At 63.5% G+C, this 40,896-nt stretch carries 39 protein-coding genes and 2 pseudogenes; 20 read left to right on the forward strand and 21 right to left on the reverse strand.

The window, feature by feature from the left end; genetic code table 11:
• Positions 1-85: 85 nt before the first annotated feature.
• The 4 genes from V8683_RS26370 to V8683_RS26385 form a co-directional block, all read right to left on the reverse strand.
• A complete protein-coding gene (locus tag V8683_RS26370; protein WP_411193403.1) occupies positions 86-1,171 on the reverse strand; it encodes a PAS domain-containing protein in 1,086 nt (361 codons plus the stop codon).
• A gap of 196 nt (positions 1,172-1,367) precedes the next feature.
• Entirely contained in the window at positions 1,368-2,330 is a 963-nt protein-coding gene (locus V8683_RS26375; protein ID WP_411193402.1) for a PDR/VanB family oxidoreductase, read from the reverse strand.
• A gap of 139 nt (positions 2,331-2,469) precedes the next feature.
• Positions 2,470-3,930, reverse strand: coding sequence for an NAD-dependent succinate-semialdehyde dehydrogenase (locus tag V8683_RS26380; protein WP_411193401.1), 1,461 nt, complete (start codon positions 3,928-3,930; stop codon positions 2,470-2,472).
• Between the two features lie 44 nt (positions 3,931-3,974).
• Entirely contained in the window at positions 3,975-5,123 is a 1,149-nt protein-coding gene (locus V8683_RS26385; RefSeq protein ID WP_411193400.1) for an aromatic ring-hydroxylating oxygenase subunit alpha, read from the reverse strand.
• A 390-nt stretch (positions 5,124-5,513) separates the two neighbouring features.
• On the opposite strand from V8683_RS26385, the gene V8683_RS26390 reads away from it, so the two are divergent.
• Both V8683_RS26390 and V8683_RS26395 read left to right on the forward strand, forming a co-directional pair.
• Complete coding sequence (locus V8683_RS26390; RefSeq protein WP_411193399.1) at positions 5,514-6,959, forward strand: purine-cytosine permease family protein; 1,446 nt, start codon at positions 5,514-5,516, stop codon at positions 6,957-6,959.
• A gap of 82 nt (positions 6,960-7,041) precedes the next feature.
• Positions 7,042-7,980, forward strand: a complete 939-nt coding sequence (locus V8683_RS26395) for a LysR family transcriptional regulator (protein WP_411193398.1) — start codon at positions 7,042-7,044, stop codon at positions 7,978-7,980.
• Between the two features lie 25 nt (positions 7,981-8,005).
• On the opposite strand, the gene V8683_RS26400 is transcribed toward V8683_RS26395, so the two are convergent.
• Positions 8,006-8,266, reverse strand: coding sequence for a hypothetical protein (locus V8683_RS26400; protein WP_411193397.1), 261 nt, complete (start codon positions 8,264-8,266; stop codon positions 8,006-8,008).
• 10 nt (positions 8,267-8,276) lie between these two features.
• The gene (locus tag V8683_RS26405) at positions 8,277-9,206 is read right to left on the reverse strand and encodes a LysR family transcriptional regulator (protein ID WP_411193396.1); all 930 of its coding nucleotides are present in this window, start codon (positions 9,204-9,206) and stop codon (positions 8,277-8,279) included.
• A gap of 93 nt (positions 9,207-9,299) precedes the next feature.
• Here V8683_RS26405 and V8683_RS26410 point away from each other — a divergent pair, with 93 nt between their 5' ends.
• Entirely contained in the window at positions 9,300-9,725 is a 426-nt protein-coding gene (locus V8683_RS26410; protein WP_411193395.1) for a VOC family protein, read from the forward strand.
• 45 nt (positions 9,726-9,770) lie between these two features.
• Here V8683_RS26410 and V8683_RS26415 read toward each other — a convergent pair whose 3' ends face one another.
• Both V8683_RS26415 and V8683_RS26420 read right to left on the reverse strand, forming a co-directional pair.
• Complete coding sequence (locus V8683_RS26415) at positions 9,771-11,315, reverse strand: class I adenylate-forming enzyme family protein (protein WP_411193394.1); 1,545 nt, start codon at positions 11,313-11,315, stop codon at positions 9,771-9,773.
• Between the two features lie 2 nt (positions 11,316-11,317).
• Positions 11,318-12,973, reverse strand: coding sequence for an acyl-CoA dehydrogenase family protein (locus V8683_RS26420; protein WP_411193393.1), 1,656 nt, complete (start codon positions 12,971-12,973; stop codon positions 11,318-11,320).
• A gap of 195 nt (positions 12,974-13,168) precedes the next feature.
• Between V8683_RS26420 and V8683_RS26425 the strand changes: the two genes are divergently transcribed.
• Complete coding sequence (locus V8683_RS26425) at positions 13,169-13,537, forward strand: hypothetical protein (protein WP_411193392.1); 369 nt, start codon at positions 13,169-13,171, stop codon at positions 13,535-13,537.
• 44 nt (positions 13,538-13,581) lie between these two features.
• Here V8683_RS26425 and V8683_RS26430 read toward each other — a convergent pair whose 3' ends face one another.
• Both V8683_RS26430 and V8683_RS26435 read right to left on the reverse strand, forming a co-directional pair.
• Positions 13,582-14,454 (reverse strand): class I SAM-dependent methyltransferase, encoded by an 873-nt coding sequence (locus V8683_RS26430; RefSeq protein ID WP_411193391.1) that lies wholly within the window; start codon positions 14,452-14,454, stop codon positions 13,582-13,584.
• Positions 14,455-14,549: 95 nt separating this feature from the next.
• Entirely contained in the window at positions 14,550-15,461 is a 912-nt protein-coding gene (locus tag V8683_RS26435) for a LysR family transcriptional regulator (protein ID WP_411193390.1), read from the reverse strand.
• A 191-nt stretch (positions 15,462-15,652) separates the two neighbouring features.
• Here V8683_RS26435 and V8683_RS26440 point away from each other — a divergent pair, with 191 nt between their 5' ends.
• The 4 genes from V8683_RS26440 to V8683_RS26455 all read left to right on the forward strand — a co-directional run bounded on the left by V8683_RS26440 (position 15,653) and on the right by V8683_RS26455 (position 21,779).
• Positions 15,653-16,879, forward strand: a complete 1,227-nt coding sequence (locus V8683_RS26440) for a Gfo/Idh/MocA family protein (RefSeq protein WP_411193389.1) — start codon at positions 15,653-15,655, stop codon at positions 16,877-16,879.
• Between the two features lie 251 nt (positions 16,880-17,130).
• Positions 17,131-18,459, forward strand: coding sequence for a 2-hydroxycarboxylate transporter family protein (locus V8683_RS26445; RefSeq protein ID WP_411193580.1), 1,329 nt, complete (start codon positions 17,131-17,133; stop codon positions 18,457-18,459).
• A gap of 67 nt (positions 18,460-18,526) precedes the next feature.
• Positions 18,527-20,422 carry an ATP-binding protein gene (locus tag V8683_RS26450; RefSeq protein WP_411193388.1) on the forward strand — a complete coding sequence of 632 codons (1,896 nt, stop codon included), beginning with the start codon at positions 18,527-18,529 and terminating at the stop codon, positions 20,420-20,422.
• Positions 20,412-21,779, forward strand: a complete 1,368-nt coding sequence (locus V8683_RS26455; RefSeq protein WP_411193387.1) for a sigma-54-dependent transcriptional regulator — start codon at positions 20,412-20,414, stop codon at positions 21,777-21,779. Before V8683_RS26450 ends, V8683_RS26455 begins: the two co-directional genes overlap by 11 nt.
• Positions 21,780-21,916: 137 nt before the next feature.
• Here the strand turns inward: V8683_RS26455 and serC are convergent, their stop codons facing one another.
• Together serC and V8683_RS26465 are read right to left on the reverse strand one after the other, a co-directional pair.
• Positions 21,917-23,011, reverse strand: coding sequence for a 3-phosphoserine/phosphohydroxythreonine transaminase (gene serC / locus V8683_RS26460; protein WP_411193386.1), 1,095 nt, complete (start codon positions 23,009-23,011; stop codon positions 21,917-21,919).
• 122 nt (positions 23,012-23,133) lie between these two features.
• A complete protein-coding gene (locus tag V8683_RS26465; RefSeq protein ID WP_411193385.1) occupies positions 23,134-23,709 on the reverse strand; it encodes a TetR/AcrR family transcriptional regulator in 576 nt (191 codons plus the stop codon).
• Positions 23,710-24,872: 1,163 nt separating this feature from the next.
• Between V8683_RS26465 and V8683_RS26470 the strand changes: the two genes are divergently transcribed.
• The 6 genes from V8683_RS26470 to V8683_RS26495 all read left to right on the forward strand — a co-directional run bounded on the left by V8683_RS26470 (position 24,873) and on the right by V8683_RS26495 (position 28,733).
• Positions 24,873-25,076 carry a cold-shock protein gene (locus V8683_RS26470; protein WP_411193384.1) on the forward strand — a complete coding sequence of 68 codons (204 nt, stop codon included), beginning with the start codon at positions 24,873-24,875 and terminating at the stop codon, positions 25,074-25,076.
• A 278-nt stretch (positions 25,077-25,354) separates the two neighbouring features.
• A complete protein-coding gene (locus V8683_RS26475; protein WP_411193383.1) occupies positions 25,355-25,579 on the forward strand; it encodes a hypothetical protein in 225 nt (74 codons plus the stop codon).
• Positions 25,580-26,123: 544 nt separating this feature from the next.
• Positions 26,124-26,390 carry a translation initiation factor IF-1 gene (gene infA / locus V8683_RS26480; protein WP_411193382.1) on the forward strand — a complete coding sequence of 89 codons (267 nt, stop codon included), beginning with the start codon at positions 26,124-26,126 and terminating at the stop codon, positions 26,388-26,390.
• Between the two features lie 107 nt (positions 26,391-26,497).
• On the forward strand, positions 26,498-26,710 hold the full coding sequence (gene rpsU, locus V8683_RS26485; RefSeq protein WP_091997207.1) for a 30S ribosomal protein S21: 213 nt from the start codon (positions 26,498-26,500) through the stop codon (positions 26,708-26,710).
• Between the two features lie 452 nt (positions 26,711-27,162).
• Complete coding sequence (locus V8683_RS26490; RefSeq protein WP_411193381.1) at positions 27,163-27,936, forward strand: SDR family oxidoreductase; 774 nt, start codon at positions 27,163-27,165, stop codon at positions 27,934-27,936.
• Positions 27,937-28,055: 119 nt separating this feature from the next.
• On the forward strand, positions 28,056-28,733 hold the full coding sequence (locus V8683_RS26495) for a DUF4410 domain-containing protein (protein ID WP_411193380.1): 678 nt from the start codon (positions 28,056-28,058) through the stop codon (positions 28,731-28,733).
• A gap of 103 nt (positions 28,734-28,836) precedes the next feature.
• On the opposite strand, the gene V8683_RS26500 is transcribed toward V8683_RS26495, so the two are convergent.
• Positions 28,837-29,628, reverse strand: a complete 792-nt coding sequence (locus V8683_RS26500; RefSeq protein ID WP_411193379.1) for a hypothetical protein — start codon at positions 29,626-29,628, stop codon at positions 28,837-28,839.
• 74 nt (positions 29,629-29,702) lie between these two features.
• Between V8683_RS26500 and V8683_RS26505 the strand changes: the two genes are divergently transcribed.
• Positions 29,703-30,389, forward strand: coding sequence for an O-methyltransferase (locus tag V8683_RS26505; RefSeq protein WP_411193378.1), 687 nt, complete (start codon positions 29,703-29,705; stop codon positions 30,387-30,389).
• 121 nt (positions 30,390-30,510) lie between these two features.
• Positions 30,511-30,900 carry a beta-propeller fold lactonase family protein gene (locus V8683_RS26510; RefSeq protein ID WP_411193377.1) on the forward strand — a complete coding sequence of 130 codons (390 nt, stop codon included), beginning with the start codon at positions 30,511-30,513 and terminating at the stop codon, positions 30,898-30,900.
• Positions 30,901-30,914: 14 nt separating this feature from the next.
• Here the strand turns inward: V8683_RS26510 and V8683_RS26515 are convergent, their stop codons facing one another.
• From V8683_RS26515 to V8683_RS26525, 3 genes are all read right to left on the reverse strand, one after another.
• Positions 30,915-31,835, reverse strand: a complete 921-nt coding sequence (locus V8683_RS26515) for a LysR family transcriptional regulator (protein ID WP_411193376.1) — start codon at positions 31,833-31,835, stop codon at positions 30,915-30,917.
• Between the two features lie 84 nt (positions 31,836-31,919).
• A complete protein-coding gene (locus tag V8683_RS26520; protein ID WP_411193375.1) occupies positions 31,920-33,836 on the reverse strand; it encodes an SMP-30/gluconolaconase/LRE-like region family protein in 1,917 nt (638 codons plus the stop codon).
• Between the two features lie 119 nt (positions 33,837-33,955).
• On the reverse strand, positions 33,956-34,909 hold the full coding sequence (locus V8683_RS26525) for an alpha/beta hydrolase (protein WP_411193374.1): 954 nt from the start codon (positions 34,907-34,909) through the stop codon (positions 33,956-33,958).
• Between the two features lie 160 nt (positions 34,910-35,069).
• Between V8683_RS26525 and V8683_RS26530 the strand changes: the two genes are divergently transcribed.
• The 4 genes and pseudogenes from V8683_RS26530 to V8683_RS26545 form a co-directional block, all read left to right on the forward strand.
• Positions 35,070-35,630, forward strand: coding sequence for a TetR/AcrR family transcriptional regulator (locus V8683_RS26530; protein WP_411193373.1), 561 nt, complete (start codon positions 35,070-35,072; stop codon positions 35,628-35,630).
• A 139-nt stretch (positions 35,631-35,769) separates the two neighbouring features.
• Positions 35,770-35,994, forward strand: a complete 225-nt coding sequence (locus V8683_RS26535; protein WP_411193372.1) for a hypothetical protein — start codon at positions 35,770-35,772, stop codon at positions 35,992-35,994.
• Positions 35,995-36,016: 22 nt separating this feature from the next.
• Positions 36,017-36,157 (forward strand): annotated as a pseudogene (locus V8683_RS26540) (CmcJ/NvfI family oxidoreductase); the annotation flags it as partial.
• 260 nt (positions 36,158-36,417) lie between these two features.
• A pseudogene (locus tag V8683_RS26545) lies at positions 36,418-36,588 on the forward strand (aminotransferase class V-fold PLP-dependent enzyme); the annotation flags it as partial.
• A gap of 24 nt (positions 36,589-36,612) precedes the next feature.
• Here the strand turns inward: V8683_RS26545 and V8683_RS26550 are convergent.
• The 5 genes from V8683_RS26550 to V8683_RS26570 form a co-directional block, all read right to left on the reverse strand.
• Positions 36,613-36,879: a PAAR domain-containing protein gene (locus V8683_RS26550; RefSeq protein WP_411193371.1), complete on the reverse strand. Its 267-nt coding sequence runs from the start codon at positions 36,877-36,879 to the stop codon at positions 36,613-36,615.
• A 32-nt stretch (positions 36,880-36,911) separates the two neighbouring features.
• Positions 36,912-38,828, reverse strand: coding sequence for a T6SS phospholipase effector Tle1-like catalytic domain-containing protein (locus tag V8683_RS26555; protein ID WP_411193370.1), 1,917 nt, complete (start codon positions 38,826-38,828; stop codon positions 36,912-36,914).
• A complete protein-coding gene (locus V8683_RS26560; protein WP_411193369.1) occupies positions 38,818-39,288 on the reverse strand; it encodes a hypothetical protein in 471 nt (156 codons plus the stop codon). Before V8683_RS26560 ends, V8683_RS26555 begins: the two co-directional genes overlap by 11 nt.
• On the reverse strand, positions 39,285-40,178 hold the full coding sequence (locus V8683_RS26565) for a DUF4123 domain-containing protein (RefSeq protein ID WP_411193368.1): 894 nt from the start codon (positions 40,176-40,178) through the stop codon (positions 39,285-39,287). Before V8683_RS26565 ends, V8683_RS26560 begins: the two co-directional genes overlap by 4 nt.
• A 2-nt stretch (positions 40,179-40,180) precedes the next feature.
• Positions 40,181-40,896 (reverse strand): DUF2345 domain-containing protein (locus tag V8683_RS26570; protein ID WP_462880695.1); only part of this gene is annotated, 716 nt, incomplete at its 5' end.

A 40,896-nucleotide genomic window follows, 5' to 3' on the forward strand; every position in this document is an offset into this window, starting at 1 on the left:
GTGCCGCCCCGCACAGGGGCAACCCTGGCAAACCACCACGAACACAAGGAAACGCCAAAACAGCACAAGAACTGCGAACCAAACATCAAGGCCGCACGGCAACAATAGCAGTTGGGTCATCCACAACAGGCTGCACAACAGCCGCCATATCTGCCGGCTGCGCCGCCCGACAAAGCGCAGTAAGCCAAAGATCATCCCCATGCGGCGAGACACGCGCCTGCCCTTGTTCGACCACGAGCCGCCAGGTATCGTCCGGCAGCGAAGCGCGATAGAGCACACGGTAATCGGTACGACCGGCAATCGCCTCATCCACAGCCGCATTGCGCGCGGCGCGATCATCGGGATGAATATGCTTCGTAAGATCTGCATAATGACGCGGCCCCGCCGCGGGCGCGATGCCGAACAGGCGGCACCATTCGTCCGAGACCAGCAGTTCGTCCTGGTTGCGCAGCCAGCGCCAGGCGCCGAATCCCGCCATGCGCTCGGCGTCGTTCAGCAGCAGCACGCGCCGCTCCAGCGCGCATTCCGCTTCCTTGCGCGTGCTGATGTCGATGGTCGTCCCCACTACGCGCACGGGACGCCCGGCGTCGTCGAACAGGGTGGCCAGACGCGATTCGATCCAGCGGATCTGGCCGTCCGGCCAGATGATGCGGAAGTCCCACGTGCGCGGGGTATGGCTCTCCACGACTTCCTTCAGCGCTTCCGCATTGAGCCAGAGCGCGTCTTCCGGATGCAGGATCTCCCAGAACTCGTCGTTGGTGCGGATCTCGCGTCCGTAGAGCCTTGAGCAGTTGCTCGAATAGATCAGCTCGTCGGTAACAAGATTCCATTCCCATGTCACGATGCCCGCCGCTTCCTGCGCCTGCTTCATGCGCGCTTCGTTCGACACGATTTCGGCCGTATGGCGCCGGCGCAGGTCGGTCATCGGAAGCTCGGTCTTGCCGCCCAGGCCAAGATCGGTCACGGCGTCGTCGCCGTAGCGCAGCCAGACCCAGTTCACGTCGAGGAACGCGGCAAGGCGGCGCAGGTTCGAATAGTCGATCTCTCCCCCGCGCGTCCATTTGTGGACCGCGGGACGCGAAATGCCGACGGCGTCGGCCACCTGCTGCAGACTCAACTTCTTGTGCTCGAGCAGTACCTTGAGACGGAACGCGAACGTTTCCTCGGACATCCAATTCCCTTTATGACGGATCGCGCGGTCGAGCGAAAAAAGCAGAAACGGCGGCCTACGCGCCTGGCCGCCGATCGGGCCGGACGTATGCCGCCGATGAGTTGCCGATGAGCCGCCGATGATGGACGAACCGCACAGCTCGGACAGGGTCCGAACGCGACTCGCCGTAGTTTAACGGATCGGCGACCCCGCCGCCCTAGAGGTCGATCACGAGCCGCGGCGTGCGCGAGCGCGAAACGCACAGCAGGATCGTCTTCTGCGCGGCCTTTTCGTCGTCGTCGAGATACTGGTCGCGGTGATCGGCTTCGCCTTCGAGGATCGCGACCTCGCAGGTGCCGCATACGCCCTCGCGGCACAGCGACTCGACCGTCACCCCGGCGCGTTCGATGGCCTTGAGGATGGTTTCGTCTTCGCCGACCGTCAATTCGAGGCCCGACTTCGCGAGCACCACGGTGAAGGCCTTGCCGGCCGTGTCCGTGGCCGCGAACTGTTCCGAATGGAGCTGCGCCTTCGGCCAGCCGAGCAGGGCGGCGTTCGCGTAGACCGCGTCGTTCAGGCCTTGCGGGCCGCACACATAGACGTGCGCGTCGGACGGCAGACTCTTGAACAGCTTGAGCAGGTCGAGGCGCTGGCCCTCGCTGTCCGCGTAGCAATGCACGTTGGCCGCATGCGGGCCTTGCCTGAGTTCGTCCACGAATGCGCCGTGCTCGGGGCTGCGGTAGGCGTAGTGCAGCTCCAGCTCGTGCGCGCCGGGGGCATGCTCGGCCAGTTGTGCGAGGAACGGTGTGATGCCGATGCCGCCTGCAATGAACACATGATGGCGCGCGTTAGGTGCGAGTTCGAACAGATTGGCGGGCGAACCGATCGCCAGCCGGCTGCCCACCTCGACCTTGTCGTGCATGAATGCGGAGCCGCCGCGCGACGCCTCTTCGCGGCGCACGGCGATCTGGTAGCGGCGCGTATCGTGCGGCGAGCTGAGGAGCGAGTAGGCGTTGTGATGCCACGTGGCGCCGTCTTGCATCGAGACGAGCACGTGGGCGCCGCCGGTAAACGGCGGCAGGGGCGCGCCGTCCGGCAGCGCAAGCGTGAAGCGCTTGATGAGCGGCGTGAGCGGCTCGATGGCGACGACTTCGACGGTGATCGATTCGCGGGCGTTCATGATGCTTTCCTTGACCGCGGGCCGGGCGGCGCACGCATGCCACATGAGGTGCGCGACAGATGCCCCGGTAATGGTTGTTCTGGATTCCTGAAGCGCGGATGCGGCGCGGGCCGCATCCGCTGGCGGCTCAGTGGGTCACTCAGCTCGCCACGCCGGCCATGCAGAGGTACTTGATCGACAGATAGTCTTCGATGCCGTACTTCGAGCCTTCGCGCCCGACGCCCGACTGCTTGACGCCGCCGAACGGCGCCACCTCGTTCGAGATCAGGCCCGTGTTGATGCCGACGATGCCGTATTCGAGCTGCTCGGCGACGCGCCAGATGCGGCCGATATCGCGGCTGTAGAAATAGGCGGCGAGACCGTAGATCGAATCGTTCGCAAGCCTGACCACTTCGGCGTCGTCCGAGAAGCGCACGATGGGCGCGACCGGTCCGAAGATCTCTTCGCTGAGCACGGCCATCCCGGGCTTCGCGTCGGCGAGCACGGTGGGTGCGTAGAAGTTGCCGCCGCGCGCATGCGCCGACCCGCCCGCGAGCACGCGCGCGCCTTGCGCCACGGCGTCGCGCACGAGACCGTCAACCTTCTCGCGTGCCGCTTCGTTGATCAGTGGTCCTACGTTCACGCCTTCGGCAAAGCCGTCGCCCACGTTGAACGCTTCCACGCGCGAAGCCAGCCGCCGGCAGAACTCGTCGTACACGCTGTCGTGCACGAAGAAGCGGTTGGCGCAGACGCAAGTCTGGCCCGCGTTGCGATACTTCGAGAGCAGGGCGCCGTCGATGGCGGCGTCGAGGTCCGCGTCGTCGAAGACGATGAAGGGCGCGTTGCCGCCGAGTTCGAGCGAGACCTTCTTGACCGTATCCGAGCACTGGCGCATGAGCAGGCGCCCCACTTCCGTCGAGCCCGTAAACGTGAGCTTCTTGACGAGCGGGCTGCTCGTCATTTCTAGGCCGATCTCGCGCGACTTGCCGGTCACGACGTTGATCACGCCCGGCGGAATGCCGGCCTGTTCCGCGAGGGCGGCGAGCGCGAACGCGGAGAGCGGCGTTTCGTTGGCCGGCTTGATGACGATGGTGCAGCCCGCGGCGAGCGCGGGCGCCGCCTTGCGGGTGATCATGGCGGCCGGGAAATTCCACGGCGTGATGGCCGCGCAGACGCCCACCGGCTCGCGCGTCACGACGAGACGCTGATCGGGGTTCGGGCTGGGGATCACGTCGCCGTCAATGCGCTTGGCCTGTTCGGCGAACCATTCGATGAAGGACGCGGCGTAGGCGATCTCGCCCTTCGCTTCGGCGAGCGGCTTGCCTTGCTCGCGGGTCATCAGCGTGGCCAGTTCGGTCTGGTTGCCCATTACGAGGTCGAACCAGGTGCGCAGAAGCCGTGCGCGCTCCTTCGCCGTGAGCGCGCGCCAGGCCGGGAAGGCGCGGTGCGCTGCCTCGATGGCGGCGCGCGCCTCGCCGGCGCCCATGTTCGGCACGCGGGCGAGCCATTCGCCGGTGGAGGGGTTGTGGACGTCGAGCGTGGCGCCGTCTTCGGCGTCGCGCCACTGCCCGTCGATATAGGCCTGCTGGCGCAGCAGGCCGGGTTGTTGCAGCGAAGTCATGCAGTCGTTCTCCCTGATGTGAACAGGCCTTGGGTCAGCGTGCTTCAGTCCTGGTAGTACTGCGCGATCAGGTTGTGGAAATGGGCGATGCCGTGCTCGCTGATGCCGCTGCGCTGCGGGTCGACCATGATGCGGCCCTGGCCGCGATAGCCGCGCGACTTGAGGCCCTTTTGCACGCTTTCCACGAGACGCAGATCTTCCGGACGGAACACGGTGCGATACCACTCGATCAGCTTCTGCTGCTCTTCGGTGGGCTCTTCGTTGAGGAAGTAGATGTCGTAGTGCTGTAGCGTGACTTCGGCGTTCACGGGGAACTCGTAGATCACGGTCATGAAGTTGCTGCCGGGCGGCACGTTGAACATCGTGCAGGGCCAGGCCCAGTAGCCGTGGAACGACGGGTCCGTGATCGAAGGATCGAGCTTGAACGAGCGCTCCGACGACTGCGCATGACCGAACTGGACCGTCCAGTTGCCGTGCAGCGTATGCGTGTATTTGTCGACCCGCACCGAGTCGGAGAAGCCGGGGTGCGCGGGACCGCAGTGATAGCACTCGAGGTAGTTGTCGACAATCGACTTCCAGTTGGCCGGCGTTTCGGTGACGAAGCGCGCGGCGAGCTTGAGGTCGTCGATGACGGGGCAGGCTTCGCGCATGCTCGCTTCGAGGCCGGGCAGTTGCGATTCAACGTTGCCGGCGTCCGGATTCAGGTTGATGAACACGAAGCCCGCATACTCCTCCACGCGCACCGGGACGAGCGACGAGTTTTCCTTGTCGAATGCTTCCACGTGGTCGCAGTTGTTGGCGTGCGCCAGTGCGCCGTCGAGCTTGAACGCCCAGGCGTGATACGGGCAGGTGATCACGTTCTTCGCCTTGCCGTTGCCTTCCAGCAACTGGTGGCCGCGGTGCGGGCAGACGTTGTAGAACGCGCGCAGCACCTTGTCCTTGCCGCGCACGACCAGGATGCTTTCCCCAATGATTTCGCGAGTGATGTAAGCGTTCGCTTCGGCGAGCTCGCTACGGTGCCCGACGCAGATCCACGCGTTTTCGAAGATCTTCTTTTCTTCGACCTTGTAGACCGACTCGGCGGTGTAGTAGCTCGCGGGGATGGTCCAGGCGAGATTCGGGTTCGAGCAGAAGTCGGCCGGGAGCTTCGGCAGTTCGGATTGCTTGTGGAATTCGATGGGAAGGTAGGTCATAGGGGTCCGCCACTCAGAAAGATTAACTGATAGTTACTATAAAACCAAAGGTTAACGAGAATATAGGCGAACTATGGGCCGAGGGGGATCGGGGTTATCCCTTGACTAGCATGAATTTAGTGGGGTAGATCGATGCATATTGGCTATTCTTGTGTTCGATCACCCCGCCCGCTTGTTCTGGCTCAAGGCGACGTGATTTTCCGGGATGAGTCAATAGGAGGATGCGATAGTGAGCCGTCTGCTTCGAAGTTGCGTAGCATTGTTAACTGATAGTTCATCGTTAACCTTAAGCTAACTTCGCCGCGGTCGAAGCGGGGTATTCCTGCACCGGTCCGGCGTCGCAGGTGGTCTGGCGCACCCGCGCGCCGCCACCCCGCATCTGGAGGAGACATGTCACACGAGGCCATTGCCGACGCGCTTGCCAACGAGCCTGTGCGCGCTAAATCCCGGATCGAGTCGCGCTCGATCGATTACGTGCCGCTTGCCGAACGAAAGGGCAAAGCCTGGCACCTGTGGCCCGTCTGGTTTACGGGCGACGCGAATCTGGCCACGATCGCCGCCGGCGCGATCGGCGTCAGCATGGGCGGCAATCTGCTATGGAGCGCGATTGCGGTGGTGCTCGGCAACGTGCTGGGCACGTTCTTCATGGCGTTCCATTCGAGCCAGGGGCCGCAATTGGGCTTGCCGCAGATGATCCAGTCGCGGCCGCAGTTCGGCTATATGGGCGCGCTGCTCGTCTGGGTGGTCGCGCTCGTCACCTACGTGGGCTACAACTCGTTCAACCAGCTCATGGCGGGGCAAACCGCCCATCAGTTGCTCGGCACCGAGCCCCATCTGAGCTATATCGTCTTCACCGTGATCGCCGTCGCGCTCGCGGTGTTCGGCTATGACCTGATACACAAGGCGCAGCGCTGGCTGGCCTTTGCGCTGCTCGCCGCGCTCACGGTCTTTAGCATCGGCGTCTGCGTGAAGGTGCCGTTTCCGGCCGGCCAGTTGAGCTTCGCCGGCTTCAAGACGACGCCGTTCCTCGTGCAGCTCTTCTCGGCCGCTGCCTATCAGTTGTCGTGGTCGATCTACGTTTCGGATTACTCCCGATATCTGCCGCCCACTACCGGTGTGCGCGCAACCTTCTGGTGGACCTTCCTCGGCGCGCTGATCGGCGGCGTGTGGATGATGCTCGTGGGTACCGCCGCGGCGGCGTTCAACGTGAAGATCGACATTTCGAACGCCGTGCAGCAGGCGGGCGACGCCATTTTCCCCGGCTTCGGCACGGTTACGCTGCTGCTCTCGCTGCTGGGCTTGCTGGCGATCACGGGTCTGAACTTCTACGGCGCGTCGCTCACGCTGCTCAGCATCACGGACTCGTTCAGGCCGGTCAAGTCGAATGCGGCCAAGCGTATCGTGAGCCTGCTCGTGGTGGCGATCGTCGCGACTTCGCTGGCGTTCTCCGCGTCCGATCACTTCATGGACAAGTTCGGCGACTTCCTCGGCATACTCGGCTATCTGTTCACGCCGTGGACTGCCATCAATCTGGTCGACTTCTTCATCGTGCGTCACTCGCACTACTCCGTGCGGGAGATTTTCAATCCGCGCGGTATTTACGGGCGCTGGAACTGGCGCGGCCTGACCGCCTACGCCGTGGGCTTCGTCGCGATGATTCCGTTCTTCAAGACGGACATGTACACGGGCCCCGTGGCCCGCGCGCTGGGCGGTACCGACATCGCGATGCTCGTGGGCCTGCCCGTGGCGGCGCTCGTCTATCTGTGGACCTGCCGCTCGCTCGACATCGAGAAGGAGCGCCAGCTCGTGCGCGAAGCCGACCGTGGCCTGAACTGATCCCGGCCGAGCGCGATCGGCTATAGTTTCACACCGTCTTCGACGACCACGCAGGCCCCCCGCGGCCTGCACGAGCGCCCCGATGAAAGTCCCCGTCACACCCGAACTCGACGACCTGCGCGTTTTCTGCACGGTCGCGCGCAAGGCCAGCTTCAGCGCGGCCGCCGAAGCGCTTTCGGCGTCGGCGGCCTATGTGAGCAAGCGCGTAGCGGTGCTGGAAGCGAACCTCGGCACGCGGCTCCTGCATCGCTCGACGCGCCGCGTCGCTGTGACGGAGGCGGGCGAGCGCGTCTACGCGTGGGCGGAGAAAATTCTCGACGACGTGGACCATCTCGTGGAAGACGTTTCGACGACGCGGCGCATACCGCGCGGCACGCTGCGCATATCGAGCAGCTTCGGCTTCGGGAGGACCTGTCTTGCGCCCGCGCTGGCGGACTTCTCGGACCGCTACCCGCAGCTCGACGTGAGGCTTGAAGTGTTCGACCGGCTCGTGGACGTGGCCGGCGAGGGTTTCGACCTCGACGTGCGCATTGGCGACGAGATTGCCGGGCATCTGATCGCGAAGCGTCTCGCGTCGAACCATCGCGTGCTATGCGCGGCGCCCGCGTATCTCGAACGGCACGGCGCACCCAAACAGGTCGCCGATCTCGCCTCGCACGCATGCCTCGCAATCAAGGAGCGCGATCATCCGTTCGGCGTGTGGCGGCTCGACGTGAAGGGGGAAACGGTTTCCGTGAAGGTGCGCGGCCCGCTCTCGACCAACCATGGCGAAGTGGCCGTTCAATGGGCGCTGGCCGGGCGCGGCGTCGTGCTGCGTTCGATCTGGGATGTCGCGCCGCTGCTCGATAGCGGGCGGCTTGTGCGCGTGCTGCCGGGCGTCTCGCAGCCGGCCAACGTGTGGGCGGTCTATCCGGCGCGGCTTGCGCAGTCGGCGAAAGTGCGGGTGTGTGTCGATTTTCTCGAGCAGGCGTTTGCCCAGCTCGGTCTGGGTACCGGCGGGCAGGAGCCTGCGTGCGAATGACGGAAAAGCGCGAGCGACGGAGCAGTCAATCGCCGTCGGCGCCATCGAGTTCCTTGCGCTCGCGGCGCTCCTCGTTGCCGCGCCGCGCGCGCATGCGCTGGCGTGACAACACGGCGATGACCTCGCCGGTGCTGGCGTGCGGGGGGATTTCGTTGCGGATCACGTTGGCCACCATCGGCAGCCCCTGGCGCTGACGCTTCAGCGCCCGCGCAATGGCCGTGCGGCAGGCCTGGCCGTGGCAGTCCCATTCGTCACGAACTTTTCCGCAGTAACGGCATTTGTCCATAACGTCAAGTTTAACCGGAATTCCCGCGTGCCTTCGGGGTGGGATCGCGCACCGGGCGCGACGGCGAACCCGACGCCCGCGCATGGCGTGCCACGATGCCCACGAGGATATTGGCCGCATCGCTCATCTGGCGCGGGTCGCGATGGATCAGCCCGATATCGCGATGGAACGTGTGATGGCCGAGATCGACCGCGCGCACGCCGGCCGGCCAGCGGCGATACTGGGCGGTCTGCGGCAGCAGCGCGGCGCCCACGCCGTTCTCGACGAGCCGCACGATCGCATCGAGTTCGTCGAGCTCGCAGATTTCGCGCACGGTGAGTTGCATGCGGAGCAGGAAGCGGTCCACCTGCCGGCCGCCGAACGATGCGCGGTCGTAGCGGATGAACGGCAGCGTCGTGGCGAGCTCCATCCAGTCGCGCCCGCGCGTGCCACGCGGCACGACGAGCCGGAACGGTTCGTGCGCGAGCGGCGTCCAGTGCAAATCGCTTTGCAGTGCGAATGGTGGTCGAATGACGGCGGCGAGATCGAGTTCGCCGATGTCCACCATGTTGATCAGTTCCGACGACAGGCCCGGAACGACACGTGCCTGCGCTCCCGCGCACTGGCGGAAGAATTCGGCGAGCGCATCGGGCAGCAACGCGCGCTGAACCGAGGCGATTGCACCGACGTTGAGCCTCACCGCTACCGTGAGATCCACGCTGACTTCGCTGAGGCCGGCATAGAGGCGGAGCACTTCCTGAGCCTGCACGAGAATCTGCTGCCCGCGCGCGTTCAGCCGGGCCGTACGGCCTTCGCGGTCGAACAGCGCGAAGCCCAGTTCGGTTTCGAGGCGCTGCATCTGCGCGCTGACCGCGGCCTGGGTGAGGCCGATTTTCTGGCCCGCAGCGGCGAACGTGCCCTCGCGGGCCACGGCGATCAGCGTTTTCAGTTCACGGATCATTCACAAATTTCCTTTGTATGTCCGAAAACTATATATTGATTTTATTTTCGACCGCGGGTGTCTACCATCGTTTCATTTCCTCCGGAGCCCACCATGAGTCTTTCCCCGTTTCATCTGGCCATTCCGGTCTACGACCTTGCTGCTGCGCGCGACTTCTACGGGCGGGTGTTCGGGCTGAGCGAGGGCCGCTCCAGCCGCGCCTGGGTGGATTTCGACTTCTACGGGCATCAGCTCGTTATCCACGAGCACCCCAGGACGGCCTCGCAGGAGCATGCGCATACCAATCCCGTGGACGGCCACGACGTTCCCGTGCCGCACTTCGGCATCGTGCTGCCCTGGGACCAGTGGGAGGCGCTGGCGGAGCGCCTTCGGCAGTTCGGCACGAAGTTCGTGATCGAGCCTTACATTCGCTTTCAGGGGCAGGTGGGCGAGCAGGCCACGATGTTCCTGCTCGACCCTTGCGGCAACGCGCTGGAGTTCAAGGCGTTCAAGGATCTTGGGCAGTTGTTCGCGAAGTGAGTGCGCGGCCGCCGTACGACGGAGCGCGCATTCGGACCTGACGGTTCAGGCGCGCTTCGCGGCCTGCGCCATGCCGCGCACAACGTGCTTCATCAGCTTGCCGGTCGGCGTGCGAGGCAGGCTCTCCAGGACGAGATAGTCCCGCGGAATCTTGTACCGGGCGAGGCGCGCCGCAAGAAACTCGCTGAGCGACTGCGGGTCCACCTGTGTGTCCGCCTGCGGCACGACCACGGCCACCACCGTTTCGCCCCATTCCGGATGCGGGCGCCCGATGACCGCCACGTCCTTGACCGAAGGATGCGCGAGCAACGCGTCTTCCACCTCCTTCGAGTAGACGTTCTCGCCGCCGGTAATGATCATGTCCTTCTCCCGGTCGACAATGAACAGAAAGCCGTCCTCGTCCCGGCGGGCGAGGTCGCCGGAACGATACCAGCCCTCGCAGAACGCACTAGACGTGGCCGCCTCGTCATCGAGGTAGCCTTGCATCATCGAGTCGGCCTTCAGCCAGATCTCTCCCACTTCGCCTGCGCCCGCGTCGCCGCCGTCCTTGCGAACCAGCCGAAGATCCACGCCAGGCGTGGCCACCCGGCCGATCGATCCGGCCTTGGCGAGTTGCTCGTCCGGATACAGTACGGTGCCCGAAGGACCGGTCTCGGTCATGCCGAACACCTGAAAGAAGTTCTCGCTTCGATACACCTCGGCGAGGCGTCTCGCGGTGTCCGGCCCGATCGGACCGCCTCCGTAGATCCATGCACGGACCGAATCGAGCCTGAACTGCTGGACGTCGAGGCTCATCTGCAGAGGCAGCAGATAGGAGACCGGCGCGCCGAAATACAGCGTCACCGCTTCGTCCTGAACGGTTTGCAAAAAGTGCCGCGGGTGGTACTCGCGCAGCAGCACCACGGTGCCGCCGACGAGTAGCGTACCGAGCATCCAGTTGTTGAGCGGCGATGAATGCCAGAGCGGCATGGCGATCAGCGTGCGCTCGTCGCGTGTCATCGAAAGCGCCAGCGCGCTCGTCGATGCCGCGACGCACGCGCCGCGATGGCTTAGCAGACAGCCTTTCGGCCGTCCCGTCGTTCCCGACGTATAGAGTATTTCCGCGATCTCGTCCTCTTGCCCCGGTTCGCCGGAAAACGGGCGCGCTTCCTTGGTTGGATCTCCGTTCGGATTGCGGATCAGAGCGTCGAGAAACGCAGCGCCAGCTACCGCGCTATCGGTGCTCATCCTGGCGACGGGCGTTTTGATCGCGTCCATGACAGGGGCCAGCGCGCCATCGAACAAGCACAGCCTCGCGCGGGCATGCGCCAGTATGTATTCGACCTCAGGCGCCTGCAGTTTGTGGTTGACGGGAACGACGACCGCGCCGAGACGCCACACGCCCAGCATCGCGATGACGAACCCGGGGGTGTTCAGGCACATGAGCGCTACACGGTCGCCGTGCCGTACCCCATGCTGCGCGAGAACCGTCGCGGCACGCCGCGACAGGTCGTCGATCGCGGCATAGGTGTAGCTCGCGCCGGCATAGCGCAGCATCGGCTTGTGCGGGTATTTGCGCACATTGCTTTCGAAGAGGGAAAGGATGTGCATGGTCAGACCGGAAAGGCGCGCTCGATTATCGCTTCGGCTTTCACGCCGGCGGGCAGTGTGCCGAACACGCGCCCCCATTGGTCGTCGAAGCGGCTGGCGATGAACGCGTCCGCGACCTCGGCGGGCGCGAATTCGCGCAGCAGGCGCGCCTGGATCAGCAGGATCAGGCGTTGCGCTTCGCGTCGCGCAGTGAATTCGAGCGTTTCGCCGTCTTGCCGCAAGGCACGCGGAATGGCTTCGAGATGGGGACGCAAACGCGCGTCGTCGCGGCAGACCGTGGCCAGATCGCCGATCAGGGCGCCCAGCGCGTCCGGCTCGCGGGCGACGGCGCGCAACATGTCGAGCGCCATGACGTTGCCCGAACCTTCCCAGATCGAGATCACCGGTGCTTCGCGATAGAGGCGTCCCATCGGGCTCTCGTCCATGTAGCCGTTGCCGCCGAACACTTCCATCGCCTCGCCGGCGAGTTCGATGCTGCGCTTGGCGACCCAGTACTTCGCCGCCGGTGTGACGATCCGTTTCCAGGCGCGCTGAAGCGGCGCGCTTTCGGTGTCTTCGGCCAGCGCGAAAGCTTCGGTCAGCCGCATCATCAACTGCGTCGCGGCCTCGCTTTCCAGCGCCATGTCGGCCAGGACGTTGCGCATCAGCGGCTGGTCCGCGAGACGCTTGCCGAATGCCTCGCGGCCGCGTGCATAGTGGATGGCCTGCACGAGCGCCTGCCGGATCGTACCGGCGCTGCCCATGACGCAGTTCAGGCGCGTGTACGACGCCATTTCGATGATGGTTGGAATGCCGCGTCCTTCTTCGCCGACCATGCGACCCCAGGCGCCCAGGAATTCGACCTCGCTGCTCGAATTGGAGCGATTGCCAACCTTCTCCTTCAGCCGCTGGATATGAATCGCGTTCTTGCTGCCGTCTGGGTGCCAGCGCGGCACGAAAAAGCAGGAAAGCCCGTTCTCCGTGCGCGCGAGCACGAGGTGCGCGTCGCACATGGGTGCCGAAAAGAACCATTTGTGCCCGGTGATTTCGTACTCCGCACCACGTCCTTCGCCGCGCAACGGCGTGGCGCGCGTGCTGTTGGCGCGCACGTCCGAACCACCCTGTTTCTCCGTCATGCCCATGCCGACGAGCATCGAAGACTTCTGTTCGAACGGAATGTCGCGCGCGTCGTAGGTGTGCGAATAAAGCTTCGGCGCAAGCTGCTCGAACAACTCGGGTTCCTTCTGCAGGACCGGAATGCAGGCGAAGGTCATCGAGTTCGGACATTGCGACCCCGGCTCGATCTGCCCATGCATCGAAAAGCCCGCGGCATAGGCGGCCCACGCGCCCGGCCGGGGATCGTTGAACGGCTGGGCGACGAGGTTCTGCTCGCGGGCCATGCTCATGAAGCCGTGCCACGCGGGGTGAAATTCCACGCGATCGATGCGATTGCCCTGGCGGTCGAAGGTGTGGAGTTCGGGTTTGAAGTGATGGGCGTCTTCGGCCATACGCAGGGAGGCTTCGTCGCCGAGCAGGGCGCCGTAGCGGGTGAGCTCGGCCTCGTGCACCGTCGCGCCGGCGCGGCGCACCGCTTCCTGCAAGGCGATGTCGCTGCTGTAGAGGTTATAATTTTTCAGGTCTGCCACGACATTCGTGACTTCGTGAGTCTTCCAGTTCATATCGCAAGCTCCCTTTCGTGATCCCCGATTCGTGCCGATGCAACGACACCGGATTCACGGAAAAGTGTAAGGACGACCTTCTGCCAGGGTGTTCGGATTTGAAAAACCTCGTGCCGCCGTCGCCCTCTCCCACGCCAGCGAAGCGCCGCCGGCCGGCCCAATCGCGTGCGCTGGCACGAGCCGCTGCCGCAGAGAGTGGACGCCCTGATCCATGCCCAGAGTGAAGCGCCCCTGGCCGAACCCGAACAGTGGGGCGCTCTCTTTCTGCTCGAGCGCCGCATTTCGGGTGCGGAGATCTATCGGGACGTCTACCGCGAGTTCGTGCAGATGTGGGAGAAGACGCTGACATGCGGGCCCGGATGGCCCGATCGCGCGCCGGCACCGGAGGCCGCGTTCACCGTCCATTCGATCGTTCACGGCCTCGTTACGCAGGCCCTGATGACCCGAACGATCCTGCCGGATATCGTCGCGATCAGACGGATGCTTCGCACGGCGGTGCACGGCTATCTCTCGGTGATCGCCCCGCACGCGTACCGGCTGTACCGCTTCGAAGAGCCGGCTTGACCCGGCAGCCGCGCAACGGCGCCTGCGCGCCGGGCGCGCGCCGGCTAAGGCCTGGTGAACTTCAACGTCATGCGATCCGATTCGCCGATCGCGGCATAGCGCGCCCGATCGGTGTCGCCGCCCTTGTAGGTCGGCGGCAGGGACCACACGCCGTGCGGGTAATCCTTCGTGTCGCGAGCATTGGCGTTGATTTCGCTGCGGCCGGCGAGTACGAAACCGGCTGCCTGCGCATGCTCGATCACGAAAGCTTCGGTCACGTAGCCGGTATCGATCATCTGCTGCACGGTCGTACCGGGCCGGGCGCGATGCTCTTCGACGCCGAGCGTTCCACCCGGCTTCAACGCGCGATAGAACGCACGGAGGTTTGCGTCGAGCTGGCCATCCTTCATCCAGTTATGGATGTTTCGAAACGTGAGTACGAAATCGAACCGCTCGACGGCATCGAAGCCCGTAAACGCGCCCGCGTGCAAGGTGCCGACTACGACGTTGCCATAGATTGCGGGGTTGCCCGCGAGCTTGCGCGAAAAAGCGGCATCGCCCGCGCGCGCCTCGGCGCTCAGTTCCGCCGACGGGCTGACGTATTGGGCTTCGTACAGATGACCCGCGTCGTGCAGCCAGGGCGCAAGAATATCCGTGTACCACCCGCCTCCCGGCGCGATCTCCAGGACCGTTTGCGTGGGGCCAATGCCGAAGAACGTCAGCGTTTCCTTCGGATGGCGATAGACGTCGCGCGCCCTGGCCTGTTCGCTGCGTTGCGAACCGCCGATTGCGGCATCGAGCGACGTGGTGGCAGGGGAAGACGCTTGCGAGGGGGCGGTGCAGCCCGCTACCGTCAGCGCGAGCAATGTCGCGGCGATAGCGACGGCACGCGGCAGCGAATATTTCGCGGGGGTCAGGCGTTGGTGGGTGGCGTTCATGGGCGCGACGCGAAGTTCGGATACATGACGATACGCGTTTTTATGGTCGAGTGCCGACGACTGCGAATTCAGACGGACCCGGTTCCCGCGATACGTCACGCGGAGAACGCCTCAAGGCGCTCGCGCAACAGTGCCTCCAGCCAGTCGGCGAAAACCTGTAGCCGCCGCGACAGATGCTGGCGGTGCTGATAAAGCAGTGTCATCGGCATGGGTGAGGCGCGCTGCGTGGGCAGCACTTCGACGAGTTCGCCCGCGCGCAGATGCGCTTCCACGTCGTAGGCGGGAATCTGGATCAGGCCGAGGCCCGCGAGGCAGCAGGCGATATACGCCTCGGCATTGTTCACCGTGACGCGGCCCGGCACGACCGTGGTGCGCGCGGTTTCGCCGTCGTGCCATTCCCATGGCGCGATGCGTCCGCTGGTAGGGGAAGCGTATTGCACGGCCAGGTGCGTCGCGAGGTCGGCGCTCGTGCGCGGCGTGCCATGGCGCGCGAGATAGGCGGGGCTCGCGACGTTGATGAGCGTGAGGTTGCCGATCGGCCGTGCGATCATGCTCGAATCGTTTAGCAGGCCTACACGCAGGGCGCAGTCGATGCGTTCCTCCACGAAGTTCACGGCGCGGTCCGTGCTGCCGAGTTCGATGTCGATCTTCGGCCACGCATCGAGAAAGACGGGCAGCGCGGGCGCGACCACGAGCCGTCCGATGCGGCCCGGCACGTCGACGCGCAGCTTGCCGCTCGGCCCCACGGCGCTCTGGCGGAACAGGTTCTCGGTGTCCTCGACGTCGGCGATGAGACGCAGGCAGCGCTCGTACAGCGCGGCGCCGTCCTGCGTGAGCGAGACGCTGCGGGTCGTGCGATGCAGGAGCCGTGCGCCCATGCGTCCCTCCAGTTCCTGCACGGCCGCCGATACCGACGAGCGCGGCAGGCCGAGCGTGTCGGCGGCGCGCGTGAAGTTTGCGCATTCCACGACTCGGGCGAATACGCGAAAGAGTTCGATTCGATCCACGAAGCTTCCCTGATGGTGTTGGCGAACGATATCACCGGGTTGAGCGCTTCGCGCGGAAGGCCGTCGCCAGATCAACGGTCCGTGGTCCCCGCCGCTTGATCGATTTTTGATGGGTTTGCGGCGTCGCCGGCATCGACCTTGTCGCTATCCTTCATGACGGAAGAGCGGTCGCGGTATGGCCGGCCGCACCTTTGCCGCAGAACCCGCACTCAATCAGGAGGAACAAGATGACAGGGAAGGTGGGCAGACGTATCCGCCTCGGGCTCGTGGGTGGCGGGCCGGGCTCGTTTATCGGGGAGACCCATCGAATCGCCGCGCGGCTCGACGGGCACTACGATATCGTTGCCGGCGCGCTGGCTTCGGACCCGGAGCGTTCGCGGCGCACCGGGCTGGAACTCGGCCTGGCGGCAGAGCGGGCCTATGGATCGTGGCGGGAAATGCTCGAGACCGAGGCAACTCGTGCCGACAAGATCGACGTTGTCGCTGTCATGACGCCAAACGACTCTCACCACGCCGTTTGCATGCTGGCCCTGGAGAAGGGGTTTCACGTCATTTGCGACAAGCCTCTCGCAACCGATACCCCGCAGGCCGAAGAAATTGCCCGGCAGGTGGCGCGCACCGGCGCCGAATTCTGCGTGACCTACTGCTATACGGGTTTCCCGATGGTTCGACAGGCGCGCGATATGGTGCTGCAGGGCGAAATCGGCGAAATACGCCAGATCCATCTTCAATACGTGCAGAGCTACCTGGCCGGGCACGAGTTGCCGGCGGCGTGGCGCACCGACTCGGCACGCGCGGGCAAGTCGCTGGTGTTGATGGACATCGGCACGCACGCGTTTCACCTGGGCGCATTCGTTACCGGCCTCACGGCCACGCGGATTTGCGCGGACGTGGGGTCCGCTATCCCGGGGCGCAAAGTCGACGATTACGTTGCCGCGCTATTGCGTTACGAAAACGGCGCGCGAGGCTCGCTTTGGGTCACGAATGCCGCCGCCGGCTCGGAACATGGGCTCAGCTTTCGCATTCACGGCGACAAGGGCGGCCTCGAATGGCATCAGGAGGAACCCAATCGCCTTATTCACCGAAGGCAGGGGGACTTCGAGCAGACCCTCACGCGGCGCACCGGCCCGCTGATGAGCGAGGGCGCCCAACGCTCGACGCGCATCGCGATCGGTCATCCCGAGGGCTACCTGGAGGCATTCGCCAATCTCTATACGGAGTTCGCGGCCAGGGTGGCAAGCCGGATTGTCGGGCACGACGAAGGACAACCGCATCCGCTTTCCCGGGTGTCTCGGACGGCGTCAAAGGGCTGGCGTTCGTCGACGCGGCCGTTGAAAGCGCGAGCGCCGGGGAGTGGCGCGACATTAAGTAAGGGACGGCAGGCTGAGATTTCAGCCTGCCTGTCGCCCGAATTCTGAATCTTCGGAGCTGGGCATGGGTGTTCCGCTGAGAGATCCAATTTGGAAGGGTAAGTAAATCAACGGGTTAGGATTATTTCTCCGTGCGGATGAGCGCTGGCATGGCTGCTGCTTTATAGCCGTCCGGCGGCCTTGGGGCCGTCGTTCCCATATGCCAGAACAAGCTCCGGAAGCGCGATGCGATCCGGTCGCGAATACGAAGGAGACATTCCGTGCGAAACAGTGCGCCCGCATCCGCCTCGTCCCCGGCGCTGCCCGATCAGAGCCCCGCCACCCGGGATCGCTTCTGGCCGGAGGGCTGGTGGAAGCTGATGGAAATCCGCATCGGCATCATTCCGCTGCCGATTTACGTGATCCTGGCCGCGCTCATCGCCGGTTTTGCGGTTAGCGGCAAGGTGCCTGGCGAGATCTCGATGTCCATCGCGGTGCTCGCCTTCTTCGGCTTCACCTGCGCCGAGTTCGGCAAGCGCCTGCCGCTGTTGCGCAATATCGGCGCGGCCGCGATCCTCGCGACCTTCGTGCCGTCGGCTCTCACGTACTACCACGTGTTGCCGAAGCCGGTGCAGCAACTGACGGTGGATTTCACGAAGCAGACGAACTTCCTCTACCTGTTCATCGCGTCGATCATCGTCGGCAGCATTCTGAGCATGGACCGGCGCGTGCTCATCCAGGGCTTCCTGAAGATCTTCATCCCGCTCGCGGCGGGTACGGTCGCCGCGACGATCGTCGGTACCGCAGTCGGCGCCGCGCTCGGCCTCGGCGTCAAACATACGCTGCTCTTCATCGTCGTGCCGATCATGGCAGGCGGCGTGGGCGAAGGCGCGATCCCGCTCTCGGTCGGTTACTCGGAAATCATGCACGTGGCGCAGGGCGGCCTGTTCGCGCAGGTGTTGCCTCCGGTGATGCTCGGCAGCCTCATGGCCATCGTTCTTGCCGGCCTGCTCGACATGCTCGGCAAGCGCTTGCCGCATCTGACCGGCAATGGCCGGCTGCAGGTTGGCGAGACCGGAGAAATGGCGCCGTCGAACGAGGAGTCGCGCGTGCACATCGACGTTGGCCACATTGCCGCCGCCGGCATCACGGCGATCACGCTCTACCTGATCGGGCTCATGGCGCACAGGCTGTTCGGTCTGCCCGCGCCAGTCGCCATGCTGTTCCTTGCCGTGCTCGTGAAGCTCGCACGCGCGGTTTCGCCGCCGCTGCAGGAGGGGGCGTTCGTGGTCTACCGGTTCTTCTCGACGGCGGTCACCTATCCGCTGCTGTTCGCGATCGGCGTGGCGATGACACCGTGGGACAAGCTGATGGCGGCGTTCACGCTCGTCAACGTGGTGACGATTGCCGCGACGGTCGTGACGCTGATGGGCACGGGTTTCGTGGTCGGCCGCCTGATGAAGATGTACCCTATCGACACCGCCATCGTGAACGCCTGCCACAGCGGCCAGGGCGGCACCGGCGACGTCGCGATCCTGACCGCTGCCAACCGGATGCAGTTGATGCCGTTCGCGCAGATCGCCACGCGTATCGGCGGCGCGATCGTCGTCACGGTGACGCTCATCCTGGTCGCGCATTTCGGCGGATGAGGCCTATGGGGAGGGACTCTCGCGATGGCGGCGCCGGCGCAGCCGCGCCACCCGACGAAGGGCATCGATGAGGGCAAACGTGCCGAAGCGCTATAAGGGAATCGCGTGGTGGGGATGGGCGGCGGCCGCCGCGCTGTACGTGGGAGCCGCCACCGCCGCGGTCGCGTTTGCGTGGGACCGCGCAATCGATGCGCTCGCCGACACCGGCGAGCATCGGCTCGATCTTTATTCGGCCAGCCTGACGAGCGGGCTCGGGCGCTTCGAGATGATGCCCGCGCTCGTGGCGCGGCAGGATAGCGTGCGCGCGCTGCTGAAGGCGTCACCGAATGCGGTACCCGGCTTGTCGCGCACGGTCGATGCGTATCTGGAAGCCGCCAATCGCGACGCCGGCAGCGGCGCGGCCTACGTGATCGATGTCCACGGCTCGGTGATTGCCGCGAGCAACTGGAACCAGTCGCTCAGCTTCGTGGGCACGAACGTGTCGTACCGTCCGTACTTCCAGGACGCACTTGCGCGCGGCAGTGGCCGCTTCTTCGGCATCGGCACGAACACCGGTATTCCCGGGTTGTATTTTGCGAACGCGGTGCTCGACGCCGGCAAGGCGGTGGGCGCCGTGGCCGTCAAGGTCAGCGTGGACGAACTCGAATCGGCGTGGCGCATTCCCGGCGAGGCGGCGATGGTTGTCGACGGCAACGGCGTGATCGTGATCTCGACCGTGCCCGCATGGAAATTCACCGCCATGCGGGCGATCACGGCGCAGCAGCAGCGCGAGATTCAGGCGACGCGGCAATACGCGGGCCGCACCGTGGAGGCGCTGCGCTACCGGCGCGTGGGCGACTGGAACAGCGCCGCGTGGTTCGGCATGTTTCCCGACCTGCGCCGCGCGGGCCGCACCGCCCGCTATCTCGTGATGTCGCGACCGGCGCCGCAGGGGCACGACACGATCATGGTGCTCCTCGATACCGAAGGCGCACGGCGGCAGCAGCGCGTGGCATTCGCGTTCGTAACCGGTGTGTTCCTGATCGCCGTGCTCTATGCGCTCTACGCGGTTCAGCGCCGGCGGACGATTCAGGAAAAGCTCAAGACGCAGGAAGCGTTGCGCAGTGCGAACGATCGGCTCGAAACGACGGTCGCTCAACGCACCGCCGCGCTGACCGAAGCGAACGCGAGGATGCAGCAAGAGATCGCCGAACGCGAGCACACCGAGCAGCGTCTGCGCGCGACGCAGCAGGAGGTCGTGCATGCCGGCAAGCTTGCGGTGATCGGCCAACTGGCGGCGGGTCTCACGCACGAGTTGAACCAGCCGCTCGTCGCGATCCGTACGCTCTGTGACAACGCGCGCACGTTCTTCGAGCGTAATCAGCCCGCGCAGGCAATCGCCAATCTGGAGCGTGTTGGCCGACTCGTCGACAGCATGGCGGTGCTCACGGGCGAGTTGAAGGCGTTCGCGCGCAAGCCTGAGTTCGAGCGCGTCGCGGTGTCGCTCGACGAGGCAGTGGCGCACGCGCGGCTCATCTACGAGTCGCGGATTCGCGACGAAGGGGTACGGCTCGAAGTGCGGATTCCCCTCGGCACGACCGTGTATGCGGAGTCGAGCCAGCTTCAGCAGGCCATCGTCAACCTGCTTGGCAACGCGCTCGACGCGGTTCGCGACGCGAGCACGCGTATCGTCACGATCGACGCAAACGAGGGCGATTCGCCAGGCCATGTGCGCTTCACGATTGCCGATAGTGGCCCGGGTATCGCGCCGGAAGTGCTCGCTCATCTGTTCGAGCCGTTCGTCACGACGAAGCCGCGCGGGCAGGGTCTCGGGCTTGGGCTTGCGATCACGTCGCGTATCGTCGAAGGGTTCGGCGCGAAGATCGCCGCGGCTAACGGTGACGGCGGTGGCGATGCGGGCGGCGCCAGGTTCACTATCGAATTCGCGGCGGCCGAGCCGCAAAGGTCAGAGCATGGAAGATGAGATTCGGGTGCTGGTGGTCGAGGACGACGAAAATGTCCGGATCGGCGTGGAGCAGGCCGTCGCGCTGGCAGGCTTTCCGGTGAGCGCCTACGCGTCGGCGGCCGATGCGTGCGCCGACATTGCGCCGGGCGCGCCGATCGTGGTGGTGTCCGACGTGCGGATGCCCGGCATGGACGGGCTGCAACTGCTCGACCGCGTGATGGCGGTCGACGCACAGATTCCCGTTCTGCTGATCAGCGGGCATGCGGACATTTCGACGGCGGTGGGCGCGATGCGAGTGGGCGCCTACGATTTCATCGAGAAGCCGTTTTCGTCCGAAGTGATCGCCGCCAGGGTGGCACGCGCGGTCGAGAAACGCCGGCTGACACGGGAAGTCGAGGGGCTGCGCGCGTCGCTGCGCAACCGGCAGGGGATCGAGGCACTGGTGCTGGGCAACTCGGCGGCGATGGCGGAAGTCCGCAAGAAGATCCTGCGGCTTGCGGATACGTCCGTGTCGGTGCTGATCACCGGCGAGACCGGCACCGGTAAGGAACTGATTGCACGCAGCCTGCACGACTTCAGCGGACGGCGCGACGCGCATTTCGTCGCGCTGAACTGCGGCGGTTTGCCCGAGCAGGTGTTCGAGAGCGAATTGTTCGGTCACGAGACCGGCGCGTTCACGGGTGCGATCAAGAAGCGGGTGGGCAAGATCGAGTGGGCGAACGGCGGCACGCTGTTTCTCGACGAGATCGAGACGATGCCGGTTCCGCTTCAGGTCAAGATGCTGCGGGTGTTGCAGGAGCGCGTGATCGAGCGGCTTGGCGCAAACGAGCTGATTCCCGTCGATTGCCGGTTTGTCGCGGCTTCGAAGGCCGACCTCGTCGACCTTTCATCCGACGGTCGCTTCCGTGAGGATCTGCTGTACCGGCTCAACGTTGCGCAGATCGAACTGCCGCCGTTGCGCGAGCGGCGCGAGGACGTGCCCTTGCTGTTCGAGCACTTCGTGCTCGCGGCCGCGCGCCGCTTCGGCACGGCGGCACCGGTCGTGACGGCTGCGCAGTTGTCCGAACTGATGACCCATGCGTGGCCCGGCAATGTGCGCGAACTGCAGAACGTTGCGGATCGCTTCGTGCTGGGGCTGACCGGCGACAGCCTGCTCTCCGCGGCCACGGCCGCGGGCGCCACGAAAGGCGGCACGCTGCCGGAGCAGCTCGCGCATTTCGAGCGGTTGCTGATCGAGGAAGCGCTGCGACGTCATTACGGAAACGTTGCGGAGGCAAGCGCCGAGCTCGGCATGCCGAAGAAGACCCTTTATCACAAGCTCCGTCAATTGAAGCTTGCGGCCCGGGATTGGCAGGGTGAAGAAAAGGAAGCCTAAATAGACGCGAATGCCGCGTTTCATGCGCTGGAACGCGTGGGTGGAACGGTGCGCCGCAGAGGTCGTATCTTTGGCAGCAGGCCGCGGTCGAGGACGGACTGGTCGGAGGCGAGTACGTCTCCCGGGTTCAGCGTGTTTCAGGCCCGCTGCATGGCGAATTCGGTCAGGACCTCGCAGAGCACCTCGACGGCCTGCGGCGTGACGGCGTTGTAGAGCGATGCGCGCAAACCGCCGAGCGAGCGGTGCCCGTCGAGTCCCACGAGGCCGCGCGCGGCGGCGGCCTCGATAAAGGCCCGATCGAGCCGTGCGTCGCCGAACGTGAACGCGGCATTCATGTGCGAGCGCCAAGGCCGCGCTGCGTGTACCGTCAAGACGTCGCTCATTTCGTCGAGCACGCCGTACAGACGCGCTGCTTTTGCTTCGTTGATGCGCTGCATGGCGGCCAGCCCGCCGATGTCGTCGCGCAACCAGCGCGTGATCAGCGTCAGCACATAGATGGCGAACACGGGCGGCGTGTTGTAGTTCGAGCCGTGCGTGATCTGGGTGCGGAAGTCGAGGATGTGCGGCAGGCCGCCGGGGATGCGCGCAAGCAGTTCGCGGTCCATCAGCGCGACCGTCACGCCGGCCGGACCGAGATTCTTCTGCGCGTGCGCGTAGATCATCGCAAAGCGCTCCGCGGCGATCGGCTTCGAAAGAAAGTCCGAGGACATGTCCGCGATCAGCGGGACCGGCACATCGTGCGCGGGCACGGGGAACTGCAGGCCTTCGATCGTCTCGTTCGAAACGTAGTGGAGATAGGCGGCGCGGCGATCGACGTTTAGCTGCTCCAGCGCCGGTAACTCGCGAAACCCGGTGCGCTGCCCGTCCCAGGCGACGCGGCACGCGCCTACTCGGCCCGCTTCGGCGGACGCGCGAGCGCTCCAGTAGCCGGAGTTCACATACTCGGGCGGCGCGTAGCCTGGGGTCGCGAAGTTCATCGGCACCGTTGCGAACAACAGGCTGCTGCCGCCTTGCAGGAAGGTCACCGCGTAGCGGTCGGACAGGCCGAGCAGATCGCGGATATTGCGCTCGGCTTCCGCGAGGATCGCGAGGAACCAGTCGGACCGATGGCTCATGCCCAGCACCGAAACGCCTGTTTCCGGCAAGGCGACGATCGAATCGCGCGTTTGTGCCAGCACGGTGGCAGGCAGCGCACCGGGACCGGCGGAGAAATTCAGGGCGTTGGCGTGCATGGTTCGTGGGTCGAGTCCAGCCGTCGAGGACGGTCGATCATTCGCCCGGACAGTAACGAAGTGCAGACAGCGTAGCAGAGCGCCATCACGACCAACGCGACGAGGTGAGGGGAAAACAGGGGCTAGTTTCGGGAAACGAGGAGTGCCCGAACGACAAGCATGGCACGTTCCCCGCGTGCGCCCGGCCTGATTCGGCCTGAACGTTCGAGCTCGACGAGCCCATGAAGGGCTGCCCAGAACGTCTCGGTCACGTCGTCGACATCGACGCAGAACGGCGTGACGACCGCCACCAGCGCATCGAAAGCGGCTCGCAGTTCCGGTCGGGTTTCCGTCTCGGCGAAGCGCAGATTCGTCGGGAGGACAAACATGGCCTCGTAGAGCGCAGGACAACGTAACGCAAAGTCGAGATAGGCCATGGCGACATTCTCGAGGGCGTTTCGTTGTCCGCTCGATCCGCGCGCCGCTTCCCGAAGCGCTACGGTGAACTCCTGGAAACCCTCCACTGCAACTGCGCCAACAATCGCGTCCCTGTTCCTGAAATGCGAATAGAGGACTGGCTGGCTGTATTCGATCTCTTCGGCCAGACGGCGAACCGTTACGGCATCCCATCCCTCGCGCTCTGCGATCACGCGTGCTGCCGCGACAATGCGGGCCTCGCGCTCGGCCCGTTGCCTGCCTTTCCGCTCCGCGATACTCAACCTTCGCTCTCCCCGACCAGGACGGCCGACGTGCCACACGATGTTACAGAAGCTCGATAATCTAGCATTGCTAGATTATATTATATCGGTACGAAACAGACGTGAGACACGGCGATGCACTGGCTTGCGATCGGTCTGCCGCTCCCTGAAAACGGCGCCAACGTCGCCTGGCGGCTTCTCCTCAAGGGAGTGCGCGACGTTGCATCGGGATTGGCAGTCCTGACGTTCATGGCGCGGGGCAGCCCTCGCGCGGTTGGCCAATCGCGATCCGCGAGGCCTGAATACGAGCCGCTATTGCGATACGCTCAACAGACGTTTCAGAACATACGCTCAAGTTATCCGCCTTGGTTTTGCAAGAGGGCGACCAATTCGTCCCGCGTGACCGGGTGGGTGGCTACGTTGCCTGCTTCATAGCTGTGCGTCAGATGGACGGACGTCAGGGAATTTACCAAGTTTTCCTGAATTGGCTGCCGTGCCACTCTATGTACCAGTGCCATTTCCTATGGAGACAGGCATGCAAGCCAAGACGCTCAAGAATGCCAGGGTCGCCGCTTTTCTGAATCGGTCGGCGCTGTGTCTGCTGATATCGCCGGTGGCGTGTCTTTTCTGGGCGCTCCATGCCTACCCCCCAAGGGATGCATGCTTGCTATGCCTCATCCTGGCAACGTATCTCTGGCCTTTCGCAGGAGTCCTTTTTTTAGTCTCGGCCGGATTCCACGTCGACACCGCCGGTCAGCCGCGCAGAAAGGGTATCCGGTGGCGCGAGGCTCATGGGCACTAACTGGCGCGTGTGCCGGTCTTCAGGGTAGTCCGCCGTAGCGGCTCAAATAAGCGCCTCCTGTCAACGGGAGGCCTTTGAGCCGAGGCTACCCGTTTCGCCGATGCGCGTCAGCGGATCCGGAAAATCGATTGAACCGACAAGGGCGCGCAGCCAGGCGAGGCGCCGCGCTCCGTCGGCAGAACTGGCTGTCTGGTGAAACAGTTACAAGATAGGTATTGACGCTGGCCCACCCAGCGGGTAATGTGCGGCTCGAAGTTCAAGAAGTTCGATTGCTGTTCATCAATTGCTCGCTCCTCGGCGGTATTCGTTGTCCTCTCCCTCCTTGAAGCTTCACACTCTCTTTAATAGAGCAAATTTTCGTATTTTTTCTCCAGGATTCTTCATGGATACCGGTACCGTCAAGTGGTTCAACGACAGCAAAGGCTTTGGCTTCATCACCCCGGACAAGGGCGGCGACGACCTGTTCGCGCATTTCTCCGAAATCAGGGGCGAAGGCTTCAAGACGCTGGCTGAAAATCAGAAGGTGAGCTTCGAAACGAAGCAAGGCCCGAAGGGGCTGCAAGCGGCTAACATCAAGCCGCTGTAAGGTTGAAGGACCCGGCCTCCCTCAACGGATGCCGGGTTGCAGCGACACCCTCGCGGAGCTTTGCCTCCCTCAGTTGGCGCGATCGCTCCTCACTGGCATCGGTTTATTGAGCAGCTTGCCAGGCGCCATACGTCTCGTTGTGCCTCATTCTTCCCTTAGGCTTCAACGCCATTTTTCGTGTTTCGACGGCTTCGGAATTCGGTCCGAATGGCCTTGAATCGGCGCACCCTTGCACTTTTCGCACGGCACGCGCGCACTTAAATATCATTAAAATTAAAATGCAAAACAAACGAATTCAACAATACAACGGCTATGCCGTCCAATCCTCGGCGCATCGTTTGCCCGACGGTAGTTTTTCGTCCAACCTGCTGCTCGAATGCATCGATAGCGCGCGAGCCGAAGGCCGCTACTGGTTCTATTCGCTCGATTACTTCAAGAGTGAAGAGCAGGCGTTACAGCACTCGACCCAATGGGCACGCAACTGGGTCGACACGCGAGGTTGAAGACGACGCTACGGTTCGAAACACCCAACGCCTCTGAGGCACCAGGGCGGGTGCAACAAAACCTGCCCAAACATCACGCGGGATCCCGAACTGCGCATCGCCGGCACCGAAAACCGGTACCGCTCACATAGCTGACAACGCTCCTTTCCTTCTGGCCCCGCCGATAGTGGCAGGGCAGATGGCGGTCTTCGGTTACAATACGGGATTAGTTCGCTTCGCACAGCACCGAAAAGACGCGTGCTAGTTAGTCGCGAATCTTCCTTTGATTGATAGTCCCGTGAGGCTGGCGATAACCGTGCTCGCTGGACTACACGCTCCGACTCGCATCGAACCGGTATTGCGAGCCGCCGCATCTGACCGATCCCCGCGTACCTGATTCGCCGCCCGGACACGGTGGTGTCCATGACTTCCAGGACGCGAGGGCTGCCCAGCATTTCATGCTTCCCACGAATGCGCGAGCGCGTGTCGATCAACGCTCGCGGCTTCTTTCTCAACGCGGCGTCTGACTGAGCCCGTGTCGCGCCAATTGATCAGGAACCTTTGAATGGCCAAAGAAGAACTGCTGGAACTCGACGGTATCGTTGAAGAAGTGCTGCCAGACAGCCGCTACCGCGTCACGCTCGACAATGGCGTGGTGGTCGGGGCGTACGCGTCCGGTCGCATTCGCAAGAATCACATTCGCATCCTTGCAGGCGATCGGGTAACGCTGGAGCTTTCGGTGTACGACCTGACGAAAGGACGCATCAATTTTCGACATAAGGATGAACGGAGCGGCGGCGCAACGCAAAGAACCGCATTTCGCCGTCGTTGACGGCGCGATACGCGACCGTCGGGTGTGACCCTGAACTGTGCCAGGACGCTGCGCGCACATCCACATCACCATTAGCCATTGCGGCCGGATCTCGACCAAGGAAAAAATTGACTACTGTAATTCTGAAACCCGACGAGCCCGTGGAAGTTGCATTACGCCGTTTCCGTCGCGCGATCGAACGCACCGGCTTGATTCCGGAGCTTCGTGCCCGGACAGCCTATGAAAAACCTACCGCAGAACGCAAGCGCAAAAAGGCTGCTGCAGTGGCACGCCTGCGCAAGCAGATCAAACGGTCGTTGCCGCCGAAGAAGCGGTACTGATCGGAAACTCCCGGGCAGCCTGCTGAAGCGGCTGTCTGGTCCCAGCCGGGTGTCTCGTGTAACCTCCGCCTGGGGCCGGTTCTGATCTGGACCGAGTGGCCGGTTGAATCCGCCTTCGCATATCGGCCACTTAATTTTCTGCGATCGATAGACCGCTCCGGGTCGACAACGGGCCAACGCCCGTTACTTACTTCTGTAGTCCTAAGTATTCAGCGCTCGGGCGGAAAGTTCGGAGTCGTGCGGACCCGCCGGCGAATGTTTTAACGCCACGTGAATCGCCAGTTCGGCGTTGCGCGGCATGGTTCGCTGCCACGCAAACGAGCATCAAAAAACTGTTCGCCATTCCTGGATGGTGATTCCAGAATCATCCGCTTTATGCCCGATTCCTGGCCGATATCATCATCGGCAACAGGAGGCCGCATCGGGCGGCGTCCGGCACGGAGGAACGGCTCATGGCAAACCACAGCATCGAAGGCAAAACGGTTCTCATCGCGGGTGGCGCGAAGAATCTGGGCGGACTGATCGCGCGCGATCTGGCCGCGCACGGTGCGAAGGCGGTGGCGATCCACTACAACAGCGCGGGCACGCAAGCGGCCGCCGACGAAACGGTCGCAGCGCTGAAGGCGGCCGGCGCGCAGGCCGCGGCGTTGCAGGCCGATCTCAGCTCGGCCGCGGCAGTCGAAAAGCTGTTTGCCGACACGGTAGCCGCCGTCGGGCGCCCGGACATCGCGATCAATACGGTGGGCAAGGTGTTGAAGAAGCCGTTCGTCGAGATCACGGAGGCGGAATACGACGAAATGGCCGCCGTGAATTCGAAGACCGCATTCTTCTTTCTGCGCGAAGCGGGCAAGCACCTGAACGACAACGGCAAGATCGTGACGCTGGTGACATCGTTGCTTGGTGCGTTCACGCCGTTCTATGCAGCCTATGCCGGCATGAAGGCGCCCGTGGAACACTTTACGCGGGCGGCGGCGAAGGAGTTCGGCGCGCGCGGGATTTCGGTGACGGCCGTGGGCCCCGGCCCCATGGACACACCGTTCTTCTATCCCGCCGAAGGTGCCGATGCGGTGGCCTATCACAAGACCGCGGCCGCATTGTCGGCGTTTTCGAAAACGGGGCTGACCGACATCGGGGACGTCGTGCCGTTCATCCGCCATCTCGTGAGCGACGGTTGGTGGATCACCGGCCAGACCATCCTGATCAACGGCGGCTATACGACGAAGTGAGCGCGACGAAGTAAGCGCGGCGAAGTGCCCGGCGCCAGCGCCGCCGGGCATCTGACGGGATCCGGGCGCGCGGAACGGGCAGAATGACGGCATCGTCTTCTATCCGTCCGGAGCGTTCGATGAGTGTCTCGCGATGGCTGTGTCTCCTGGTGGCCTGGTGCATGGCCATTCCTGCGCCTTCCGCCCTGGCACAGAGTCAGGGCGCAGGAGCGTTGCCCGCGGCCGCGCCGGCGGTCGTCTATGTGAGCGACTTCGAACTCGATACGGCCGACGTCACGCCCGATACCAATCCCGTGGATCAGGCGCACCGCATTGTCGGCAACATTCTGCCCGGCGGCGGTCTGCTGCACCGTCGCAACCCCGAGATGACCGCGCCCCAGATCGTTTCCACGATGGCGCAGACGGTCGTGGACGACCTGCGCAAGAAGGGCATCGATGCGCGCCGGCTGCCCGCGGGCGATCCCAGGCCGGCGCAGGGCTGGCTCGTGCGCGGCGTGTTCCTGAGCGTGGACGAAGGCAACCGCGTGCGGCGCGCGATGGTGGGCTTCAACTCGGGCAAGAGCCAGTTCGAGGTGGCTTTCGCCGCCGACGATCTGGCCACCCAGACATCCACGCCGCTCTATCAGGAAGTCGAGGGCCAGTCGGGCCAGCACGTGCCGGGTGCGGTCGTCGCGCTCAATCCCTATGTCGCGATCGCGAAGTTTGCCCTGTCGCGCGGCGACGAGAAGAAGGCGCTCGCGAACGCGGCGGGCCAGGTGGCCGATGCCGTTGTGGCGAAGGTACGGCCCGCGCCATGACGGGAGGCCATGAATGAACGTGCCTGCGTCTATGAACCCGGGCTCATGGCAATCGCCCGCCAGGCCGATGGCGTGAGCCCGCATGCCTGTTGCCAGGCGTGAGTCAGGTGAGCCGAGTCGTAGAAGCCGGCGGCGTGGGCGGTGGCCGTAATCGATTCGGCCTGGCCACGCATACGCTGACCGGCGATCGTGGGCGCACCGCCTGGCGCAGCACACCAAAGGCGAGTCCGTCGTTCGCCAGTTGGCGTTGCAGCGTGCGCGGCGAGACCGCCAGTTCCGCTGCGCATTGCTCCAGGTCGGCCGCGGGTTCGGCATAAAGGCAAGCCGCGGCTTCGTGGACGGCAGATCGATCGAGCCCCAGCCGCCGCGACAGTGAAATCAGTGCCCGCTCTCCCAGATGCGCATCTTCGGCAGCGCGGGTTGCCAGCCATTCGATGCAGCCCTCGCTCAGCGCGGCGCGCAACCGGTCGTCGCGTTCGCTCGTGCGCGGCGTTCGGCGGATCGTCGCCGTCTTCGTGCCCGGTGCCGCGACCACCCTCACCACCGTCACCACGCCAAACGTCGCTGCCTCGTTCAATGCGTTCCACCGTTGTTCGAACGCGCGCGTCGTCAGCTCAGGCGGGAAGAGCGCGGCTAGCGGACTCGCGTCGCAAGCGGCGGCGTCGGCCAGGTTCCGCCGCGCCTGCCGGGGCGTCACGCCGCTCGCGTTCGCCGCGCGCGCTGTGTCGGCGTAGGTTTCATGGCTCACGACGCCGTTGACCATGCGCTCCACCGCCTGCGCAAAGCGCGCCGCCGGCCGGCAGGCGACCGTGCCGCAGGGCGCAAGCGCATCATGGAGCACGCGCGCGGCCATCAGGCGCGAGCTGGGGTGTCGTTCGGAGAATGGCGCGTCCATACAAGCTTTCCTGGGTCAGCCGGATCATCATCCGCCGTGTTCAACCCACGGAGGACTTATCGATGCAACCCGCGATGCAACCGGCAACCCTGCCATCGTATTTCATCGGCGACGCACACGTCGATTCGACGCTGCAGCGGCTCTATGCCGACGCACTGCGTGCGGACCCCATCGCGCGCGCTGCCGCGACGGGCCGCGGGCTGGAGGAGGGCGCGCCCGACTTCTACGCGGCCATGAAGGACGCCTACATGCCCGTCACACCCGATCTCGGCATGTTGCTCTACGCGCTCGTGCGGGCCACGGCGGCGCGGACGGCCGTCGAATTCGGCACCTCGTTCGGCATATCGGCGATCTGGATGGCGGCGGCCTTGCGCGAAAACGGCGGCGGGCGGCTCGTCACGGCCGAGAGGGACGAGACCAAAGCCCGGCGCGCGGCGCTCAACCTTGCGGAGGCCGGCGTGGATGCGGCCGTCGAAATCCGCATGGGCCCCGCGCAGCAAACCTTGGCCGAAGGCCTTCCCGAAAGCGTGGATTTCGTGTTCCTCGACGGAGCGAAGTCGCTGTATCTGCCCGTGCTGCAACTCGTCGAGCCGCGCTTGCGGCGCGGCGCGCTGATCGTCGCGGACAACACGGACATGCCCGACGCAAAGCCTTTTCTCGACTACACGCGCCGCGAGGCCGGCGGCTACCGGTCGGCCTCGCTGGCGACCGAGGCGCTGGGCGCCCGGCATCCTTTCCGGCTGCTCGTGTGGGCAGGGTGAGGGCGGCGAGTGGGAGGAAGGGAATTCGCTGGCAGTCCGGTGATCGAATGCGGCCGCGAGTTGACGACCTCCGCCGCGCTGGATTACCGTTTTCGGGCACTTGCCCGGAGACTTCCCCAACATGCCCGCCACTGTCCGCAATTCGCTGCTCTGGATTTTCGAGCCTTTCGAGCGCCACGTCACCTACGTCGGCAAACGGATGTTCGGATGCGACGCCGCGTATCTCGACGGCCTGCTGTACCTCGTGACCGGCGATGGCGACGAGCCGTGGAACGGCTTGATGATCTGCACCTCCCAGCCGCATCACGCCGCGCTCATCGATGAACTGCCCGCCTTGCGGCCGCATCCGGTGCTCGGGAAGTGGCTCTATATTTCGCAGGACGACCCGGCGTTCGAAGATACCGTGGAAGCGGTCGTGGCGCGGGTGCTGGCGCGCGATCCGCGCATCGGCGTCGAACCAAAGCCGCGCAAGCGCGGCCGCAAGAGCCTCTTGCCGAAGGGCGCTGACTGACGCGCATTTGCCAGTCAAGCGCGCCGCTTTTTTCCTTCTTCGTGACCGGCTGCGCGAATGAAATCCACGAACGCCCGCAACGGACCCGGCATGTGGGTCCGGCTCGCGTAGTAGAGATACGGGCCACGAAAGCTCTGCCACCACCTGGCCAGCACGGGCACGAGCGCGCCGGATTCGATCGACGGCCGCAAGAATTCCTCGAACGTGTAGATGATGCCTACCCCCGCGATGGCGGCGCCGCGCTCCAGGTCGGTCGTGGACGCCACGAGCGGACCGTTCGGCGTGATGCGGACGACCTCGCCGTTGCGCTCGAATTCCCACGCGGGCGTCACGCCGCTGTCGAAGCGATGCCGGATGCACGCATGCTGCAGCAGATCGCGCGGATGGCGCGGCTCGCCGTGCGCTTCGAGATAGCGCGGCGCCGCGGCGGCGACGAAGCGCTGCCTGCGCGGGCCGATCGGAATGGCGACCATGTCTTTTTCGATGCGTTCGTCGTAGCGGATGCCGGCATCGAACCCGGCGGCCAGCACGTCGATGAACGTATCGTTGGTCACAACTTCCAGCGTGATTCCCGGGTGGGCGGCGAGGAAGTCCGGTACGAGCGCCGGGAGGATCTCGCGCGCCACGATGGAAGGCACGTTCAGGCGCAGCGTGCCCGTTGGGCTGTCGCGAAAGCTGTTGATGGCGTCGAGCGCACCGGCGATCTCGCCGAAGGCCGGCGCGAGCCGCTCGAGCAGCCTTTGGCCCGCCTCGGTGGGTGTGACGCTGCGCGTAGTGCGATTGAGCAGGCGCACGCCAAGCTGTTGCTCGAGGCGCCGGATCGCATCGCTCAAGGCCGAGGGCGACACGCCGCGCGTGAGTGCCGCAGCGCGGAATCCGCGTGCCTGCGCCACGGCCACGAAGGTGCTCAGGTCGGAGAGGTCGGGCTCGGACATTGTGCGGAAATCTGGACAACCGATTAAATTCAGTGGAGATTATCGCACGCCGGGGCGGCGCCTGGCCCTACGTTCGGACCGGCATCACGGATGCCAGTGATAAACGACGACGCTCGATCCGTTGTAGTTGTCCTTGGTGATCACATAGTCGCCGGTCGACCGCAGGTACGCGCGCACGCCGTACATGGAATCCACGTCGTTGCCGACGTCCATGGCCGACGGGTTCGAATTCGTCAGCGTCGTGACGAAGCTGCCCGTATTGAGGTCGTATACGTCGATGTTCGGCACCGTATGCACGTAGCCGACGAACAGATAATGGCCGGCTGCCGCGATCGATTTCGGGTTCGCGTTCGTCAACTGGATGACGGGAGTCCGCCGGGTCGTGTTGCCGGCCTTCCATCCGTGATAGACCTCGATGTATCCGTTCATCGCCGTCCAGTCCCAGCTTCCCGAAATGCCCTGAGCGAGGATCATCGTGTCGCTGTCCGATTGATAGATGATCCGCGCGAGCGGCAGCACGGTGTGCGGGATCTGGATCGTCGTGGCCGCGCCCCATGACGGCTTGCCGTTCGCGTCGAAGCCCGTCATCGGATAGTGGTAGATCTGGTTGGTCCGGTTGAGGCCGGCCCACACGTCGCCGTTGCCGTCGATCGCGAAGCCGGCCGTGACCTGCAGGCTCGTGTTGAACGCCGTGCCCGGAATCGAGCCGTCCGGAATCGCGATGTAGCCGCTCGACGGCTGGAAGTAATAGAAGTTGAAGTTGCCGGGGTTCTGGCCGGACGCGACGAGAATGCGGTTGCCGCCCACCACCACGAGTTGTCCGAAATGCTGGCCGCGCTGATAGTCGTTCATGTTCAGGCGCGGATCGTTCGGGTAGGTGAACGGATCGATTGTGTTCGCAACGAACGTGCCGCCCGACGTGCCCGTATAGATGTTGTTGCCGCTGTAGAACCAGGCGCCGTCGGTGGCGGGGTCCGGTGCGGCGACAGCCTCGAAATTCAGCGCCTGCAACGTCCATTGCAGCGTGCCTGCCGGGTTGTACGACTGAATGTGGGTACTGCCGTTGCGCCCGAGATCCCAGCCGCCGCCCCACGCGTTGTCGAGCACGTACAGATTGCCGGCCGCATCCTTGCCGATGCCGACCACGCGCGTGAAACGCTTGTCGCCAACCTGCCCCTTGATGCCCGTGGTCGTGTCGAGATAGCCGCCCTGCACGCCGAACGTGCCGACCTGCACGGGCACGCCGACCAGCGCGTAGCACTTGATGTTCATGTCGGGGCCCTCGTCCCCGACCAGCAACTGGTTCGTCAGCGCGTCGAAATCGAGCGCCGAAGGGCGCGCGCCCGGCGCCATCTGGATGGTGTTCATCGGCGCGCCGCCCGGGCTGAACTGCGCGACCACGCCCGCGCTTTCGCGCGCGACCCACAGGTTGCCCGCCGCGTCGATCGCGAGCGCGCCGGGTTGCTGCACGGCGATGTCGCGCTGCCAGACGCCGTCGGTTGTGTAGACACGGACGCGGTTGCCGTAAAAATCGCTGGCGTACAGCAGCGTGCCGGCGGTGGCGAGCCCGGTGATCACGTCCGCGTTCTGGATGCCGGTCCACGTGCTGACCGGAATGCGCAGATCGCGCGTGTTCGAACTGCGGTTGTAGCGGCCCACCGAGCCGCTGCCGAATGACTGGTCGTCGCCGAGCGCGACGAAAATCGAGGTCGCGTTGCCCGTGATCGCGCCGCCCTGGAACTCGTCGTGCGTGCCGATCGTGCCGAGCGTCTGGCCGTTCTGGTAGATCGCTACGCCGCCCGCGTTCTCGTCCCAGCGCGACGACGTATAGATGACACCTTCGGGCGCGACCCACATCGAGCGCGCGCCGTTGCCAACGTGCGAAGCCAGGGTGCCGAACGTATTCGCGAGCCAGTCAGTCGTGTATTGCGCGTAACCGGCAGGCGCCAGCGTGGCGGTGAAGAGACCCAGCAATGCCGTGCAAATCCGTTTCCTGTACATGCAACAATGTTCTCCTGACTGTGCGTCACGCTGGTGTCATTCGTGGCGCATGAGATGGCAGAAATTGCGTACATGAAGTGTACTGAAGAAATCGGAATGGCTCTTCCAACCCTGCACGCCTACGAGTGCTCGCGCGCCACCTCGACACAGAAGTCGTGAATGACGGACACCATCTGGTTGAGCCCGGGCTGCTCCAGCGGATAGTGCCCCGCGTTTTCGAGCATCTCGACCTTCACCGGAACACGCCCGATGCGCTGGAGAAACAGCTCGCTCAGATGCAGCGGGGTCCAGCGATCCTGCGCCGGTTGCGTCAGCAGGATCGGGCACACGTCGAAATGTTCGGGCTCGATGTCGGGCCGATAGGTCGTGTAGCTGGAAAGAAAGCGCATCGTCACCCATTTGCCAGCCGACGTGCGGTCCGCCATGCAGGCTCTCAGCGCTGCAGCGTCGTTGACCAGCGCGTGCATCTTGCTCGCCACTGCCATAGGCATGCGAAAGCCTGCCAGCGGGGTACGGTCGAGCAGCGTGGCCAGCGGCCCGCCAACGCGGCTCATGAACAGATTGCGTGCCGTCTCGTCGCGGACCTGTTGCATGCGTTGATCGAGAAAGGTCATGCCGACGATGCCTTTCACCTTTCGGTTCCTGGCGGCGACGTGATAGGTCTCCATGCCGCCGGCGCTAAGGCCGTACAGCACGATGGGACGGTTGTCCCTGGCCAGTTCCGTATCGACGAGATCGCTCCCGGCCTGCACCCAGTCGTCGTAGCGAACCGGCTTGCCGCGACCCACCTGCGTGAGGCCGTATTCCGGCATGTCGATCGCGATGGCCTCGAAGCCCCTGCGCGCGAGCTGGGAGCCGAGTATCGTCGACATCTGCCGGCCATTCGTGCCGACCCCATGGAAGAGGATGACTTTCAGCGGCGCGGCGGCATTGCGGTAGGTGTCGAGATGGATAAGGTGCGCGCCCCATTGCCACCATTCTTCCTGCGGCTCCTGCCCCGGGTGCAATTGAAACTCGGCGGGAAGAAAGCTCTGGATACGTCGCCAGTTCGTTTGCTGTGCATAGGTCGTCATCTGCGGTCTCGCTTCGGAAGGCACCATTCGACCGTGCCGGGCCGCTGGTGTAAAATCAAACAAATGTCGGATACAAATCTAACTTATGTCGGATTCAAAATCAAGCACCGCCCGCGTGCGGGATGGGCGACGCCCCATGCAGGAGCGTTCCGCGGCCCGGATGGCCAAAGTGACGGAAGCGGCCGAACGCATGCTGGAAGCGGTCGGACCCGAGAAAACGTCCATCCCCGCGCTCGCCGAGGCAACGGGGGTGCCTCGGGCCGCGATTTACCCCTTTTTTCCGGACAAATACGCCCTGTTTTCGCATCTGGCCCTGGAGCACATGGACGGGCTGACGAAGGCGCTGGCCACGTCGAAGGCGGAGCGCACGCGTAGCTGGCGAACGTGGATCGAAGCGGTGGTCAAGGTGGCTGCCGGGTACTACAACGCGCATCCCGCGGCGAGCGTCCTGCTGTTGCGAGGCGCATTCGCCGACACCGACCGCGCGGCGCACGAAGCCAAGAACGCGACCATCGGTGCGCTCTTTCGCGCGAGAATCGCCAGCCTCGGCGTGCTGAAAGCGTTACCGGCTACGCCCGACGCTGCCACGATCGCCGTGGAAATCGCCTTTGCCTGCATGAAGCACGGTTACGCAACGGAAGGTACGGTGTCCGCAGCGATTTGCCAGGAGGCGTCGCGCGCGGTCATTGCGTATCTCTCGACATGGGACGATCCGCGTTGATCGGCGGTTCCCAGGTAGTCCGGCAGCCCGCAGTGTACGGAATGAAGAACGCGTGGAATGCAATGCACAAATGGTTGTTTGGCGGCAGGCCGGACGGTGACTAGATTGAAAAATCATGCAGCTCGATGGAGCGCGCGTCATGTCACGGTTTACGACGATCTGCTTTCGGGCGCTGCTCGCGCCCATCTCTTTCTGGCACGGTCGGGGCGGCGGTCCTGACGAGGCGCCATCCCCCTCCACGATCGAAGTGCCGGACCAACGGGAGCGGCTGGAGCGCATCGCGCTCTATGCCCGAGCCGGATATTTCCGCATGGGCGGCCCGCTCGACATGATGAACATGACCGGGGAAATTCCGCTCGAATGAGGCGGATCGATACGGCCGGCACTCGCGCAGCATCGATCTGCATGATCTCGTGCCAGCCGATCTCATCTATCCCGACAAGGTTGGCGAGACTTATGTCTTCGTCCACAACCCGCTGCGTCGCTGGTACGACTTCCCGCTGATGACGCCCGACAAATGCCTGCTTTGATTCGTCATGCCCTCTCGCGGCGCCATGATTCGGGAGCATCGATGAACGAACAGCGACTGGCTCGACTGGGCCGCGAGAAAGACGCTGCGCAGGGGACTCGCGACGGCGAAGCCGGGAGGTCCGCGCGCGGCTTGGAATCTACCTCCACCACATCGCGGTGACGCATCCGGGCTGATGCGGATATTTGCGAGCGTTTCGACGGGGCACGCTCATGCATTGTTGAGAACCCGTTTTGCCGCAGGCCATGATCGACCGGCTTCCATGCGCACGAGAATTCGAACATTCAACGCGCCGCGCACACGCTTGCGGGACGCGCCACCGATGCCTACGAAGCAGCACGCGAAACCGTGCGGCGTTTCATTGGCGCCTCGTCTCTCGAGGAAATCATCTTCGTGCGCGGCACGACCGAAGTCATCAATCTGGTATCGTGCGACCATGCCATAATGGTCGGCTCACGCCTCCTGATCGGAGATGGTCATATCGCCCGAAGCGATCACGAGGCTCCCACATGCAGTCCTGCACCGATGCACCACGATGGGTACGCCCTCGTCCAGCATGGCGCCAGCTTCGGTAATCGGGTTGTCTCCGTGTGCCGGACAACTGACCCAATCGCCGAGGCGCGCGTTATGGTGACCGTCGATTTCCATGCTTCCACTGACCCTGATGACTTTGCCACCGTGGCTGGTTTCATCGCCTTCACGGCATATTGCATGGTCCATCGTAAAACTCCCTTTTTGGTTGTCGAGGTATCTCACAGACCTAGCGCAGTTCTCGTAGCCTGCCAGTTCTCCTCCACCGCCTGCGTTCCGCTGTCAATGACCTTGCCCGCTACCTGTTGCGCCTGCGTGGCCGCGTTGATAGCCTTCTGCCTTACGGCATCCATGGCTTCGGACATGCTCTTCTGCACGGTGTTCACCGAGCTGATGACGACTTTTTCACCCTCGTCAATCCTGGACACCACGATATTCCTGCTGGTCTGATAAACCTCCACCGTGTACTTCTGGCCGGCATCCACCGTGTCGAGTACGAACTGCTCCCCGACCTTGTAGGTCGAGGTAGCTGTCTTCACTCCGGAGTTCCATGTTTCGGCCACGACGCCCTGAGCCGTGGCGTAGACCTTGATGACAGCATCCTTCTCGGCCACCAGATTGTCATCCAGCCATTGCAGTCCCACCGCCATGACATTCCGGCTCGACTCCGAAATTCCGCGCGGACGAAAATAGCTGAATGGCTCAACGCCATATAGGAAACCAGCCTTCGAGTCATGCACGTATCTACCGACAAAGGCCACAACGTCATCGCTCGCAGTGCTGTCCCACGCCTGCAGTCTCCACGCCTCAGGACTGACACTCTGACCGTAGGTCGCACCCAGGAAGTGCACCGTAACGGAATCCGTTGCTGGTGGATGGCTGCGCAATTCCTGCACCTCGTTCGCCATACTCTGATGACCAACCATCCTGTACCCGATGCTGTTCTGGTGATCTGGAGTCCTGATTCCCTTGCGATACATCGTTCCATACGCCGAGTACAGGGCCTTCATGTGTGTGTCGATCTGCTTTTCGACCAGGCCGAAAGTGGGTACGGCGCTCATGTAACGTTCGTAGGCTGCCTCGGTCTCGGGCATTACCTTGAAGCGCTCATCAAATATCGCTTTGATCTTTGAGTCTCTTGCCATCTCGCCATACGTCGGCAGTCGAACTCCAGCTTGCACGGCTGCGTCCATCATGTCGCGCATCGGAATGCGCGCGTAGTTGTTGGAGCGATTTTGGGCGGTCGGCTCATAGCCACCACCCACATCCGAATGCACGCCCGGGTATACGGTTTCCGTCCAGTTCGGTATCAACTGTCCGCTCTGGCGGATCAGGTCTACCGGGAACGAGAATCGCAACTCATGCGCAGCAACATAGTGCACACACCGTTCTACCGCGCCGGGAACCTTCAGGTTCTTCTCGGTGAAGAACGAGTCCATGTTGGTTGCCGGACCGCCGAACGAAGCAACGGTATCGAAGAGTCCCATGAAATGAATGCGCGTCGGGAAGCCCTGATATGTCAGTTGACCGGCCTTGTCCGTGCCGCAGCCCTTCAGAAAATCATTGCTGAAGGCGCGCGCCAGTGCGGCGCCGCGCGAGAAGCCGAAGATCGACAGGTTGATCATCTTGATCAGCCTGTGCTCCGCGAGTGCCTTGCTCAAGTCGCCAAGACTCTCGTTCCTGCCTTTTTCTGCATACGCTTTCGTCGTAGCATTCAGTTTCTTCGCGTTGTCCAACAGCACGTTACGCAGCGCGTCATTGACGTTGCTCCTTCCGAATTCCGTGCGCCGGGTTCCGCCAGTTCCGCTGGCGAGACCAACAAAACTATCCTGTGTATTGATCCACGCCTTGTCCAGCCAGTCGGTCGCCTTGCCGTTAAAAGGCGTGCCGACGCCTGATACATAGATGGCGTGAATCGCCTTTCGCGACTCCGAAGACATTTGTGTGGCAAGCCACATCCTTGCTGGATTGGACCATCTCTTTGCCTTCTCATCGTTGTCCTTGTTATTTCCTGTGCCGTCAAAGAACACACCTATATTGACAACATCGGAACAATCCTGTTTTGGGCCAGGTGGCCCTGCAGGAATATCGCGATTAGCGGCCTGGGCCGACTGCAGGTTTTCCTTTTTACCGGGCATCGATATGGTTCTCCCTGTAAATCTCTTCGCCTTTTGGTGTCGCTTCCGGGAGATACTGGGAAAGCGTCAGTTCCGCCGTATTGTCTGGGTAGATATGAACACCCAGATAACGATCATCGTCCGAAATCTGGTCTGCTGTCAGACTCAGCCCGTTCTCAACAGCAACGGTGTCACCAGTATCAGCCCAGCGCCACGAAAGTGTTTGCTTGCCGAGTGGTATTGTCACGCCCGTCATGACACCACCGCCGCCACCGTATGCGCCGGCGCCACCAATTTCACTCCCGTCAAGAAGCACTTCGAAAATTGGCCTGTTAAAATAGTTGAACAATACAATGTTAAGTACTATTTCTTTTTTTGCGAGGAATCCCATTTCATTACTTCCGTCTTTGCATGCGGGAATTATTGGGGAAAGCAACACCAGCGCCATCAGGCGCATCACCACTTCACGACGTGTCGTCATGGAAATTGCTCCAGCGCCTCCGTCAGGGCGAGCCGTCGCGACCTGACCTTTTCGAGTAACGTCTCAATTGCGCTGCTCTCCTGCATCCGCGGCCCGTAGATCAGCCCGGCGCAGACGTAGTTGACGATGTCCTGCATGCCGGAGAGGTTCAATTTGCGCGCTTCCTGCAGGTGTTTCCCGACACGGGCGTATTGCTCCTGCTGCGGTATGGCTGCCAGAAGCCCGGGCTTGTTCGTCTGGATATGGCCCAGAACGTGATCCGGCACACTGGCCTCCACAAGCATATCTACCTGCGTCTGCGTAAGCCTGAGCGGAAGCGCAACCTTCTTTTCAGTTCCGCCGGCAGCGTCCGGAATAATCCGGTGCATCTTTCCGCTGCGGTCCCAGTACCACCACGCCGCTACACCGAATAGAAATTGTTCCCGTTCGCGTGGAGTCAGTACGGGACCGGGAATATGCAGAGTGGGGTCGTCCTGTTGTCCAACCAGCGTTCCGAGAATTGCCGGATCCCAGAACGCGAAAATCATCGCGTCATCATCGGGCAGGAGAACTTCCGTGAATGCATGTAGATGAGCAAACAGCTCATCGAAACCAAGCGGACTGGCAATCACACTGATGGCCGCAGGCATCGCCGGGCCGTAACGGGCAAGCCACTGCCAGCATTCGTCCCGTGCATTGAATGCCGGAAGCGTCATGAGGTGAGGCGCAACGGCTTCCAGGTCCGGCCCCTGCCGGTGAGTCAGCAGGCATTGGCTGTGCGTACCGGGGGTGGCCTCCCGTAGTTCGGCCGGGTGCCGCTTGTCCTGTGCCGCGTCCGCGATCAGATAGAAATACGGCAGCGGTTCATCTGGAAGCTGTTGAACGTGCCCATGGAGTTCGTCGATACTCACGGTCAGGTTCCCTTGTTAACGAAGGCTGACCGGTTCATCGCCCTCTTGAGAAGGCACTCGATACATACATCTTTGGGCAGCATTGGCATCGCGACGGGGAGGCTTTTCGGCCCGTTGATGCTTTTCGATCCGGAATGTACGATCCAGCTTCCGTTCGTTCCGGTCTCGACGCTCCCACCATTCCACCTCGTATAGCTGCCGCCTCCATTGATGAGAAGCTCTTCTTTTGCCGTGATGGTGATGCGATTGGCGGTATGACTGATGTTCAGCTTCGCGAGGATGTTGATACTATCTTTCAGCGCTTGAAGATCGATGTCGCCACTGGCGGCAACAAGTTTCATTCCCGCTTTCTGGCAGAACAACCGGACCCCGTTCAGGACGCTCGCCAGAAGCCGGCCACCTGCCGAGAGGCTGAAGTGTTGCCCGCTCGTCAGCGCCATATGCATACCGCTCGCGATGTGAGTCGATTCCGCGGTTGTGGTCTCAATCCCGGCAGGACTGGAGAGGATCAGATGCGGGCTGCTCAGCTCGGGGAACGAGTTGTCGCTGGTCTTCGCACCGCCTTTGATAGCGTCATTCTGGGCCTTGATGGCTTTGGCAACGTCGCTCTGGTCACCACCGTGATCCTGTGCCAGGTTCTGCTGTGCGAGGTCCGCAAGAATTTCATGCTGCTGTCGCGCCTGGGTGAGCCGCGCCACCGTCTCGCCCATGTCCATCA

The organism is Paraburkholderia sp. AV2 (assembly GCF_054968425.1).

Bases quoted from the DNA above. Each gene is read 5' to 3' on its own strand.
- V8683_RS26370 (WP_411193403.1), bottom strand. From the start codon at position 1,171: ATGTCCGAGGAAACGTTCGCGTTCCGTCTCAAGGTACTGCTCGAGCAC.
- V8683_RS26375 (WP_411193402.1), bottom strand. From the start codon at position 2,330: ATGAACGCCCGCGAATCGATCACCGTCGAAGTCGTCGCCATCGAGCCG.
- V8683_RS26380 (WP_411193401.1), bottom strand. From the start codon at position 3,930: ATGACTTCGCTGCAACAACCCGGCCTGCTGCGCCAGCAGGCCTATATC.
- V8683_RS26385 (WP_411193400.1), bottom strand. From the start codon at position 5,123: ATGACCTACCTTCCCATCGAATTCCACAAGCAATCCGAACTGCCGAAG.
- V8683_RS26390 (WP_411193399.1), top strand. From the start codon at position 5,514: ATGTCACACGAGGCCATTGCCGACGCGCTTGCCAACGAGCCTGTGCGC.
- V8683_RS26395 (WP_411193398.1), top strand. From the start codon at position 7,042: ATGAAAGTCCCCGTCACACCCGAACTCGACGACCTGCGCGTTTTCTGC.
- V8683_RS26400 (WP_411193397.1), bottom strand. From the start codon at position 8,266: ATGGACAAATGCCGTTACTGCGGAAAAGTTCGTGACGAATGGGACTGC.
- V8683_RS26405 (WP_411193396.1), bottom strand. From the start codon at position 9,206: ATGATCCGTGAACTGAAAACGCTGATCGCCGTGGCCCGCGAGGGCACG.
- V8683_RS26410 (WP_411193395.1), top strand. From the start codon at position 9,300: ATGAGTCTTTCCCCGTTTCATCTGGCCATTCCGGTCTACGACCTTGCT.
- V8683_RS26415 (WP_411193394.1), bottom strand. From the start codon at position 11,315: ATGCACATCCTTTCCCTCTTCGAAAGCAATGTGCGCAAATACCCGCAC.
- V8683_RS26420 (WP_411193393.1), bottom strand. From the start codon at position 12,973: ATGAACTGGAAGACTCACGAAGTCACGAATGTCGTGGCAGACCTGAAA.
- V8683_RS26430 (WP_411193391.1), bottom strand. From the start codon at position 14,454: ATGAACGCCACCCACCAACGCCTGACCCCCGCGAAATATTCGCTGCCG.
- V8683_RS26450 (WP_411193388.1), top strand. From the start codon at position 18,527: ATGAGGGCAAACGTGCCGAAGCGCTATAAGGGAATCGCGTGGTGGGGA.
- V8683_RS26455 (WP_411193387.1), top strand. From the start codon at position 20,412: ATGGAAGATGAGATTCGGGTGCTGGTGGTCGAGGACGACGAAAATGTC.
- serC (WP_411193386.1), bottom strand. From the start codon at position 23,011: ATGCACGCCAACGCCCTGAATTTCTCCGCCGGTCCCGGTGCGCTGCCT.
- V8683_RS26470 (WP_411193384.1), top strand. From the start codon at position 24,873: ATGGATACCGGTACCGTCAAGTGGTTCAACGACAGCAAAGGCTTTGGC.
- V8683_RS26475 (WP_411193383.1), top strand. From the start codon at position 25,355: ATGCAAAACAAACGAATTCAACAATACAACGGCTATGCCGTCCAATCC.
- infA (WP_411193382.1), top strand. From the start codon at position 26,124: ATGGCCAAAGAAGAACTGCTGGAACTCGACGGTATCGTTGAAGAAGTG.
- V8683_RS26490 (WP_411193381.1), top strand. From the start codon at position 27,163: ATGGCAAACCACAGCATCGAAGGCAAAACGGTTCTCATCGCGGGTGGC.
- V8683_RS26495 (WP_411193380.1), top strand. From the start codon at position 28,056: ATGAGTGTCTCGCGATGGCTGTGTCTCCTGGTGGCCTGGTGCATGGCC.
- V8683_RS26500 (WP_411193379.1), bottom strand. From the start codon at position 29,628: ATGGACGCGCCATTCTCCGAACGACACCCCAGCTCGCGCCTGATGGCC.
- V8683_RS26505 (WP_411193378.1), top strand. From the start codon at position 29,703: ATGCAACCGGCAACCCTGCCATCGTATTTCATCGGCGACGCACACGTC.
- V8683_RS26510 (WP_411193377.1), top strand. From the start codon at position 30,511: ATGCCCGCCACTGTCCGCAATTCGCTGCTCTGGATTTTCGAGCCTTTC.
- V8683_RS26515 (WP_411193376.1), bottom strand. From the start codon at position 31,835: ATGTCCGAGCCCGACCTCTCCGACCTGAGCACCTTCGTGGCCGTGGCG.
- V8683_RS26520 (WP_411193375.1), bottom strand. From the start codon at position 33,836: ATGTACAGGAAACGGATTTGCACGGCATTGCTGGGTCTCTTCACCGCC.
- V8683_RS26525 (WP_411193374.1), bottom strand. From the start codon at position 34,909: ATGACGACCTATGCACAGCAAACGAACTGGCGACGTATCCAGAGCTTT.
- V8683_RS26530 (WP_411193373.1), top strand. From the start codon at position 35,070: ATGGCCAAAGTGACGGAAGCGGCCGAACGCATGCTGGAAGCGGTCGGA.
- V8683_RS26535 (WP_411193372.1), top strand. From the start codon at position 35,770: ATGTCACGGTTTACGACGATCTGCTTTCGGGCGCTGCTCGCGCCCATC.
- V8683_RS26550 (WP_411193371.1), bottom strand. From the start codon at position 36,879: ATGGACCATGCAATATGCCGTGAAGGCGATGAAACCAGCCACGGTGGC.
- V8683_RS26555 (WP_411193370.1), bottom strand. From the start codon at position 38,828: ATGCCCGGTAAAAAGGAAAACCTGCAGTCGGCCCAGGCCGCTAATCGC.
- V8683_RS26560 (WP_411193369.1), bottom strand. From the start codon at position 39,288: ATGACGACACGTCGTGAAGTGGTGATGCGCCTGATGGCGCTGGTGTTG.